Origin of the sequence: Wolbachia endosymbiont (group B) of Lycaena phlaeas, from assembly GCF_947251875.1 — a bacterium.
Classification (GTDB): Bacteria; Pseudomonadota; Alphaproteobacteria; order Rickettsiales; family Anaplasmataceae; genus Wolbachia.
The window spans coordinates 1,208,692-1,266,362 of record NZ_OX366392.1 but is presented as its reverse complement, the minus strand read 5'-3'; the positions used below and the strand labels follow the sequence as shown (position 1 = coordinate 1,266,362).

The 57,671-nt window shown below is 34.2% G+C and carries 57 protein-coding genes, 4 tRNA genes, 2 other RNA genes and 2 pseudogenes (1 of these 65 running past the window's edge); 43 read left to right on the top strand and 22 right to left on the bottom strand.

The genetic code is table 11. From position 1 onward, the window contains the following. A protein-coding gene (locus OPR37_RS05960) for an AI-2E family transporter (protein ID WP_213863752.1) crosses the window boundary here: on the bottom strand, positions 1 to 437 show its start. 637 nt of this gene lie to the left of the window's left edge; 437 of the gene's 1,074 nt are visible here — the first part of the coding sequence; the start codon lies at positions 435 to 437; its stop codon lies off the left edge, out of view. Positions 438 to 486: 49 nt separating this feature from the next. Next, complete coding sequence (locus tag OPR37_RS06350) at positions 487 to 1,374, bottom strand: alpha/beta hydrolase family protein (RefSeq protein ID WP_418089957.1); 888 nt, start codon at positions 1,372 to 1,374, stop codon at positions 487 to 489. 101 nt (positions 1,375 to 1,475) lie between these two features. Between OPR37_RS06350 and ispD the strand changes: the two genes are divergently transcribed. Next, entirely contained in the window at positions 1,476 to 2,681 is a 1,206-nt protein-coding gene (gene ispD, locus OPR37_RS05945) for a 2-C-methyl-D-erythritol 4-phosphate cytidylyltransferase (RefSeq protein ID WP_264376683.1), read from the top strand. A gap of 84 nt (positions 2,682 to 2,765) precedes the next feature. On the opposite strand, the gene OPR37_RS05940 is transcribed toward ispD, so the two are convergent. The 3 genes from OPR37_RS05940 to OPR37_RS05930 form a co-directional block, all read right to left on the bottom strand. Beyond that, entirely contained in the window at positions 2,766 to 3,632 is an 867-nt protein-coding gene (locus OPR37_RS05940) for a ParB/RepB/Spo0J family partition protein (protein WP_264684888.1), read from the bottom strand. After that, on the bottom strand, positions 3,629 to 4,471 hold the full coding sequence (locus OPR37_RS05935) for a ParA family protein (protein ID WP_006014513.1): 843 nt from the start codon (positions 4,469 to 4,471) through the stop codon (positions 3,629 to 3,631). Before OPR37_RS05935 ends, OPR37_RS05940 begins: the two co-directional genes overlap by 4 nt. 86 nt (positions 4,472 to 4,557) lie before the next feature. Continuing rightward, the gene (locus OPR37_RS05930) at positions 4,558 to 7,038 is read right to left on the bottom strand and encodes a response regulator (RefSeq protein WP_007302355.1); all 2,481 of its coding nucleotides are present in this window, start codon (positions 7,036 to 7,038) and stop codon (positions 4,558 to 4,560) included. A gap of 159 nt (positions 7,039 to 7,197) precedes the next feature. On the opposite strand from OPR37_RS05930, the gene hemF reads away from it, so the two are divergent. The 9 genes from hemF to sucD all read left to right on the top strand — a co-directional run bounded on the left by hemF (position 7,198) and on the right by sucD (position 12,777). Further along, entirely contained in the window at positions 7,198 to 8,022 is an 825-nt protein-coding gene (gene hemF / locus OPR37_RS05925; RefSeq protein WP_213863754.1) for an oxygen-dependent coproporphyrinogen oxidase, read from the top strand. Positions 8,023 to 8,163: 141 nt separating this feature from the next. Next, positions 8,164 to 8,412, top strand: coding sequence for a hypothetical protein (locus OPR37_RS05920; protein WP_019078621.1), 249 nt, complete (start codon positions 8,164 to 8,166; stop codon positions 8,410 to 8,412). 3 nt (positions 8,413 to 8,415) lie between these two features. Continuing rightward, a complete protein-coding gene (locus tag OPR37_RS05915; RefSeq protein WP_007302352.1) occupies positions 8,416 to 9,246 on the top strand; it encodes a hypothetical protein in 831 nt (276 codons plus the stop codon). Between the two features lie 60 nt (positions 9,247 to 9,306). After that, positions 9,307 to 9,378 (top strand) — tRNA-Glu (locus OPR37_RS05910). Between the two features lie 32 nt (positions 9,379 to 9,410). After that, positions 9,411 to 10,106 carry a 16S rRNA (uracil(1498)-N(3))-methyltransferase gene (locus OPR37_RS05905; protein ID WP_007302351.1) on the top strand — a complete coding sequence of 232 codons (696 nt, stop codon included), beginning with the start codon at positions 9,411 to 9,413 and terminating at the stop codon, positions 10,104 to 10,106. A 122-nt stretch (positions 10,107 to 10,228) separates the two neighbouring features. Next, a tRNA-Pro gene (locus OPR37_RS05900) sits at positions 10,229 to 10,302 on the top strand. Positions 10,303 to 10,500: 198 nt separating this feature from the next. Continuing rightward, complete coding sequence (gene rpsU, locus OPR37_RS05895; RefSeq protein ID WP_007302350.1) at positions 10,501 to 10,701, top strand: 30S ribosomal protein S21; 201 nt, start codon at positions 10,501 to 10,503, stop codon at positions 10,699 to 10,701. A 30-nt stretch (positions 10,702 to 10,731) separates the two neighbouring features. Beyond that, complete coding sequence (sucC, locus tag OPR37_RS05890; protein ID WP_254229962.1) at positions 10,732 to 11,892, top strand: ADP-forming succinate--CoA ligase subunit beta; 1,161 nt, start codon at positions 10,732 to 10,734, stop codon at positions 11,890 to 11,892. Between the two features lie 3 nt (positions 11,893 to 11,895). Then, positions 11,896 to 12,777 carry a succinate--CoA ligase subunit alpha gene (gene sucD / locus OPR37_RS05885; RefSeq protein ID WP_007302348.1) on the top strand — a complete coding sequence of 294 codons (882 nt, stop codon included), beginning with the start codon at positions 11,896 to 11,898 and terminating at the stop codon, positions 12,775 to 12,777. A gap of 6 nt (positions 12,778 to 12,783) precedes the next feature. Here the strand turns inward: sucD and dapF are convergent, their stop codons facing one another. Next, positions 12,784 to 13,578: a diaminopimelate epimerase gene (gene dapF, locus OPR37_RS05880; RefSeq protein ID WP_012481958.1), complete on the bottom strand. Its 795-nt coding sequence runs from the start codon at positions 13,576 to 13,578 to the stop codon at positions 12,784 to 12,786. Between the two features lie 72 nt (positions 13,579 to 13,650). On the opposite strand from dapF, the gene OPR37_RS05875 reads away from it, so the two are divergent. Next, complete coding sequence (locus OPR37_RS05875; protein ID WP_265016847.1) at positions 13,651 to 14,796, top strand: glycoside hydrolase family 5 protein; 1,146 nt, start codon at positions 13,651 to 13,653, stop codon at positions 14,794 to 14,796. Here OPR37_RS05875 and OPR37_RS05870 read toward each other — a convergent pair. Beyond that, positions 14,772 to 15,344: a nitroreductase family protein gene (locus tag OPR37_RS05870; RefSeq protein ID WP_026097255.1), complete on the bottom strand. Its 573-nt coding sequence runs from the start codon at positions 15,342 to 15,344 to the stop codon at positions 14,772 to 14,774. The genes OPR37_RS05875 and OPR37_RS05870 overlap by 25 nt on opposite strands. Before the next feature lie 96 nt (positions 15,345 to 15,440). Here OPR37_RS05870 and OPR37_RS05865 point away from each other — a divergent pair, with 96 nt between their 5' ends. From OPR37_RS05865 to OPR37_RS05835, 7 genes are all read left to right on the top strand, one after another. After that, positions 15,441 to 15,968 (top strand): biotin transporter BioY, encoded by a 528-nt coding sequence (locus tag OPR37_RS05865; RefSeq protein ID WP_264336415.1) that lies wholly within the window; start codon positions 15,441 to 15,443, stop codon positions 15,966 to 15,968. Then, positions 15,965 to 16,363, top strand: coding sequence for a DUF1284 domain-containing protein (locus OPR37_RS05860; RefSeq protein WP_264684886.1), 399 nt, complete (start codon positions 15,965 to 15,967; stop codon positions 16,361 to 16,363). Before OPR37_RS05865 ends, OPR37_RS05860 begins: the two co-directional genes overlap by 4 nt. Positions 16,364 to 16,431: 68 nt before the next feature. Next, positions 16,432 to 17,298: a tetratricopeptide repeat protein gene (locus OPR37_RS05855; protein WP_010403952.1), complete on the top strand. Its 867-nt coding sequence runs from the start codon at positions 16,432 to 16,434 to the stop codon at positions 17,296 to 17,298. A gap of 64 nt (positions 17,299 to 17,362) precedes the next feature. Beyond that, positions 17,363 to 17,435, top strand: a tRNA-Val gene (locus OPR37_RS05850). 51 nt (positions 17,436 to 17,486) lie between these two features. Beyond that, entirely contained in the window at positions 17,487 to 20,189 is a 2,703-nt protein-coding gene (gene gyrA, locus OPR37_RS05845) for a DNA gyrase subunit A (RefSeq protein WP_265016846.1), read from the top strand. 94 nt (positions 20,190 to 20,283) lie between these two features. Continuing rightward, positions 20,284 to 20,883, top strand: coding sequence for a ubiquinol-cytochrome c reductase iron-sulfur subunit (petA, locus tag OPR37_RS05840; RefSeq protein WP_006014178.1), 600 nt, complete (start codon positions 20,284 to 20,286; stop codon positions 20,881 to 20,883). Between the two features lie 366 nt (positions 20,884 to 21,249). Beyond that, complete coding sequence (locus OPR37_RS05835; protein ID WP_019078626.1) at positions 21,250 to 21,408, top strand: hypothetical protein; 159 nt, start codon at positions 21,250 to 21,252, stop codon at positions 21,406 to 21,408. A 450-nt stretch (positions 21,409 to 21,858) separates the two neighbouring features. Here OPR37_RS05835 and tldD read toward each other — a convergent pair whose 3' ends face one another. Further along, positions 21,859 to 23,289, bottom strand: a complete 1,431-nt coding sequence (tldD, locus tag OPR37_RS05830; RefSeq protein WP_264684884.1) for a metalloprotease TldD — start codon at positions 23,287 to 23,289, stop codon at positions 21,859 to 21,861. A 62-nt stretch (positions 23,290 to 23,351) separates the two neighbouring features. On the opposite strand from tldD, the gene OPR37_RS05825 reads away from it, so the two are divergent. The 3 genes from OPR37_RS05825 (at position 23,352) to OPR37_RS05815 (ending at position 24,707) form a co-directional block, all read left to right on the top strand. Continuing rightward, positions 23,352 to 23,436: transfer RNA gene (locus OPR37_RS05825), tRNA-Leu, on the top strand. A gap of 59 nt (positions 23,437 to 23,495) precedes the next feature. After that, on the top strand, positions 23,496 to 23,969 hold the full coding sequence (locus OPR37_RS05820) for a hypothetical protein (RefSeq protein ID WP_007302339.1): 474 nt from the start codon (positions 23,496 to 23,498) through the stop codon (positions 23,967 to 23,969). 351 nt (positions 23,970 to 24,320) lie between these two features. Continuing rightward, positions 24,321 to 24,707 (top strand): hypothetical protein, encoded by a 387-nt coding sequence (locus tag OPR37_RS05815; RefSeq protein WP_007302338.1) that lies wholly within the window; start codon positions 24,321 to 24,323, stop codon positions 24,705 to 24,707. Positions 24,708 to 24,712: 5 nt separating this feature from the next. Here OPR37_RS05815 and OPR37_RS05810 read toward each other — a convergent pair whose 3' ends face one another. Both OPR37_RS05810 and OPR37_RS05805 read right to left on the bottom strand, forming a co-directional pair. Next, the gene (locus tag OPR37_RS05810) at positions 24,713 to 26,023 is read right to left on the bottom strand and encodes a bifunctional folylpolyglutamate synthase/dihydrofolate synthase (RefSeq protein ID WP_063630904.1); all 1,311 of its coding nucleotides are present in this window, start codon (positions 26,021 to 26,023) and stop codon (positions 24,713 to 24,715) included. Then, a complete protein-coding gene (locus OPR37_RS05805; RefSeq protein ID WP_213863858.1) occupies positions 26,020 to 26,604 on the bottom strand; it encodes an MlaC/ttg2D family ABC transporter substrate-binding protein in 585 nt (194 codons plus the stop codon). Before OPR37_RS05805 ends, OPR37_RS05810 begins: the two co-directional genes overlap by 4 nt. Positions 26,605 to 26,721: 117 nt before the next feature. Between OPR37_RS05805 and ssrS the strand changes: the two genes are divergently transcribed. From ssrS to OPR37_RS05790, 3 genes are all read left to right on the top strand, one after another. Further along, positions 26,722 to 26,883, top strand: a non-coding RNA gene (gene ssrS, locus OPR37_RS05800) — 6S RNA. A gap of 17 nt (positions 26,884 to 26,900) precedes the next feature. Next, the gene (locus OPR37_RS05795; RefSeq protein ID WP_264682777.1) at positions 26,901 to 27,362 is read left to right on the top strand and encodes a type II toxin-antitoxin system RatA family toxin; all 462 of its coding nucleotides are present in this window, start codon (positions 26,901 to 26,903) and stop codon (positions 27,360 to 27,362) included. A 14-nt stretch (positions 27,363 to 27,376) separates the two neighbouring features. After that, entirely contained in the window at positions 27,377 to 28,108 is a 732-nt protein-coding gene (locus OPR37_RS05790; RefSeq protein WP_264682779.1) for a DsbA family protein, read from the top strand. Between the two features lie 28 nt (positions 28,109 to 28,136). Here the strand turns inward: OPR37_RS05790 and OPR37_RS05785 are convergent, their stop codons facing one another. Continuing rightward, positions 28,137 to 28,415, bottom strand: coding sequence for a DUF2671 domain-containing protein (locus OPR37_RS05785; protein ID WP_010403908.1), 279 nt, complete (start codon positions 28,413 to 28,415; stop codon positions 28,137 to 28,139). 251 nt (positions 28,416 to 28,666) lie between these two features. Here OPR37_RS05785 and OPR37_RS05780 point away from each other — a divergent pair, with 251 nt between their 5' ends. Continuing rightward, a complete protein-coding gene (locus OPR37_RS05780) occupies positions 28,667 to 29,344 on the top strand; it encodes an O-methyltransferase (RefSeq protein WP_006013497.1) in 678 nt (225 codons plus the stop codon). On the opposite strand, the gene OPR37_RS05775 is transcribed toward OPR37_RS05780, so the two are convergent. Both OPR37_RS05775 and OPR37_RS06245 read right to left on the bottom strand, forming a co-directional pair. Beyond that, positions 29,316 to 29,969, bottom strand: a complete 654-nt coding sequence (locus tag OPR37_RS05775) for a glutathione S-transferase family protein (protein ID WP_007302332.1) — start codon at positions 29,967 to 29,969, stop codon at positions 29,316 to 29,318. The genes OPR37_RS05780 and OPR37_RS05775 overlap by 29 nt on opposite strands. Before the next feature lie 203 nt (positions 29,970 to 30,172). Beyond that, a pseudogene (locus OPR37_RS06245) lies at positions 30,173 to 30,295 on the bottom strand (WPE palindromic element domain-containing protein); the annotation flags it as partial. Positions 30,296 to 30,404: 109 nt separating this feature from the next. Here OPR37_RS06245 and ffs point away from each other — a divergent pair. The 7 genes from ffs (at position 30,405) to dnaN (ending at position 36,389) form a co-directional block, all read left to right on the top strand. Further along, positions 30,405 to 30,503, top strand: an RNA gene (gene ffs, locus OPR37_RS05765) — signal recognition particle sRNA small type. Between the two features lie 16 nt (positions 30,504 to 30,519). Continuing rightward, the gene (gene dnaX, locus OPR37_RS05760; RefSeq protein ID WP_264684883.1) at positions 30,520 to 32,103 is read left to right on the top strand and encodes a DNA polymerase III subunit gamma/tau; all 1,584 of its coding nucleotides are present in this window, start codon (positions 30,520 to 30,522) and stop codon (positions 32,101 to 32,103) included. A gap of 21 nt (positions 32,104 to 32,124) precedes the next feature. Continuing rightward, positions 32,125 to 32,439, top strand: a complete 315-nt coding sequence (locus OPR37_RS05755; RefSeq protein WP_006013488.1) for a YbaB/EbfC family nucleoid-associated protein — start codon at positions 32,125 to 32,127, stop codon at positions 32,437 to 32,439. A gap of 336 nt (positions 32,440 to 32,775) precedes the next feature. Then, a complete protein-coding gene (locus tag OPR37_RS05750) occupies positions 32,776 to 33,459 on the top strand; it encodes a P44/Msp2 family outer membrane protein (RefSeq protein ID WP_264684882.1) in 684 nt (227 codons plus the stop codon). 283 nt (positions 33,460 to 33,742) lie between these two features. Next, positions 33,743 to 34,636, top strand: a complete 894-nt coding sequence (locus OPR37_RS05745; protein WP_012481951.1) for an RNA polymerase factor sigma-32 — start codon at positions 33,743 to 33,745, stop codon at positions 34,634 to 34,636. Next, positions 34,629 to 35,126 carry an invasion associated locus B family protein gene (locus OPR37_RS05740; RefSeq protein ID WP_019078627.1) on the top strand — a complete coding sequence of 166 codons (498 nt, stop codon included), beginning with the start codon at positions 34,629 to 34,631 and terminating at the stop codon, positions 35,124 to 35,126. Before OPR37_RS05745 ends, OPR37_RS05740 begins: the two co-directional genes overlap by 8 nt. Before the next feature lie 111 nt (positions 35,127 to 35,237). Next, positions 35,238 to 36,389, top strand: a complete 1,152-nt coding sequence (gene dnaN, locus OPR37_RS05735; protein ID WP_007302325.1) for a DNA polymerase III subunit beta — start codon at positions 35,238 to 35,240, stop codon at positions 36,387 to 36,389. 1 nt (position 36,390) lies between these two features. Here the strand turns inward: dnaN and truA are convergent, their stop codons facing one another. Then, entirely contained in the window at positions 36,391 to 37,128 is a 738-nt protein-coding gene (truA, locus tag OPR37_RS05730; protein WP_007302324.1) for a tRNA pseudouridine(38-40) synthase TruA, read from the bottom strand. Between the two features lie 114 nt (positions 37,129 to 37,242). On the opposite strand from truA, the gene recA reads away from it, so the two are divergent. Further along, complete coding sequence (gene recA, locus OPR37_RS05725; protein WP_052265013.1) at positions 37,243 to 38,310, top strand: recombinase RecA; 1,068 nt, start codon at positions 37,243 to 37,245, stop codon at positions 38,308 to 38,310. Between the two features lie 32 nt (positions 38,311 to 38,342). On the opposite strand, the gene pth is transcribed toward recA, so the two are convergent. Both pth and OPR37_RS05715 read right to left on the bottom strand, forming a co-directional pair. Continuing rightward, a complete protein-coding gene (gene pth, locus OPR37_RS05720; protein WP_264684881.1) occupies positions 38,343 to 38,906 on the bottom strand; it encodes an aminoacyl-tRNA hydrolase in 564 nt (187 codons plus the stop codon). Then, entirely contained in the window at positions 38,906 to 39,517 is a 612-nt protein-coding gene (locus tag OPR37_RS05715; RefSeq protein ID WP_211907644.1) for a 50S ribosomal protein L25/general stress protein Ctc, read from the bottom strand. Before OPR37_RS05715 ends, pth begins: the two co-directional genes overlap by 1 nt. 142 nt (positions 39,518 to 39,659) lie before the next feature. On the opposite strand from OPR37_RS05715, the gene OPR37_RS05710 reads away from it, so the two are divergent. Then, a complete protein-coding gene (locus OPR37_RS05710; RefSeq protein WP_213863861.1) occupies positions 39,660 to 39,959 on the top strand; it encodes an ETC complex I subunit in 300 nt (99 codons plus the stop codon). A 326-nt stretch (positions 39,960 to 40,285) separates the two neighbouring features. On the opposite strand, the gene rsmH is transcribed toward OPR37_RS05710, so the two are convergent. Beyond that, positions 40,286 to 41,170, bottom strand: a complete 885-nt coding sequence (gene rsmH / locus OPR37_RS05705; protein WP_213863862.1) for a 16S rRNA (cytosine(1402)-N(4))-methyltransferase RsmH — start codon at positions 41,168 to 41,170, stop codon at positions 40,286 to 40,288. Positions 41,171 to 41,375: 205 nt separating this feature from the next. On the opposite strand from rsmH, the gene OPR37_RS05700 reads away from it, so the two are divergent. Further along, positions 41,376 to 42,587 (top strand): MFS transporter, encoded by a 1,212-nt coding sequence (locus OPR37_RS05700; protein ID WP_012481950.1) that lies wholly within the window; start codon positions 41,376 to 41,378, stop codon positions 42,585 to 42,587. Positions 42,588 to 42,617: 30 nt separating this feature from the next. On the opposite strand, the gene map is transcribed toward OPR37_RS05700, so the two are convergent. Together map and ftsA are read right to left on the bottom strand one after the other, a co-directional pair. Then, positions 42,618 to 43,400: a type I methionyl aminopeptidase gene (gene map, locus OPR37_RS05695; protein ID WP_007302317.1), complete on the bottom strand. Its 783-nt coding sequence runs from the start codon at positions 43,398 to 43,400 to the stop codon at positions 42,618 to 42,620. A 117-nt stretch (positions 43,401 to 43,517) separates the two neighbouring features. Further along, a complete protein-coding gene (gene ftsA / locus OPR37_RS05690; RefSeq protein ID WP_264376709.1) occupies positions 43,518 to 44,756 on the bottom strand; it encodes a cell division protein FtsA in 1,239 nt (412 codons plus the stop codon). 137 nt (positions 44,757 to 44,893) lie between these two features. On the opposite strand from ftsA, the gene def reads away from it, so the two are divergent. The 3 genes from def (at position 44,894) to OPR37_RS05675 (ending at position 47,169) form a co-directional block, all read left to right on the top strand. Next, positions 44,894 to 45,433, top strand: a complete 540-nt coding sequence (gene def, locus OPR37_RS05685) for a peptide deformylase (RefSeq protein WP_264376708.1) — start codon at positions 44,894 to 44,896, stop codon at positions 45,431 to 45,433. Next, positions 45,423 to 46,196: a uracil-DNA glycosylase gene (locus tag OPR37_RS05680; protein ID WP_010403847.1), complete on the top strand. Its 774-nt coding sequence runs from the start codon at positions 45,423 to 45,425 to the stop codon at positions 46,194 to 46,196. The genes def and OPR37_RS05680 overlap by 11 nt, the downstream gene beginning before the upstream one ends. A 445-nt stretch (positions 46,197 to 46,641) precedes the next feature. Then, positions 46,642 to 47,169, top strand: a complete 528-nt coding sequence (locus OPR37_RS05675) for a demethoxyubiquinone hydroxylase family protein (RefSeq protein ID WP_007302313.1) — start codon at positions 46,642 to 46,644, stop codon at positions 47,167 to 47,169. A 131-nt stretch (positions 47,170 to 47,300) separates the two neighbouring features. Here OPR37_RS05675 and OPR37_RS05670 read toward each other — a convergent pair whose 3' ends face one another. Continuing rightward, positions 47,301 to 48,533, bottom strand: a complete 1,233-nt coding sequence (locus OPR37_RS05670) for a hypothetical protein (RefSeq protein ID WP_007302312.1) — start codon at positions 48,531 to 48,533, stop codon at positions 47,301 to 47,303. A gap of 249 nt (positions 48,534 to 48,782) precedes the next feature. On the opposite strand from OPR37_RS05670, the gene purF reads away from it, so the two are divergent. Both purF and OPR37_RS06345 read left to right on the top strand, forming a co-directional pair. Next, the gene (gene purF / locus OPR37_RS05665) at positions 48,783 to 50,168 is read left to right on the top strand and encodes an amidophosphoribosyltransferase (protein WP_264684880.1); all 1,386 of its coding nucleotides are present in this window, start codon (positions 48,783 to 48,785) and stop codon (positions 50,166 to 50,168) included. Positions 50,169 to 50,750: 582 nt separating this feature from the next. Next, positions 50,751 to 51,691, top strand: a pseudogene (locus OPR37_RS06345) (IS5 family transposase). A gap of 197 nt (positions 51,692 to 51,888) precedes the next feature. Here OPR37_RS06345 and OPR37_RS05645 read toward each other — a convergent pair. Beyond that, a complete protein-coding gene (locus OPR37_RS05645; RefSeq protein ID WP_230608996.1) occupies positions 51,889 to 52,242 on the bottom strand; it encodes a TrbC/VirB2 family protein in 354 nt (117 codons plus the stop codon). A 20-nt stretch (positions 52,243 to 52,262) separates the two neighbouring features. After that, positions 52,263 to 52,583 carry a TrbC/VirB2 family protein gene (locus OPR37_RS05640; RefSeq protein WP_264684879.1) on the bottom strand — a complete coding sequence of 107 codons (321 nt, stop codon included), beginning with the start codon at positions 52,581 to 52,583 and terminating at the stop codon, positions 52,263 to 52,265. A gap of 128 nt (positions 52,584 to 52,711) precedes the next feature. Between OPR37_RS05640 and OPR37_RS05635 the strand changes: the two genes are divergently transcribed. From OPR37_RS05635 to carB, 3 genes are all read left to right on the top strand, one after another. Beyond that, on the top strand, positions 52,712 to 53,527 hold the full coding sequence (locus OPR37_RS05635) for a YihY/virulence factor BrkB family protein (RefSeq protein WP_254229992.1): 816 nt from the start codon (positions 52,712 to 52,714) through the stop codon (positions 53,525 to 53,527). Beyond that, positions 53,514 to 54,278 carry an SDR family oxidoreductase gene (locus OPR37_RS05630; RefSeq protein ID WP_006013430.1) on the top strand — a complete coding sequence of 255 codons (765 nt, stop codon included), beginning with the start codon at positions 53,514 to 53,516 and terminating at the stop codon, positions 54,276 to 54,278. Before OPR37_RS05635 ends, OPR37_RS05630 begins: the two co-directional genes overlap by 14 nt. 116 nt (positions 54,279 to 54,394) lie before the next feature. Then, positions 54,395 to 57,670: a carbamoyl-phosphate synthase large subunit gene (gene carB, locus OPR37_RS05625; RefSeq protein ID WP_264684878.1), complete on the top strand. Its 3,276-nt coding sequence runs from the start codon at positions 54,395 to 54,397 to the stop codon at positions 57,668 to 57,670. The last annotated feature ends 1 nt before the right edge of the window (position 57,671 follow it).

The following is a 57,671-nucleotide window of genomic DNA, read 5'->3' as shown; positions in this document are numbered from 1 at the left end:
AGATTACTGCCCATGCTAAGAGCATTTATAAAATAAGATATATAATCACTGTAATTTTCTACTAGATTTTTAGACAAATGATCAAATAAACTATCTTCAGTTTTTATATTAAGAAATTCTAGCACAGAAGGAATCACTTTAAGCTTTAATGAAGGTATCTTATTTACTAAGAAATTTAATATTAAAGTAATTTGAAAATATATAATAGGTAAAACAAATGTAATAACTAATATAAAAGCTATCAATAAGGCAAGTGTTATAAAAACTACAGAACATGAACGCGGTATTCTATATTTTTCAAACTTGGTTACTAGCGGGTTAAATAGATGTGCAACAAAAACAGATATTAGACACGGAACAATCATAGGACGCATCAAAAATAATGCCCCTATTATGAAAAGCAGTACACAACAAATAGTTATATGACGTTTTTGCATGTGTTTAGAATAGTTAATTTACCGAAAAATATAAAGTTTTTTGTAAGTACTATCTATTCATTATTTTATTAGGCATGAGATCAGCCAAATTTTCACTCAATTGCCAACTAGATAAAACTCCGTTATGCGGGTTATCTGTAAAGCCTCTCAGATTAACGATCTTAATCGAATTTCTATTTAACAATAGATCATCTACTGCCTTTGCCAATTGTGCAGGATATGGTATTAAGGTGTCTCTTTCATGATTAATGACTACTATTGGTATATTATCATTTTGTAGCTTTTGTATATTGCTTACTATATCAAAATCTAAATTTAGGACCTTAAGCATCTTTTTCAATAAGCATGAGGGCAGTACACTTAAAATTTTTGCTTGAGGAATTGGAAAATGCTTTATTGCATTATGAAAAGAGCTGAAAGTGCTAGTAAAAATAACGCCTCCAAGTTTAATATTTTTGTCTGTAAAATATTTTAATACTTCTGATGCAACTGCTCCCCCAAAAGAATGGCCGAAAAGTATTATATTTTCCGATTTCACACCCTTCTCCATTAATTCATTGATTTTTTCTATTGAAGACTTAGATAAGCTTTGATTCTTATTTATAAATGGAATCATGAGTGGTGGTACAGATAAAAAGGTACAAGTTAAAGCTGCTAAGATGGCTAAACTTGCTGTACTAGATGTCATTGGATTAGTAAGTAATATTAAAGTTGGTAATAGTATTGATGTTCCTAAAAACAAGAAACTAGCTATTGCGTAAGTTATATAGTTTTGAAATGCAATTGGGTATTTATGTGCATGAGTGTGAAAATTAGACCTATGGAGATATGTAGATCTATCTTGTATATACCTGGCCGCATTCTTATAATTATCACCTATTCCATGAAAAAATATAAGATGTATCTCATTTTCTTTATTATACTTAGCAACGTGTATTATTTTCCTCTAGCATATATTACACCTAGTAAAAGAATATTCTTTTTTGAGAATTGGATCAACTTTTTTAAAATGCTAGATAACTTGTATTAACACCGAAAATGGTAAGCATGTACACTAACAGACTTGAGGAATACAAGATAGCAGCATTAATAGTTGCAGCAGGAGTAGGCAGTAGATGCAATGCCAAAATCCCTAAACAGTATATAAAATTGGCAGGTAAGTCTGTTTTATTTCACACAATTAGGAAATTCTTAGCTAATCAGTACATAAGTTACATAAGAGTGGTAGTGAATGAAAGTCAAAAAGATTTCTATAAAGAAGTTACGTCATCAACTATAGATACTAAATTGCTGAGTCCAGTATGTGGAGGAAAAAGCAGGCAGAGTTCAGTTAAACTTGGACTGGAGAGTTTGCAAAAGATCAATCCAGATTTTGTTATTATACATGACGCTTGTAGGCCTTTTGTATCAAATATTCTAATAAACAACTTGATTGAATCTATGATTAATGGTCAATATACAGGAGTAGTTCCAGCAATAGAAGTCGAGGATACTATATCGTTGGTGAGTAATAATTTCATTGAATCTACGATTTCAAGAGAAAAACTTAGAGCCATGCAAACTCCTCAAATTTTTAATTTCAGAGAATTATTATCGTGCCATCAATCAGTCAAAGAATTTACTGATGATTCATCACTAATGGTAGAGCATAAAAAACATGTTGCGATTATTGAAGGTGAGAAAAAGAATTTTAAGTTAACTACAAAAGAGGATATCAATATGGCAAAACTTCTCTTTGGAGAGCCAAAATTCCGTGTCGGAACCGGTTATGATATACATAAATTTGTTAAAATTCAAAATGATGCTAAGAGCTTTATAAAAATTTGCGGTGTGGAAATTGAGCATAATATGGCAATAGAGGCACATTCCGATGGTGATGTTGCAATACATGCAATCGTTGATGCAATACTCGGAGCACTAGGATGTGGCGATATAGGAGAACATTTTCCTCCTAATTCCTCTAAATGGAAGGATTGCAATTCATCTCATTTTCTTGACTTTGCTGCTAAAAAAGCACAGGAAAAAGGATATAGCGTGTCTAATTTAGATATTACTATAGTTTGTGAAGAGCCTAAAATATCGCCTTACAAAGCAGGAATGAAGGAATTCATATCAAAAATATTAGAAATTAATGGTGAATTCGTAAATATCAAAGCAACCACAGCGGAAAAATTAGGTTCTATTGGAAGAAATGAGGGAATAGCAACGTATGCTTCTGTGCTATTGCGTGCAAATTTTTATTGAAGGTAGAAACGAAATAACTTACTTGACAAACTCCACCATTTCACTTCCATTGCAAGGAAAGTGGGAAGATTTGTCAAGAAATTTCTATGAGCTACTTTCGACATTAATAGCTGATTCAAGTCTTCTATTCAAAATTTTCAATATAAAATCCAATTCATTTGAGTTGTTATAACGTATCATGACTTTACCCTTAGAATTACTGTCATTAATTTTGATCTTTAAACCAAGCTGAGAAGATATAGCTCCTTCTAATACTGCCATATCTTGATTTTTAGTACACTTATGCTCTTTTCGGTCGTTATTTTGTTGTAAGTCTTTTATCAATTTTTCAGTTCGCCTAACGCTCAGGACCTGAGAAACTATTCTTTCTGCAATAATTTCCGCATTTTCAACATTAATCAATGCTCTTGCATGACCCATAGACAATTTTTTCTCGTTGATCATTGTTTTTACTCCATTAGGGAGTGACAGCATTCGTATCATATTGGTTATGTGACTGCGGCTTTTACCTAAAGTTAAGGCTAATTCTTCGTGTGTATAGGAGAATTCATCTATTAGTTTTCTGTACGCCTCACCTTCTTCTATTGGATTAATATCTTGCCTCTGTATGTTTTCAATTATCGATACTTCTAAGCATTCCTTGTCATTTAAATCTTTTATGATAACCGGCACACTATCAAGATTTATGACCTTACTTGCTCGCCAACGACGTTCCCCTGCTACTATTTCATAACCTTCATTACTTGGATCTTTGCGCACCACAACAGGTTGTATTATACCATTTTTCTCTATCGAACCTGCAAGTTCTTTTAATGACTCCTCATCAAAATATTTTCTCGGCTGAAATTTGCTCGGGTGTAGTAATGAAATAGGTAACCGATCTTCTTTATTACCATAATTATCGCCTATGAGGCCAGCAAGACCTCTACCTAAGCGCCTATTGTCCTTCACGCTGCACCCTCACTTATCAGCTTTTTCTCTTTACAGATGCTCATGTGTTTCTTTAAAATTTCTTTTGCCAAACTTATATATGCTTGTGCACCAGGACACTTAAGATCATATACAATAGCAGGTTTTCCATGAGAAGGCGCTTCTGATAACCGTACATTACGTGGAATAATGGTCTCATACAAGGGGATAATAGTTTTATATACTTTATCATTTAAATATTGGCAAATATCATTTTTAATCTGCTCACTAAGTTTGTTGCGTCTGTCATACATTGTGAGCAATATTCCTTCTATTAACAGGAAAGGGTTTAGGTTATTTCTTTTTATCAGCTCTACAGTCTTAACTAAATGGCTCAATCCTTCCAGAGCGAAAAATTCACACTGAAGAGGAACAATAATCGAGTCAGCAGCGGTCAGAGCATTGATAGTAAGCAGACCAAGTGATGGAGGACAATCGATAATTATGTACTCATAATTATTACGTACTTTCTCTAGCGTATCTTTTAGTACGAATTTTCCCTGCTCAAGTTGTGATAGCTCAATTTCTGCAGCTGATAAGTCAACCACTGATGAAATCAGCGATAGATTTGGAATTTCCTTTATATTGAAAATTGCCGATTCCACCAATTCACTTTCGCTGCTCAGCAGTATTTTATATATATTTTTTTCTTCCCTGCTACGATAAGAAATCCCAAGTCCTGTACTAGCATTTCCTTGAGGGTCAAGATCTACCAGTAAAGTACTTTTTCCCACAGCAGCAAAGGCTGTTGATAAATTTATACTAGTTGTAGTTTTACCAACTCCACCCTTTTGATTTACTATTGCAATGATCTTGCTCACGCCTTTTATCTTATGTATAAAATAACTCTATTGTATATATGCAAGAAATTTTTGCATTAGAAAAATTTTTTTGTTGCCAATCATGCTCAAAGTAAACTGCCTTTTTTTGTCTTGTGTAACACACTTTGAACCTTATTTCCTAACTCATTCAGAGTAAATGGTTTGGGTAAAAAATGGAAGTCTTCTATATTGATTTCATCGCTCTTTAAAAAAGCATCCTCTGTATACCCAGAAATAAAAATAACTTTGATGTTTGGCCTATGTATCAATGTTTCTTTAACTATTTCTGGACCACTCACCTCTGGCATGATTACATCAGTGATTATTAGATCTATGTGTTGATTTTTTTTTCTAATGATCTCTAGTGCCTCGCTGCCTATACTCGCTTCTATTACATTAAATCCTTTTCTTGTAAGAGCCTTAGCAGTAAATTCCCTTACTGAATCTTCATCTTCAATTAATAAAATTATACCATTACCTTTAATCTCTACCGGTTTCTCTATTTCTTTACTATCTTCCTCTTTATCATTTTCATCCGATATGTAAACTATGGGCAAAAATATGCTAAATTTAGTTCCATGATTCACTTTGCTAGCAACATAGATGTATCCTTCGGTTTGTTTAATAATGCCATATACAGTAGAGAGGCCAAGACCTGTACCAGAAGTAATATCTTTGGTAGAAAAAAATGGATCAAATGCCTTTTCAATTATATCACTCGTCATTCCACATCCAGTATCAATCACTTCAATCACAACATAATTCCCATGTTCAATCGTTTCCTTATCTGGAGAAAACATATCCTGAGGTGTAGAATTTAATGAATCAACCTTTTGATTAAAGGTTCGTATAGTTAACTCTCCCCCCTTTTCCATAGCAGCACCAGCATTAACTGCTAAGTTAAGCATAACTTGCTCTAATTGTCCTTGGTCAGCCCTAACAGCACCCAAATCGCTACCATAATAAATATTAAATTTTATATTTTCACCTATTAATCTTTTGATCATTTCATAAAGATTAGCTATCGTACCATTTACATTAATAATCTTTGGCTGCAAAGTCTGTCTTCTTGAAAAAGCAAGCAGTTGTCTTACTAAATTTGACCCACGTTTTGCATTTTGCTGTATCTGTATTATATCTCCAAAAGATGGATCGCTAGCTGAGTGCTGGAGTAAAAGCAAATCACAAAATCCTATTATTCCGGTTAATATATTATTGAAATCATGTGCAATACCACCTGCTAATTGCCCTATAGCTTGCACCTTTTGATAATGCTCAAGTTTTATCTCTAGTTTTTTACGTTCAGTATTATCAATAAAATAACAAAGTATGAACATCACTTTATTATGAAGAAACTTATTAAAATATATTTTCATGTTATTACCGCCATTGAGCTGCACATCAAAGGACGCATTATTTATCCTATTACTTGAAAAATATTCACGCACTTTCATATGATAACCATCTGATATCAATGCAAAGATAGAATCATTACTTGACCCCGCAAGTTTTACTAATGCTATATTTTTCTTTATAAAATTGCCATTTATATCGCATTGTGCAATAGCAATTGACGAATTTGTAAAACAAGGGTGTAGTTGATAATCAACAATATTTGATTCAGTTGGTGTTATAAAGCCGTGTATATAGCTATGATTGTATTTATCACAAAATATAGCAGTACTCATATAAGCCTTAAATGGAGCACCGCTTATAGTAAAAAACATAATTTCATTTTTGGTTATTGTATCGTCATACTTAGATTGAGATATAAAATCATTGATTGAGCTACCTTTTTCCAATTTTTTTAGTTCAAACATGTCTAAAAATCTTTTATTTACAGATAAGATACCTCCTTTTGTATTTGCAACGTAAGTTGCTATATTGTGTTTCTCTATCAACTCTTCATATACCTGCTCTTTGTTTACCTGTGTTGCCTTCAGTACAAAATACCCATTCGGTCTTGCTATTGGGGCTAATGATAAATTTAAAGTCTTATTACTATTTATAGCAATTTGTGGATTATCCGGTATTGGTTCAGAGAGCAAAAGAAAGTTAGATATTCTACTCTTCTTGCTTAAGGAAATGCATACTTTTACAGAAGTGTTATTTCTTAACGCATGATAGAGTGATTTTCTGTCTTTTTCTGACACATCTCCTGCTTCAAGAATTTTATCTAGCGTAACATCATCGTTTATGTGATCTTTGAACCTTTCGTAGAACCTCGCATCAGCATAAATAATACCCTCATCTTTATGTAAAATGAGACAAAACTCTGTATTATGATTCAGCGCATTTGCAAATATTGCATTTTGAAACTCTATGATATTAAGTAGATACTTGTAACGTTTTATATTATATACCACAAAGAGAGTCATTAGAATGCTAATTAATAAATTAATCTCTATATTAACATGCTGACTATATACATTAGAAAAATAGAGTACTGATATTGCTATTGGAGGTAAGAACATAATAACTGCCATCACAATAATTGACATCCCATAATTTCTTAGTATGAAGTCAACTCTGTTCTCTTTTTTGTTATCTATGTATCTTTTACTCATTATTATTGCTTGGCATCCTTGCACATATAAAAATATTCTACTATATTGATTTAATTATTATAGATTTATTAACATCCTTGATGAGTAGTTACTATCCCAATCTAATTAAGTCCTGTAAATATAGAGTACAATAATATTAATAAGCCAACAGAAGGCATTATGGAAAAACAAAAGACACAAGCATTTGAATGGTTCTGCGCACTGAGAAACAAGATCACCGAATCTTTCTTATCAATTGAGGTACAGTCATTCACACAACCAAAAATCGAAAAAAGAAAGTGGAACCGACCAGGTGGAGGAAGTGGTGAATCTACAATTATCTTTGGTAATATTTTTGAAAAAGTTGGAATAAACGTTTCAAGAGTATACGGAAAGCTCGAAGACTCAGCCATTAATGAAATTCCTGGTGCAAGTGAAAGCAATGGAGAGTTTTGGGCAAGCGGTATATCTTTAGTGTCTCACATGCAATCTCCCCTTATCCCTGCAGCACATATGAACACAAGATTGATATATACCTCAAAACAATGGTTTGGTGGAGGAATGGACTTTACTCCAATTTATAAGGATGAGGGAGATTGCAAGTATATTCACGAATCAATTAAAGCAACTTGCGATGAGTTCAACATCGAATATTATCCGAAATTTAAAAAGCAATGTGATGATTACTTTTTTTTACAACATAGAAAAGAGCCACGTGGTATTGGTGGAATTTTTTATGACAATCTAACTTCTGGCAACTGGAAAAACGATTTTGAGTTCACAAAAGCAGTAGGTGAAGCCTTTTTAGAAATTTACTTACACATCATACACAAACATATGCAAAAATCTTGGACAAAAGAACAACGAGAAGAACAATTGATAAAACGTGGCAGATATGTGGAGTTCAATCTTCTTTATGATCGTGGTACAAGGTTTGGTTTAATGACTAATGGTAACCCCGATGCAATTATGATGTCGATGCCTCCTCTTGTTAAGTGGGTGTGAAAAGCGATTATTAATATAAAATAAATCGTTATAGTTTAAGATTGTACCACATATGGTGAGCTTTTGTATAGAGGGGTACAATCATGGGTATAAGTAGATAGTTTTTTAATTAAATCCGCTAGAAATAGCAATATAAGAGGCGTGAGGCTAGCTTTAAGTCTTCATAATATAGTAAACAGCTTTGAAAAACTCTTTTCTAGAATTAATCCTTTTAGGAACAAGGGGTCATTTGACTTGAATAATGATCAAACTTTAAATCGAGCTTTAGAGTATGCAGTAACAAATCTTGATCATAATGTAATGACGTTACTTATTAGTGCTGGAGCAAATATTAATGAGATAAATAATAGTATAGGAAATGTAATCCTTCAATACAAAATAGCATCATAAGCTATGCAGTACGGAGATAAGGACAGTCTCAAAGATCATAAAGAAAAATGTTGTTTAGTGCTTGGTGAGCTAATAAAAAAAGAAAGAAAAGAAATATTGGAGATTTTGAAACAAACGGAAAGTTGTGACAAGCTTAAAGAGGAAGTAGAGATAAAATTTAAGGCCAACTCACCTAAAAAACCTCCTAGGATTTTTGAGCATGATGATATTTTACTTTTAAAAGAGCCCATTTATGATGAGGTATATGACGCTAAGGTTAGTAACTCATTAGAAGAGTTGAGCGTATCGGAAGAATCCATTTATGCTGAAGTATATGATTTGCATAAAAGATCTACTGAAAATTTATCATTGAAAGATAGTGGTTATTCTAGTATATCAGGAGAACCTATTTATGAAGATGTAGATGATTTCTCAGAGCAAAAAAAGCCCACTAGCTTAAATCATAAAGAGCAACCAGAGCCTATTTATGCTAAAGTAGATTTATCGAAAAAGAGATCAGAAAGACAAGCAAAACATATAAAAGATAATTCTGGGACTTATCATGGATTAGTGAAGGATAAAGTGAATAATTTGCAAGTAAAACTAAATGAGCAAAGTGCTAATAAGCCAGCGAGTCAGCAAATCAAGACCAAGGCTGGCTTTAACGTAAAAGAAATAAGGCAAAATTTTGAGCGTAGAGATTCTGGATACGATTCTGGCTATGATTCAGATACAAAAGTTGAACAAAAATTAGAATTAGGATCTAAAGCTCCTAAATCTGAGATAGGTTCAGTAAGCATTGAACATGGGGTAATAGGAGGCTGTCGATATAAAATCACTACTCTAACTGTGTGATTCAAAATAATTGAATTGACTTTATATGTATAATCGATATAACTCAGTTAGATTCAAGTCGACTCTTTCGTCTAGTGGTTAGGACACCACCCTTTCACGGTGGTAACACGGGTTCAAATCCCGTAAGAGTCACTCAAACAGAATGCAAATAACTAAAGTTTTGAATGAAAAAAATTAGGCTTTATGTTGAAGAAGCTTTATCACAAAATGTAAGTTTGGCGCTTCATCCACGACAAAGTCACTATATTTACAATGTAATGCGGCTTAAGAAGCATGATAACATCTATCTTTTTAATGGAAAGGATGGAGAATGGTTAGGAGAAGTAGTGAATATATCAAGTAAATCGACAAAAATTATAATAAAAGAACGCACTAAACAACAACAACATGAAAAAAATCTATATTTGTATTGTGCTCTGGTAAAAAGCGGCGCCTTAAGCAACATAGTAAGACAAGCAACTGAAATGGGAGTAACCTGCATTCAATTTATTTCAACAGAACGTACAGTAGTAAAAAACATTAACCTAAGTAGAGCGAAATTACAGGCAATTGAAGCTGCGGAACAATCCGGTAGGACAAGTATACCACAGATTTTTCTTCCTATTAATTTTTGTGAATTATCCGATTCCCAGAATAAAAATTTTGTTTTGTGTGATGAAACAGGTGAAGGACAACCTCCTAATAAAGTTCTAAAAGGCAAGAAAAACGTTGCTATTATTGTTGGCCCCGAAGGTGGTTTTTCATCTTGCGAACTTGATTCTGCCAATAAATTTTGTCAGAAACTGAGTCTAGGAAAAAGAATTTTGAGAGTTGATACTGCTGTAGTTGCTGCATTAACCTTCACCAATTGGTATAGCTAGATTTTTTAATATGGCTAGTGCAACTTGACACTCTATATAAAGAAATCTGCATTATATTTTTCCTAAAAGAAATAAATGAAACTTGCATTTTTCCGAACTATCGATACTCTTAGTAAAGAAGTCGGGGCGTAGCGCAGCCTGGTAGCGCATTTGGTTTGGGACCAAAGGGTCGGGAGTTCAAATCTCTCCGCCCCGAGATTAGAAAAATTACAAGAGCACTGTAACCTAAGAGCAATTTTTATCAGCAAGTAAATGATTGACAGCAGAATGAAGCTTTTTTCATATAAATCACTGCATATCATATTCTATCGCTCAAGTTTATAAAATAATTGACAATGTTAATTTTCTAATTTATAAATGGATTTTGAAGTGATTACCGAAGGAGGTATAGAGTTTGATTGAAGTATCAGTCCATTATGGTGATGTAGATAGAGCTCTTCCAGTGTTGAGAAAAATAATTCAAAAGGAAGGAAGAGGGCTCAAAATGAAAAAAAAATATCACGAAAAGAAATCAGAGAAAACAGCTAAAAAAAAAGCTGAAGCAAGGAAAAAGAGGTATCAGCAAGAATGCAGAAGACAGCGTTATGGTTGGTAGTTTTTACTAAGGTTAATAATTAGTTATCTTATGAATATTCATGAATATCAAGCAAAGGAAATTTTACACAAGTTTAATGTCCCGGTACCAAAGGGTTTTGTTGCTACATCTGCAGAAGGAGTAGAAACTCAAATAAATCAACTAAAATCTGACGTGTTTGTGGTTAAAGCTCAGATTCATGCAGGTGGTAGGGGTAAGGCTGGTGGTGTAAAGCTAGCAAAGTCAGTTGAAGAAGCTCAACAGTTTGTAAAGAACATGCTCGGCATAACTTTAGTTACTCATCAAACAGGGCCTAGTGGACAGCAGGTAAGAAGAGTATACATTGAGGAAGGTTCAAGCATTAAAAAAGAGTACTATTTGAGTCTAGTAGTTGATCCAAAGCTCAGTAGGTTAGTATTTATATTTTCCTCAGAAGGTGGTATGGATATTGAAGAGGTAGCAAAAAATTCTCCTACAAAAATTGTGAAATTTGATATTGACCCTGCTACTGGTTTTACAAATCTTGATAACAGTAAACTTGCCAATAATTTTAATTTGAATTCAGAACAAATAGAAAGAATAACAAATATTGCAAAAAATATATATGATGCGTTTATTACAACTGATGCAAGCCAAATAGAAATTAACCCACTAGTTGAAACAAATTCTGGGGATTTTGTTGCACTTGATGCTAAAATTAATTTTGATGACAACGCTTTATATCGTCATCCAGAAATCGTGCAGCTTCGTGATTATGATGAAGAAGTTAAAGAAGAGATAGAAGCTTCAAAACATGGACTTAGTTACATCAAAATGGATGGCAATATTGGTTGCATGGTGAACGGTGCAGGTCTTGCTATGGCAACAATGGATATAATAAAGTACTATGGAGCAGAGCCTGCTAACTTTTTGGATGTTGGTGGTGGAGCGAGTAAAGAAACTGTAACTGAAGCATTTAAAATCATATTGTCTGATAGCAACGTAAAAGGAATTCTGGTTAACATATTTGGTGGTATAATGCGTTGCGATATTATCGCAAGTGGAATTGTTGCGGCTGCAAAAGAAATGAGCATTAAAGTTCCTCTAGTGGTTAGATTATCAGGTACTAATTTTGAAGAAGGAAAAAAAATCTTAGAAGAGTCAGGATTAAATATTATTGCTGCAGATGAACTGGGTGATGCTGCGCAAAAGATAGTAAAAGAGGTAAAATAAAGCATGTCCGTTTTAGTAAACAAAGATACAAGATTAATATGCCAGGGTTTTACTGGTGCACAAGGCACATTTCATTCAGAGCAAGCAATTGATTACGGAACGAAAATGGTGGGAGGTGTAACTCCTGGAAAGGGTGGTAGCACTCACCTTAATTTACCGGTTTTTAATACTGTAGCAGAAGCCAAAGAAAAAACCTGTGCAAATGCTACAGTTATATATGTACCTGCTAAATTTGCTGCTGCTGCAATACTTGAAGCAATAGATGCAAAAATAGAATTGATAATTTGTATTACAGAGGGCATTCCTATACTTGACATGGTAAAGGTAAAGCATGCTCTCGCTGGTTCAAACAGTCGATTGATTGGCCCAAACTGTCCAGGGGTTATTACACCTGAAGAATGCAAAATAGGAATTATGCCAGGACATATTCACAAACGTGGACATATAGGAATTATGTCTCGCTCTGGAACTTTAACTTATGAAGCGGTAGCACAAACAACTGCTGTTGGTCTTGGTCAATCCACGTGTATCGGAATTGGGGGGGATCCAGTTCATGGTATGACATTTGTTGACTGTATGGAGCTCTTTTTAAAAGATGACGATACTCATGGTATTGTAGTTATTGGTGAAATAGGTGGAAACGAAGAAGAAGATGTATCACATTTTGTGAAAACAGAAAAAACTAAAAAGCCAATCGTTGGTTTTGTAGCAGGCCAAACGGCACCTCCAGGAAGACGTATGGGACACGCTGGAGCAATCATCTCTTCCAGCGGTGGAAGTGCTGGTGCAAAGTTAGAGGTTATGCGCAGTGCTGGGATTGCGATTGCAGAAACCCCTGCTGTGATTGGTAAAAAGGTGTTAGAAGTAATGAGTGTCAGTGCCTAGCCTAGGTCATAAAAACCCTATATCCCCAGTCATCAGTATATTTTTTGACCACTCAATCAGTAAATGACCTCCTGGTAAATGTACTGAAGTTTGTTTAGTAGCCAAACACTTACGAAGTATAGATGCAACAAATGCTGCACAAGCCGCACTACCACATGAAGCAGTAATACCTGTTCCTCTTTCCCAAACTCTTAAGTTTATTTCTCCAGATTTTTCTATTTGTGCAATACTAACATTTGTTTTCTGAGGAAATAATTCGTGATTTTCTAGCTTTGGTCCTAAATTCTGCAATGGTATTTCGCTTATGTTATCAACAAAAAAAACTATATGAGGGTTACCAATATTTACTGCAACTGGCTCTTTCAGCATTTCAAGCTCTATAGGTAGATAAAGGGGATCGCATTCACAAGAAAGAGGAATTTCATTCCATTTAAGCAGTGGTTTACCCATATTGACCTTTATTGATTTATCACCTACTTTAAAACATTCTAAGATACGATTATTTATCAGCTCAATAGTGATATATTCAGTACCTTTTTCTAACATTATCAAATACCCAACACAGCGTGCTGCGTTTCCACACATTTCAGCTCGACTACCGTCAGCATTGTAGATATGCATAAAGCAGTTTGCAGCATTAGACATTGTTATAATTATCACTTGATCACAACTGCCTTGATCAGCAATTTGTCTATAATTCCAGTCTAAATTATTTGCTGAACGTGAGTCTATGATAACAAAACTATTGCCAGTACCATGCATCTTTACAAACGGGATCTTGTCTGTTAGGTTACTTACCATTATAGCAAAATTATATAAGTGAAAATTTTTCTTCTAATTACAGCTGTTTTGTATTCTATAGTTTTCTGTAATGTGAGTGCTAAGTCAATACCGGAGAACAGCAAAATGCTCTTTTGGCAAACTGGAGTTAGAAAGGGAGCAAATGTTTTCAATAGAAAAGTTGATAGTGACTTAATCAAAGCAGCAAAGGAATACAAAATTGGTTTTATTCGTCTTGCTCCTGACAAATTTGAAACTACGCAACGTGACTTCCTCTTAGGTAATGCAGACAGTTATCAGGGCCTAATTCCCAAAGACCTGAAAGTTCTGAAAGATGTTTTAGATGCTTTTCATCAACAAAAAATACCAGTAGTGTTAACGATGCTTAGCTTACCTGGATCTAGATGGAAGCAAAATAATAACGATAAAGATGATTTACGTTTATGGTCAGATCAAGCTTTTCAAAAACAAGCAGCAAAATTTTGGCAAGATCTTGCGAAAGAGCTTAAAGATCATCCTGCTATTGTTGGATATAATATCTTAAATGAACCACATCCAGAAAGGCTTTATAATACTGCAGATTCGGCTATTTATAACGTAGAACAAAGCAAAGTTCAGAAGAATCTATTTGGCTTTTATAGCAGCGTGGTAAACAGTGTCCGCCAAGTTGACTCAGAGACCCCAATAATACTTGATAGCAGCAGTTATGCTGACTCTAATACTTTTGATAAATTCAAACCAGTTGATGATTCTAATATTCTTTATTCTTTTCACATGTATGAGCCCTTTGCTTATACAAATTTAAAATTAAACCAGGATAACTTTGCCTACCCTGGACATGTTCAATCTTTTGATGGAAAAAAAGTAGAGTATTGGAATAAAGATAAGTTAAAATTATATATAGAACCTGTAAAAATTTTCCAAGAGAAGTATAATATACAAGATTATCAGATCCTTGCTGGAGAGTTTGGCGGACATCGCTGTTCAAAAGGATTAGAGCACTATTTTCGAGATCTTACTTCTATTTTTAATGAATATAATTGGCACTTTGCTGTTTATGGCTTTCGAGAAGATATGTGGGATGGAATGGATTATGAATTGGGAAGTAAAAAGCTTTCATGGAAAGATTGGCAAGCAATTGAAGAGGGTAGGATGAAAAAAAATTATTTGCCAGATAATCCAATTTTTAAGATATTAAAAAAAGAATGGTCAAGTCAGCTCGCTGGCCATTCGTCATAAAAGAATATTTCTTCTATTGGCTTTCTGTTCTTTTCTTTAACTTCGGCACCTTCTTCCTCGTAACCAACCGCTATCACTGACATTACATTAAAATCATCAGGTACATTAAACCTCTCTATTATTTTGTCTTTGTCAAATCCGCCCATCTGATGAGCCATTAAGCCTATAGCTGTAGCCTGTAGCATAAGTGCGTAATTTGCTGCACCAGTATCATGCTTAGCCCAAAAATTTCCCCCTTTGTCTGGCTTTCGGAAGTTTTTAGCACTTAAAGATATGATTAACACTTGTGCATCTTTTGCCCACTTTTGATTAGATTCATCAAGGCAATCGAACAATTTTTTCCATGCGCTTTGATTGTTCTGTTTGTTGCATATCACATATCGCCAAGGTTCATCACCAAAACACGAGGGTGTTAGCCTTACAGCTTCTATTAAAATATCCATTTCTTTTTGAGATATTGCTTTTGTAGGATCGTATGAACGTCCACTGTGTCTTGCTTTCATCAACGATAATAGATCTTGTTTACTCATCATTTTTAAATAGTGCATAAATAATTCATTGTAGCGCAATATGAGCAAAATTTAAATTGCAAAACCTCTTATACACATATATTACATTTAGTAAGTTATTTCTATTGGGAAGATATGTTTATAACACAATCAAGCAGTAGGTCAACACTGGTTGAAATATTGTCTTGCGTTTTACTTTTATTCTTGATGGCTCAAATAAGCGTACCGTTGCAGCCTGTGCCTATCACATTGCAAACTTTAGGAGTAATGCTCATTGGGCTTAAATTTAACCGCAGAACAGCATTCTATTCTGTGCTTACATATCTATCACTTGGTGCAGCAGGATTTCCTGTTTTTGCGAATTTTTCTAGTGGTTATCACATTTTTCTTGGACCAACAGGTGGATATTTAATTGGCTGTTTAGCTGCTGTTATGGTAATGAACAAAGTAAATGAATTACTGAACTCTAAATATAAATCATTTGTGTGTAATTCTTTAAGTTGTCTGGCCGGTACAGCTGTAATCTTTATTTGTGGTGTTAGTTGGCTTTCTGTTTACTTTGGTCTGGAACGAGCAATAATGGTAGGTGTTTTACCATTTATCCTTCCTGGTTTGGTAAAAATTTTTCTACTTGTAGCAGCTTTGCAATATTTGAAAAAATGATAAAATTTCGTCCTCATCATTTCATGTGCACTCTTGCATTTCAAGGATATGGGTATTCTCAGGGTTTTGTAGAAAATTACAAAAAGATAGCAAGTAAAGTAATTAGTGATCCTAATACTAAAATCGAAGTAGTTGATAATCTTGACACTATTTGTAGTGTTTGCCCAAACCAGACTAAACAAGGTAAATGTACCACACAAGCTAAAGTTTTAGAGCTAGATAGAAGGCATATGGAAATTTTAGGAATAAAAATTGGCGAGATTTTGACCTGGAGTAAAGCAGTAAAAAGAATTAGAAAGAAAATGTCTTTAGAGAAATTTGACTACGCATGTGAGGAGTGTAATTGGCAACCATATGGAATGTGTAGAAGTGCTCTTTTAACTCATTCTAAATAGTATCTGCCAATTAATAATATCTTTATTATTATATTAGATAAGTAATTTAGCATTTATGAATTTGTAATGTGTTGCGTATAGTTCAAAGAAATAAGATTTACTGGTTACGCGCTGCAGCCAATGCCACAACACTAGGATCTATGTTTGTCTGCATGTTAATTTGCGTTGTGATTTTATGGAGGTCTTCTGTTACTTATGCTAGTGAAAATTTGGAGATACAGAAGGTCTTTGATAGTGTTGTCAAGCATATAAAAGCTGATAAAAAATATAAAGATCTTGATGTTATCGAGAGAAAAAGTGACAAATTTAATATCAAAATTTCGCAGAATTCTGGCAAGAATTTTGACATATACTCTATTTTAAAAAAAGCAAAAGATTCCTTTGAGTTAGGAGATAGTGAAACAGCTACTTCTCTCCTCAATCAGATTATCGCAAAATTTCCTTATCATGAAAGTGCTTTAATTGGACTAGGGAATATCTATTACGCTAACAAAGAATTTAAAAAAGCTGTAGAGATTTACACAAGACTGTTAAAAGAATATCCTAGCAACCCTTATGTATTAAAGAACTTTCTGACGATAATCTCACAATATGATCCTAATTTAGCATTGAGTGAAATGTTGAAATTGTATGATACACTCAGAAATAGCGCCCCTTTATCAGCAAATTTAGGTTTGATCTATATGAAAAAAGGGGATTACGTAAAAGCTAAAGAATATATGAAAGCAGCAATTTCTTTAGATCAAAACAATATTTTTTATACCTATAATTTAGCTGTTATTCTAGATAAGCTCTCAGATTTTAAAAATGCCACAGCATGTTATTCAAAGTTGTTGAACATGTCAAAAAATGCAAGTGAAAGAATACCTTTATACAAGGTAGCAGCAAGACTAAAATTTATACAACTCCATAGTGCGCACCCAGCGATTCCATAAGAGTTGCTTGTATCGCTATTTTTGTTTACAACAACAACATTGAACTATAGAATTATATCTAGAGGGGCAATTAGCTCAGCTGGTAGAGCATCTCGTTTACACCGAGGAGGTCGGCAGTTCAAGTCTGTCATTGCCCATTAGCCTAGTTGAATATTAATATTACAATTATTTCAATCAAAGTATAGAAAATGCAAGACAACATAGTACCAGTTTCAATAGTGAAAGAGCTAGAAGATTCTTATCTCTCCTATGCAATGAGTGTGATCATAAGTCGAGCTATACCTGATGTGCGAGATGGATTTAAACCTGTTCATAGGCGCATATTATACGCAATGTCGAGGGCTGGGTTCGATGCCGGTAAACCGTATAAAAAAGCAGCTCGTATAGTCGGGGATGTAATGGGAAAATATCACCCACATGGTGATGCAGCCATTTACGATTCTTTGGTCAGGATGGCTCAAGATTTTTCTCTTCTTTTACCGCTTATCGATGGGCAAGGTAACTTTGGTTCAATAGATGGAGATCCACCAGCTTCAATGCGATATACAGAAGCAAGGCTCCACAGAGTATCGCATTTTTTACTGAATGATATTGATGAAGATACAGTTGACTTCAGATCAAACTACGATGGAAATGAAACAGAGCCTGTTGTACTGCCTGCAGAATTTCCGAATCTATTGGTAAATGGTGCAAGCGGTGTTGCAGTTGGTATGGCAACCAATATTCCTTCTCACAACCTTGGAGAAATAATAGATGCTTGTATGTTATATATAGATAATCCTGAAGTTACTTTGGATGAGTTACTTGAAGTGATGCCAGGACCGGATTTCCCAACTGGAGGAACGATTCTTGGAAGGTCTGGAATAAGATCAGCATTTGCAACGGGTCGTGGATCAATTGTTGTGCAAGGCAAGACTCACATGGAAGACCTGCCACAAGATAGGCAAGCAATAGTGATTGATGAAATACCTTACCAGGTAAATAAAGTAAAATTAATTGAGAAGATAGGTGAGCTTGTAAAAGAAAAAAGAATTGATGGCATAACAGAAATTAGGGATGAGTCTGATAAGTCTGGTATTAGAGTAGTAATTGACCTCAGAAGAAATGCTGAAGCAAGTTTTATACTTAATCAAATATTGGGACTAACTCCACTAAGAAGTAGTTTTAGTGTTAATACTTTAGTCCTCAACAATAACAGGCCTGCTTTGATGTCATTGAAAGAAATCATAGCTGCTTTCATTGATTTTAGAAAAGAAGTATTAATCAGGAGAACAGAATTTCGTTTAAGAAAAACGAGGGAAAAAGCTCATATATATATAGGGCTCTACATTGCGGTCTTGAGCATAGGTGAAGTGATAAAAATCATCCGTGGTGCAAAAGATCCTGCGGAAGCAAGTAGAGAACTTTTAAATAAAGAATGGAAAACTTCAGCTGAGATAAACACAATTATTGGATTAATCTCAGACAGCATGAGCTTTTTGAAAGACGGAGTGTATAGATTAACTGAGCTGCAAACGAAAGCTATTCTTGACATGAAATTGCAACGTTTAACAGGCCTTGAAAAAGACAAATTAGAAGCTGAGCTAAGTTCAATGATCAACCTGATAAAAGAATATATCGCTTTTCTTGGCTCAGGAGAGAAGTTGATGAAAGAAATAAAAAACAATCTACAAGAAATAAAGAACAGATTTGCTGTGCCGCGAAAAACTTCAATAGAGGAATCAGATACGGACATTGAAGCTGAAGATCTAATTCCACAAGAAGATATGGTAGTGACCGTAACTATGAATGGTTACATCAAACGTGTGAAGCTCTCTCACTATAGAACCCAGCATCGTGGTGGAAAAGGAAAGCTAGGACAGGGGTTAAAAGAGGAGGACGTAATCACAAAATTATTTGTTGGAAATACTCATACTAGCCTTTTATTCTTTTCTAATACTGGTCGAGTTTACAGATTAAAGGTTTATAAACTGCCTCTTGCAGAGCCAACTGCACGTGGAAGAGCGCTTGTTAATATATTCCCGCTTAGCGATGGTGAAACTATAACTAACATCATGCCGCTTCCAAGTGAGAATGACGAAAATCAAAATATAGTTTTTGTTACTGCTCATGGGAACATAAGGCGTAACTCCTTAGCAGATTTTCACTATATTCCAAGCAATGGAAAAATAGCAATAAAGCTCGACGAAGGGGATAGGTTAATATCAGTTAAAGTATGTAGCGAAATTGATCATGTTCTACTTTCAACAACACTTGGAAAAAGCATCAGATTTGTTGTAAGTGATGTGCGTCAATTTAAAAGTCGCAATTCAGATGGCGTAAGAGGTATCAAACTTGCAAAGAATGACAGCGTGATATCTATGACCATATTAAATGGGATAGGTGTAGCAACAGAAACAAAAGAACTTTACTTAAAAGTTCCACTTGCAAAAAGACTGGGGACTGCAATTAATAACTTCATTGATTCTAAATTGGAAAAGACTTTGAATGATTTAGGAATAGATAACAAACTGTTCTTAAAACTTGCAATGAATGAGGAGTTCATATTAACTATTACTGAAAATGGCTTTGGTAAAAGAACTTCTGCGTACGAGTATAGGGTAACAAATAGAGGTGGTGTTGGTATTACAAATATCCTGACTACCGACAGAAACGGTAATGTTGTTGCTAGCTTTCCAGTTGAACAGGGTGATAATATCATGCTTATTACAGATAAAGGAAAGTTAATTCGTATTTCAGTAAATGATATCAGAATTGCAGGACGTAGCACTCAAGGAGTCACTCTGTTTAAAACAGAGAGTAGAGAAAAGGTGGTGTCAGTAGCGAAAATTGAGGATCCCGATTCCACTGAAGATAGTATTTCCGAAATTGACAACTCTGTTTCTTCTTAACTGTATAGCAAAGGTTAAACAAATAGTGCAAATTTCTATTGATTAATCTATAATATTTAAATTAAAATATGTGTCTATGTTCAAGTAGAGATTGATGGATAAGAAGTTAACTAAAAATAAAAAATCATTGACGAATGAGAAGAATAAAAAAACATCTCTTGTTAAAGATTTTGCCAAAAATAAGAGTAGAAGAGATTTTATCACATTAACTACGTGTGCCATGGCAGGTATAGGAGCTGCAAGCGGTCTTTGGCCATTGGTTAAGTCTATGAATCCTTCTGCTGAGGTTTTAGCGATGTCTACGGTTGAGGTTAATCTATCTGATATTCAAGAAGGACAAGGAAAAAAGGTAAAATGGCAAGGTAAGCCAGTATTTATCCGCAAGCGCACAAAACAAGAGATTGAGGCTGCAAGAGCCATAAATGCAGAAAATTTGAGAGATCCTGAATCAGATGAAAAAAGAGTATATAAAGGAAAAGATGAATGGTTAATTATGATTGGAATATGCACCCATCTTGGATGTGTACCAGTTGATCACGCTACAAAAGACGGCAACGGTTGGTTCTGCCCTTGTCACGGTTCATATTATGACACATCAGGCCGAGTAATTGGCGGTCCTGCACCAAAGAACATGGCTATACCTGACTACTTTTTTCCAAGTGAAAATATTGTAGTAATTGGCAAGAAGGCTTAACGGATTTTCATAATTAAAGTAATAAAAGTATATTGCATTTCAAGAAGCACACTGACTTCATAGGCAAAGCTCTTGAAGTCTATCAAGCTAATTTTATACTATGCACATATTCGGGTGATAATTAAGAAACTTGCCTGCCAAATTTTCAGAGTTGACAGCTAAATTTAAAACTTGTTCCTTTGCGTCAGAAAAATTCTGACTAACTTGCTTAAAGTTATTTTCTAACTCTTCGAGGATGGAGCTGAAATTAAAAAAACTTTTCTGCATTTTATCAAGATTTTGAGTTATATAGCTTAATACATAAAGATAGAGACAAGAGGGGAAGAGATATGGTAAAGCAAGAAAAAGCTGAAAGTGAGGGAATAAATGGAGTCACCATATCAATATGAATTAAGGGAAAGAGTGATTTCAGTGGAATTGGGAGTCGCAATAGTAAAAGTGAAAGAAATCTTCAAAGTAGAACTATCCCCCAAAGCTGCACATGGACATAGAATATCCTTTGTCAGGGATGGACGTAAACATTGAAGATCTTCCCCTAGAGCTGGATATAGATATAAAGTCATTTATGCCATTACCTATATTCGAGAAAAATATCACATGCCAAGAACCTTGTCAAAATTATATAATCTATCTCTAGAGCAGGTTATTGAGAATGTCAATCCACATAAAAGAGCCAGGTATTCCTAACACCACTAAACTCACAAATTCATTTGCTAGAGTTTATAAGTTCTTGTTTATAATAATTTTATTATATCGTAAAACCATCTATATCGGCCTATTTAAACAGATTTTACTTTCCTTAAGGATTTTTTAAAGACCACCTATTGAATTCTATGATATTATTTTTTGTGAGATTGTTATACACGTTATGGCAAGGAAGGCAGAGAGATTTGTTAAGTAGTTTTTGCATCTATATGAGCTACTTGAATAATGGTTACAATATTTGTACAATTGTACAGCATGAGCTGAGTTCGCTTAGCCCTTATCTACATATTCAGTTCCACCAACAGTTATTGCATCGACCTTGAGTGTTGGCTGACCAACTCCAACAGGCACATTTTGCCCGTCTTTTGAGCACGTACCAACACCAGGATCTAACTTTAGATCATTACCAATCATTGATACTTTTTTTAGCACTGTTGGCCCATCACCAATTATCGTTGCTCCTTTGACTGGTTGTGTAATTTTACCATTTTTTATTAGGTAAGCTTCCGAAGACGAGAAAACAAATTTTCCTGATGTTATATCAACCTGCCCACCACCAAAATTTACTGCATATAGACCTTTCTTTACACTAGATATTATTTCTTCTGGTGGATGTTTTCCTGGCAACATATAGGTGTTTGTCATGCGTGGCATAGTAACTTCTTTGTAACTTTCTCTTCTACCATTACCAGTTGGATTTACACCCATAAGTTTAGCGTTCATATGATCTTGCATATATCCTTTTAGAATTCCATCTTCTATAAGCACATTATAGCCAGGTAAAGTACCTTCATCGTCTATGCTAATAGAACCACGCAAATTAGGTAGAGTTCCATCATCAATTACAGTAATGTTACTGGCTGCCACTTGTTTACCCATAGAATTTGAAAATGCCGAGATTCCTTTACGGTTAAAATCACCTTCAAGTCCATGACCTACAGCTTCATGCAATAATATTCCTGGCCAACCTGAACCTAAAACAACTGTCATCTCTCCAGCCGGAGCTGGAATTGCCTCAAGATTTACTAGCGCTTGTTCTAACGCTTGGTTTGCAACTTTTTTCCACTTCTTCTCAGAAACAAATTTACTATAAGAGTCTCTTCCACCGTGCCCTGCAGAACCTCTCTCTGCTCGGCCATTTTTCTCTACGATGACTAGTACATTAAAACGTACCAAAGGCCTGATATCGCTTAACCTGTGATCATCTTTTATTATTTGTACAACTTGCCATTCTCCATTTAGAGTTATTTTTACCTGCTTCACGCAGTTATTCTTCGACCTTACATACTCATTAATCTCATTGAGTAGTTTAATTTTTGAGCTCAGATCCATTTCATTTATGGGATTAATCTTTGAATACAGGCTTTTTGCCTCCTCATTTAAGTTTACTGAATTTGTTTTGCTTAAAGATGCTGAACTTTTTACCATAGAAGCAGCTTTACTAATTTCTTTTTCGCTAATCTCAGAAGAGCAAACAAAAGACGTACTATCTTCACAAAAAGACCTGAGACCAAATCCTCTTCTGATATTTAAATCCATATGTTTTAATATATTATCATCAAAAATCAGGGATTCTGATTGGCAAAACTCTAAAAATAGCTCACCACCATCACTATTGCTCAAAGCGTTGTTGACTATTTTATATACATTATTAATATTAACATTGTTCTGAGCAAAAAATATTTGATCTAGATTTGGCATTACCTTTGAGCTAAAAATTGTTTAAGTATATTATTTAATTTTAACATAGTAAATCACAAAAAGCCCGGGTGGCGGAATTGGTAGACGCGCTAGCTTCAGGTGCTAGTAACTTTTCAAGTTGTGGAAGTTCAAGTCTTCTCCCGGGCACTCTGTATTGATTTTTGAGTCAATTAATGCTATGATATAATGTATTTACTACTAAGTTTATGAGTTATGAAGAAAAAAAGCTTGTTTACAGAAAGAAAATAAGAACTTATTCAAAACGCTTGGTTACTGCACTATCTATTGCTTCTTTGAGTGGGTACATAGCAGCATTAGCCCTAAATATTTCTTCCTTAAGCTTGTATTTTACTATTGTCAGCACTATACTAAGTGCACTTTCGCTTGCTTTAAATATATGGTCATTAACTGATCATTTTAGGCAGTGTGGCCTTAATAAGCAACTCGATACCTCTCGGCAAGAGAAATTAATGAAGATCTGCCTCGACATTGCATCTAACGTTTCATTTTTAATAGGAGGAATTACATCTATATTACCTCTTGAATTTCCTATTATCCCCTTTATTTCCGTTGCTTTTTTTATTCTAGGTTGTACCTTTATGGCAACCAATTTCATTCGAACTATGATTAGTCAGCCGCAAATAGATGAAACCAAAACCTCAAAGTTAGTGATCATTTGAACATTCAATCTGCAATAGCTGCCTAATTATTACATGTTAATAACTTAGCTTATTTAACTTGACAAATTACGCCATCTCCCTTACTATGATAGCAAGAGTATTTACCCTTGTTTTTAATCTCCGCGGATTTAACAGCAAAATTCAGTAAAAAACTCAAATATTTATTGGCAAATTACATAAAAATTATAGCGGCTGCATGTCTTTTTTATTTTTTCTACATTCAGCCAAATCGCGCTTGTTAGTACATTATCAATTTAAATTATTAAAACTCGCTATACGGGGGTTCTTTTGTCTTTTTTTACTTAGTAAATTTCTTAATATTTGTAGCTAAAGTAATTTTAGAGAGCCAGCGTGGGACACACAACCGCACTAACGTTTATTTTTGAAGGTACTATTTATATAGATGAAATGTTCAAAAGTAAAGCATTTAAATATCTAATTCTTACTTCCCAAATTTCAAATTATCTTCCTCCTATTTTATTAATAGCAGGTTTGGTGTTGCAGTACCAATCTAGTTGCGTAGACAGTAAAGTACTCATTGGATTTGCTATAGTACTAGGTTGTACTTTATTATTACAATTAGCAAGTGAGATCTACGAGAGAAAAGTTGTAAATCTTGTAAAAACTGAAGGAAGAGGTGATGAACAAAATGTACCTATAGGAGCATTAACCGAAAAGCCAAGCAGCATTGTAAATCCCGATAGTGTTCACGCTCATGGAAGAGAGCAAGTTGTGTAGTGCATTTATTGTTCTTGGATTAATTGATAGCTATTCTCCATACTCAAATCTCTGGCTAAAAATAGCGAGCCACAGATTAGTATGGTTTTGACGTTTTGTATAGAAGCTTTTAGTATGTGATTTGATATAGCATCTCTGATTGATTCACATTCGATAGCATTGATTCCTATATTATGAGCTCCTTCTCTAATTAAATCTGTACTTGTTGCTTTAGGTTCAGATTTAACACAAACGGCGCATAGTAGTTTGATGTATGGCTTTAAGTGCTCTAAGAACTCTGCGACGTTTCTGTTACGAGTAACACCAAAGATCATATAGATACCTTCAGCAAAATTGTCTCTTACCCACTTAGCTAACACTTTGGCACCATCATTGTTGTGCGCGCCATCTAGAAATAATTGCCAATCTTTTGGTAATAAAGAAATTAAATTACCTTCTTTTATAGACTCTAGCCGCGCAGGCCAATAAGTGCTCTGTAAACCTGAAGCAATGTCCTCTTCTCCAATATTAAATCCATACTTCCCACTCAAAATGCTACATGCTGCAATTGCGTTTCCTGAATTGATTATTTGATGATCTCCTTTTAAAGATGGCAAAGAAAATTCTATTGATTGAATAGTCGATTGAAAGACTATTCTGTTATTCTGTTTTTCGCAATTCCACTCAAATCCTCCTCTATATAAGGGAGATTTTTTGTTTATTGCGTGTTGTTCTAGCGTGTTCATTATAGATTTTTCTTGTGGTGCTATTACGCAAGGAACATTAGGTTTCATTATTCCAGCCTTTTCACCTGCTATGGTTTCTACGGTAGGACCAAGATATTCTGTATGGTCAAGTGCAATGGAAGTGATGATCGTTAGAATCGGATTATCTATAACATTTGTTGCATCAAGCCTTCCACCCAGACCCACTTCAACTAAAGTAATATCAGCTTTATGACGAGAAAAAGCTAAGAAGGCTGCAGTCGTTGCGGCTTCAAATAGAGTGATGGGTTGTTCTGCGACTGCTATACGGCATTCTTCCAGTGAGTTATGTAATTCACTATCATCGATATCATTGCCTGCAACAACTATTCTCTCATTAAAATTCACTAAATGTGGAGAAGTGTACGTATGAACTTTATACCCTGCTGCTTGCATTATATATCTTATAAAGGATAGTGTTGATCCTTTGCCATTAGTGCCAGCTATGTGAATTATTGGCGGTATTTTTTTCTCGGGATTACCCAGTTTATTTAGAAAACTTTTTATGCGATCAAGAGAAAAATCCTTTGGCCTACTGCCAATCGGCTTAGGCCAATGAGGCATGTATATCATAAATTATTGTTACGTTTTAATTCATCTATTACACTTGCCATGCCATTCGTGTCGATCTTTTCACTAAATTGAGAACGTTGATTAATAGAAATACTTATTCCACTCATTACAACATCGTTTATTAAGAAAGAATTGTCACTTTTAGTCACTTTAAAGTCAATGTTTGTAAATTCCTCATCACCATAAGAAAATCTTGTTCCTATCAGACAAGTTTCATCGTCAACTGCTCTTGTACTCATTATGATCATTTCACTATTATTTATGTATTTATACAAAATTTTAGCGCACAAACGCGCGAGATATACTTCATATTCTTTTAGAAACTCTTCTTTTTCTTTCTGAGTAGATAAATTCCAATATTTCCCTATGACAAATCGAGATATTCCTTTGAGGTCAACATTATTCTGAATAATTTTCAGAAGTTCTTCTTGTACATGTTCTAGATTTTTTCTATTCCCTTTCATAGACGTGTTGTCTACTTGCTGCTTCATGGCAAGCACAAAAGTTTTGTGCCCTATACAATTCGCGTAAGCACTTGAGGAGATTACAATAAAAATGGTTAAGAACTTAATAAGATTCATAAGATATATTTATTAGCTATGATACTTAAAATGCAAAATTTAACAAAGGCAAAATAATGATCGCTAGTTTTAATATATCTATAGACATACTCTATATAAATAATCTATAATTAATTTAGGGGTCTGTGCTATGCGTTATGAGTTAAGTTAAATTTCCCGAGCGATAATTTCTGATCAAGGGAATTGCCTCTGTTAATTTCATTGAAATTAGTACGTGATGCCCACCTTAACTTTAGGTCTCAGGAATCTACTAAGACTGACGGTAGATATGGATCCCTTTTCCATTATTTAGGTTTATGTTACACCAATATAAAGAACAAGGTGTTTTTTTCTTTTCATCTCATGAGATATTTCAAGTTGTAATTGACGTTGAGAAGTATCCTGATTTTGTTCCTTGGTGCAAAGCTGTTTATATAAAAGAAAAAACTGATAGCCAAATGATTGTGGACCTCCTTGCAGCTTTTCATGGCATTAAAGGAAGTTACACATCAGAAGTGACCTTTCTTTCTCCAAATGGAGCAAATAAAAGTTGGATAAAAGCTGTGTCGTCAAATGGAATATTTAAACATTTATACAACGAATGGAAATTCACTCCTATAGATGAAAGTAAAACTATGGTAGAGTTCTATATAAAGTTTGAATTTAAATCCAATTTGTTTTCCGCCTTATTAAACTCAGTTTATAAATACACACAAAGTAAAATAATTGCTGCATTTAAAGACAGAGTAGAAAGTGTTGCCGAGAAAAAGTTATCTTGACATTATTTATATAAATGCATAAATTCTTTAATAAGTTAAGTGTTTCCATTGTAATGATTTTTAGATTATTGTTCTTACTTATTTTTATAAGTGTTAGTTCTTATGCAGCTATTGAACAAAACTTACCCAACACTCAAAAAACTGATGAAATAACATCAAAAGAACTACTGTCACTACTGCCTGATGATAAATTATTAGGTGATCCAAAAGCACCAATTTTAATGATAGAATATGCTTCGCTCACTTGTTATCACTGTTCTCTTTTTCATAAGAAAGTTTTTCCTAAAATCAAAGAAAAGTACATAGATACAGGTAAGATGTTATACATATTCCGTCATTTTCCTCTAGATTACAGAGGATTAAAAGCTGCAATGCTAAGTTATTGCTATGAAAAAGAAGAAGACTATTTTAATTTTAACAAAGCTGTGTTTAATGCAATAGACTCGTGGAACTACTCTAATTTTAGTGATTTAACTATACTACAAAAAATTGCTGCACTAAGCAATTTGAAGCAAGATGTATTTAACCAATGCATTAATGATAAAAAGATGATGGACAAAATTATAAATGATAAATCACTTGCAATTAATAAACTTGATATCACAGCTACTCCTGTATTCATCATCAAGATTAACGATGACAAATCATACGTAGAGAATGGTAAAATCAAACATGAAGGATATAGAGAGCTGGAATATTTCACTAATGTAATAGATGAGTTATATGGAAAAGCTATAGTGAAGTAATAACACTTTAGCTTACCATATAAAAACCCTATGCTGAATCAGTATTTTTTGATACTGTTTGTTGCTTTTTACGCTCAAACTCTCTTTTTTTACTGTGCCAAGCATAATAATACATAGCAATTTTATTCTCTATTAATACTATCGTTCCATCATAAAATTGGACCATATCCATAACTTTTTTCTGAGCTTCGTTAAAGCGTTCTTTGTACTTCTCGCGATAAGCTGGATTGTGCAGTAATTTCACTCCTTCATTATTATTAGATTTCTTGCTTAACGTTTCAACTTCGTTAGCAATGTTATAAGACATATAACCCCCTCTAATTGATTATAAAAATTACATTTTAAGAGAGATGTAAAATAAACGATCCCTTAATTCTAGTATAACAATTGGTTATTATACTAGTTAACCATAGTAAAATATATAATAATCTTTGTCACTTAAAATTTTACTTTATAAAATAACAACTTAAAATAAAAATTTTTATTATTCTTAACTCTATTGTTATATCTATAAATCTTATATAGATTAAACCTCCTTAGTTTATATTATAAAACTTAATGCGTCATAACTTTAGCAGAAAATCGTTGTACATAAGAAGCTTATTTGCAAAAGAGTATAAAAAAATAGAAGAACATTGTACTCTTGATAAGAAACAACGTATTCAAATCACTCCTGAAGAAGGAAAATTATTAAATTTATTTATCAAAATCCATAAAGTTAAAAGCATAGTTGAAATTGGCACTTTATATGGTTATTCGTCAATTTGTATGGTAAAAGCTTTACCGAAAGATGGTCATATATATACAATAGAAAATAATCCTCAACACTCAAGAATAGCAAAAAAAAATTTTAGTGCTTTTAATCTAAGTGATAAAATTACTCTAATAGAAGGTGATGCACTGGAAAAAATTAATGAATTATCAGCAAAGGCACCATTTGACATGATATTCATCGATGCTGACAAAAGTAGTTATCCTAAGTATTTAGATTGGGCAGAGTCATACATTAAACAAGATGGGCTAATCGTTGCAGATAACACTCTATTATTTGATACAGTATTTTTAGAATCTCCTCCAAAAGAAGTATCAGAAAAGTCATGGCATGCTATGAGAGAGTTTAACGATAGATTGTCAGATGAAAAAAAATATTTCTCCATATTGATTCCTACTGACGAAGGAATGACTGTAGCTTTAAAACTAACGCAAGTTAAAAATCAAGGTCAGCGTAATGTCTAGGGGGAGTTAAGCCAAAAACTCTCTCTAATAATATTTCGCGAAAACAAGGCCTTGATTTAACAATGGAGTACCATTCTTTTAAAATCTTACTTTTTTCCCAGGGAAAACTATTTACGTAGTCTATTATAGAAATATGTGATGCTAAAGTAATATCGGCTAAAGTGAACTTATCGGTTGCAAGCCAAACGTTCTTGTTAATTAAGTGTTCGATGTATTCCATATGGTAAGGCAGGTTATGCTGAGCTGCATGAAGAAATCTAGAGTCAGGGCTGCGGTTAGTAATTACTTTTTCATTCATAATATACTTAGTAACTTCATTGTAAAATTTGCTATCGAACCAATTGATTAAAGCGCGTATTTTAGACTTAATAATAGTTGATGAACCAAGTAATTTGACGTTACTATTGTAAATCTCTTCTATATATTCACAAATGGCATTACTATCCGCTATTACAAAGTTATTATCTATTAATACTGGTACTTGTCCGATTGGATTGATCTCCATGAATTCATTCCGCTTTTCCCATGGATTTTCATATACCAAATCACAACTCAGCTTTTTTTCCTTGAGAAGAGCTCTAACTTTTCGTGAAAATGGACAAAGAGGAAAATGATATAAAATCATAATATTCCTCTTTTGTTATTCCAATACCTATATGTTGTCATTCCAGTACGTGACATTGGAATCCAGCTTATTTCATTATGGACATTACTTTTAACATATATTCCTAGAATCCATTGTCCATTGTATAATTTCCAAATATTTTTATACTTGAATCCCAGTACAACTGTACGAACATTGTAGTTTGAGAGCAATCCCCACCGGAAGGGTGTCATTTCAGTGATTGACACTGGAATCCAGTTCTTATTATACAACAGCCTAATGTATTCATTTAAAATTAAGTTTTCTGGATCCCAGTGTCTGGACACTGGGATGACAGAAGAAGAGTATTTTAGGTAACGGCTGTTTACTCCAAAGTAATGTTGCAAAAGGTCTAACATATAAATTATAAGACTAATATAGAATATACCTTGCTAAAAAAAAAAAAAAGTATAACCTTTGATAAGGTATGCAGGCAAAAATTCTGTAACTTGGTCAGGTCAGAAATGAAGCAACCATATCAGAATCTTTTTGGGTTGCATACCTATTTGTACTATTTGTTTTATTCTAGGCTATGAACATAGCATTAAAATATCGTCCTAGTAGCTTTAAAGATTTAGTAGGTCAAGATATATTGGTGCGTATACTAGAAAATGCTTTTACTCTCAACAAAATTCCACAATCTATACTGCTTTCTGGTAGCAGTGGAATTGGTAAAACCACCACTGCAAGAATAATAGCTTTATGTTTGAATTGCTCATTGGGGCCAACTTTTGAACCTTGTGGATCATGTACAAGTTGTCTGGCAATAAAAAATTCAAGCCATCCAGATGTAGTTGAAATCGATGCGGCAAGTCACACTAGTGTTGAGGATGTTAGAGCGATCTTGGGAGATATTTGCTATTTACCAATAAGTTCTAAATTTAAAGTTTACATTATAGATGAAGTACACATGTTATCCAGTAATGCATTTAATGCATTACTTAAAACTCTAGAAGAACCACCATCTAGCGTAAAGTTTATTCTAGCAACTACAGAAATAAAAAAGATACCAATAACTGTTATTGCGCGTTGTCAAAGGTTTGACTTACATAACATTCCTTCAGCTAAGATAATGGAGCGTTTAAATGATATTGCACAAAAAGAAAATTATTTTATTGAAAAAGAAGCATCGGAATTAATTGCGCACCACTGTAGCAATTCAATGCGTAACGCTTTATTTTTGATGAATCAAGCATTGCTATATAGCAAAGATGGTACAATATCCACTCAAAGTGTTAAAGACATACTTGGTCTAGTAGATAGAAACGTTATATTTGATCTACTGGAAGCAGTATTAGATAGTGATTTACAGAAGGCTTTGTTAGTATTCGACAATGTGGTAAAAACAGCAAATCCGCTCAATATTTTTGAAGATCTGCTGCAAACAATCCAGTTAATATGCCGTTTTTTAATTACAAAAGAGATTGATACAGAATATGAGAAGAGCAGAGTAAAAGATTTGAGTGCAAAAAAGTCTTTAATATTTTTTTCGAGATTGTGGAAGGTGCTGCTTAAGGGTATTCAAGATATAAAAATTTCAACATGCAATGAGGTTGCTGCTGAAATGATGTTAATTAGCCTTTGTTATCTTTCTGATTTGCCTTCTCCGGAACAGGTGATCAAAAAAATTCTTTCACAGAATGTAGAGCAAGGAAATAGACAGGGCAGACCTGTTGCACCTTCCCCCTCTGTCATCCAAGTAACTGACTACTCGGATCCAAAAAAATATGTGGAAAAACCCCACTCTGTCATCCCAGTGCGTGACACTGGGATCCATGTGAAAAATAAACAACAAAATTACGATTTTGATAAGATTTTGCAACTATTAAGGCGGAGTAACCAAATTTATCTTTACAAACAACTGTGTAGTAATCTAAAATTAATAGATTGTAAATTTGGGTATTTAAAATTAAAAGCTGTATCTAACTTGAACAGTAATTTTTGTAATGACTTGAAAAGTTACTTAAATCAAGCTACTAATCAGGAGTGGGTTATTATAGTTGATACGAGTTATATGAATAGGGAAGTGAGTAATTTAAATTATGCACCTGTAGTTAAGGATATATTAAATACGTTTAAAGGTGCAAAGGTAGTTAATATAGAAAATAAGGAGTAGGTTGTGGATTTCAGTCAAATAATGAAGCAAGCGCAAGAAATGCAAAAAAAGCTTGCGGAAGCCCAAGAAAAATATATTGGAAAAGAGTTTCAAGGTATTTCTGGTGGTGGCAAAGTTTCTGTATTAGTGGAAGTTATAAAAATAGGTGGCTATAAAGCTAAAAAGGTAAACATAGACTTAGAGCTTATGAGAAATGAAGAAAAAGACATAGTAGAAGATTTAGTGACAGCAGCGTTTAATGATGCAATTAAAAAAGCAGAAGAAGATATGGCAAATGCAACCTCTGATCTTGCAGGTATGATGGGGTTACCACCTGGATTTAAACTTCCTTTTTAAATTTACTACTGAAGTTTGACTTAATGCAGTAACTAAGTGTTTTCCTTTTATACTAGTACTTCCATGAAGTACATTCATATTACTGCATGAATATGCAGCAATTCACAATGATGAATGCAGATCAGAAGATAAAAAGACATTAGTGAAATAGGTGTCAGAAGATCAAGAGTAAAAAAAGTAGAGTAACTCTATTTATTAATTAATAAAATCTTTGTATTTTCCTAAAAGTTAGTTAAGATACAGAAGGTTTTGTGTTATTAAGTTAGCACTTGACTTAACTTTAGTTATTATTTAGACTGCTAAAATGGAATTTTAATTTTTTTAACGAGGGCAATTATGCATTATAAAAAGTTTTTTTCGGCAGCTGCTTTAGTGACGTTGCTAAGCCTATCAAACTCTGCTTTTTCATCAGACCCTATTGGTCCAATAAGTGATGAAGAAACTAGCTACTACGTTCGTTTACAATACAACGGTGAAATTTTACCTTTTTATACAAAAGTTGATGGTATTACAAATGCAAAAGATAAAGAAAAGGATAGTCCCTTAACAAGATCTTTTATAGCTGGTGGTGGTGCATTTGGTTATAAAATGGATGATATTAGAGTTGATGTTGAAGGGCTTTACTCACAATTGGCTAAAGATACAGCTGTAGTAAATACTTCTGAAACAAATGTTGCAGACAGTTTAACAGCATTTTCAGGATTGGTTAACGTTTATTACGATATAGCGATTGAAGATATGCCTATCACTCCATACGTTGGTGTTGGTGTTGGTGCAGCATATATCAGCAATCCTTCAAAAGCTGATGCAGTTAAAGATCAAAAAGGATTTGGTTTTGCTTATCAAGCAAAAGCTGGTGTTAGTTATGATGTAACCCCAGAAATCAAACTCTTTGCTGGAGCTCGTTACTTCGGTTCTTATGGTGCTAGTTTTGATAAGGCAGCTAAGGATGATACTGGTATCAAAAATGTTGTTTACAGCACTGTTGGTGCAGAAGCTGGAGTAGCGTTTAATTTCTAGTCTATCTTTGTCTTATTATCCCAGTGGGTTTTTCTTATCATTCAAGTAGCATGACACTGGGATCTAGAAAAAAGAAATGTGAATTCCAGTGTTTGAGCACTGGAATAACACATTATTTATTTAATGTAGTTTTTATCGTTACACGCTGGCAATTTTAATTCTACATTTAGGTAGCTGTTGTTAAGATCTCAACTAGATATAAAGTTATGCTTTTTTAATTAAAGCTTGAATTTTTCACTGAAAATCAATATATTATATGTATAGAGTTTTAATTCAAGTTATTATGTTGACCCCAGTAGCAAATTTATGTGTTAATAGTAGCACTAATCTCATGCAATATATTGCTGAAGTGCGAAAATTTCCTATGCTTTCCCAAGAAGAGGAAGTGCGATTAGCAAAAAATTGGCAAGAATACCAGGATATTTCTTCTGCTCACAGGTTGATTACTAGCCATTTGAATTTGGTAGTAAAAATTGCAATGAAATTTAAGAATTACGGTCTATTGTTGATGGACCTGGTCATGGAAGGAAATATGGGTTTAATGCATGCAGTGAAAAAGTTCAATCCTGACTTGGGATTTCGTTTTTCAACTTATGCAGTATGGTGGATTGAAGCTTCAATGAAAGACTTTATATTAAAATCTTGGTCACTTGTAAAAATAGGTACAACGCAAGCACAAAGGAGATTGTTTTTTAGTTTACGTAAAATAAAAAAAAGAATTTTACAATACACAAACAGAGAAACTTTGAGTAAAGAAGAAATAAAAGCAATATCAAATGAGCTTTCTGTATCTGAAGAAGATGTTGTACAGATGAGCTATCGTCTGGCTTGTAAGGATCAGTCGTTAAATAATTGTATAAAAATAGGTGATGACTCTAAAAAGGAGTTACAAGATATGATTCCGTGTAATTTAGTTAGTCAAGAAGTAGCTTACCAGAATCATGAAGAAAAGGCATTAAAAGAAACAATTTTAAGCAATGCGCTGGCAAGTCTTAATGAAAGATCAAGAGACATTTTCATTAGCAGATATTTATCTGAGAATACTCAGACTTTGGATGAGCTTAGCAAAAAATATTGTGTTTCAAGAGAAAGAATAAGACAGCTGGCTGAGCAAGCGATGAGTAAGGTAAAACAACATATAAAATCAGAGAGTTTGAAATTCGGTTTACATGCGTAGTCTTTTCGTATTTCTAATATTTCTTTCAATAGACACTCTTGCATCGGTTAGTAATGTACAACTGAGCGAAAAATATAAAGACTGGTTTGTGTATACTGCATTGGAAGATGGTGAAAAAGTGTGTTATATTGTATCTCATCCTAAGAAAAAAAGTGAACATTATACAGCCGATCGCAAGCCGTATGTAATGGTCAGTTACGTTGATAAAAAAGCAGATGAGGTGAGCGTCACTTCTGGCTTTCAGTATAATAATGAGCCTGTAGTTCTCAATATCGATAAAAAAATTAAATATCAATTGCCAATAATACAGGGAAGTCTTGCGTGGACAGATGATACAAAAATGGACCAAGATTTGATTCTAAAAATGAAGCAGGGATTATCAATGGTAGTTAATGGAAAAGTAAAAACAGCAAATGTTGATGATACTTATTCCTTACTTGGCTTTCAAAAAGCGTACCAAAAAATGCATGACTTATGCCATACAAAGTAAATTATTGATCACTAAAGTATAAGATAGGCTGTTTTGTCTCTCAGACAAAAATATGGATATCACTTTACATAGAATATGAATATCATTTAAAATATATTTTTGAGAATTAATATGTCAAAAATTGTAGATATAGGAATCAAAGAACAAAGTTCTGTGTGTGAACAAATGCGTTTTAGTGTAAGTCGTGCAAGCCTTTTAAATACGCTATCCAGGGTAAGTGGAGTGGTTGAAAGGCGCAACGCGATAGATGTTTTAGCGTGTATAAATATCAAAGCACAATATGGTAGCATAAAATTGAAGGCTACTGATCTTGACATTTCAATATTTGCCTCACTTACTGCAAATGTATCAGCAGAAGGAGAAGTGAAAATCTCAGCACATACTTTACATGATATAGTGAAAAAATTGCCAACTAATTTGGATGTCAATTTCGAAATGAATAATCAAGGAAAATTATTGATATCCTGTGGAAATGCAAATTTTTCTTTACCGAACGTAGTTTCAAATAACTTCCCTGTTCTTGAAGAAGGTGATCATCAATACGATTTCACTCTACTAAGTGCAGATTTGGTAGACTTGTTGACTAAAACGAAGTTTGCTGTGTCGCTAGATGATACAAGGTATAATTTGAATGGGATATATCTGCATACAGATGAGCAATTTCTGTACTGCGTTGCAACTGATGGCCACCGTTTATCATGTATAAAAAGGCCTAAACCTGAAGATATCAACGGAGAATTTGGGGTGATCATTCCACGTAAAACTATCATGGAACTGTTGAAAGTATTGGATGATTGTAATGAGATAAATATAAAACTTTCAGATAGAAAAATCAAATTTACATGTGGTGAGTATATTCTAATATCAAAATTGATAGATGGAACTTTTCCAGATTACAAAGCCGTTATTCCAACGTCTCAAGATAAACAAATGATTGTTGAGAGTAGCAAACTTGCTAGTGTTATAGACCGAGTTTCCGTTGTTGTGTCCGATAAAATAAAATCAATTAAATTTTCATTGCAAGAGAATTTATTAACTCTACATTCAAATTCCCAAGAGTGTAGTGATGCAACTGAGTCTATAGAAGTGGATTACGATGGAGCTCTTATGGAAGTAGGATTTAATTCTCGTTATTTGCTTGATGTTTTATCCTGTATAGAAAACAAGTGTAAATTTAGCTTATCAGATGGTAATAGCGCTACAATTATCACTGATGAAGATGATCCAAGTGCACTATATATAGTAATGCCAATGAGGACTTAAGCTAGTAATCTATCTTTACTAAGTATAAGCCGTGAGGCGGTGCAGTGATTCCAGCAGCGTTTCTTTTACATTGACTTAATATGTTTAGCATTTCTTGTGGATTAGTTCTATTTTTTCCAAATTCAACTAAAGTACCAACAATAATCCTCACCTGGTTATGTAAAAAGGAAATCGCAGATATTTTGATGTATATGTGACTTCCGTTTTGTACTATATCAATATCATCGATTGTTCTGACCGGATTTGTAGCTTGACAATCTTTTGAGCGAAAGCTTGAAAGATTATGTTTTCCAAGCAGGTGTCTAGCAGCTTCACGCATGATGTTTACGTCAAGTGGGTTAAATACTTGCCACACATAACCGATTTCCAGAGCTGCAGGAGCGTAGCGATTAATTATTCTATATTCATAATATCTTTTTTTTGCTGAAAATCGCGCATGAAATGCATCATCTACGGCTTCTGCACTAAGCACAACTATAGGAATCGCTTTTAAGTGATAGTTTATTCCATTTCTTATTCTGTAAAGCTCAAATTGCCTTTCCATATTGAAATGAGCAACTTGCCCTAAAGCATGAACCCCTGTGTCAGTTCTGCCACCACAATGCAAAGAGACTCTCTCGCCACTGAAATTAAATATAGCGTTTTCTATGGTTTCCTGAATTGAGTTAGCAGAGTGTTGTTGCTTTTGCCAGCCAGAGAAACTACTACCATTGTATTCTATCGTTATTTTGTATCGCACTACAAAGTCTATCTATCTAATTTTAGGTAACTAACGTTCTTCGTTATTAAAAAACCCTTGGCAGATTGGTTGCGTTCAATTACCATGGAGACTATACAAGTTAATAAATGATCCATGGCACATAATCCAGAAGAAAGAAATAATGATAAGCAAAAAGCACTAGATAATGCAATAAGTCAAATTGAAAAAGCATTCGGTAAAGGTGCAATAATGAAACTAAAGCAAAATCCTGTAGAAAAAATAGACACGATATCTACAGGGTCGATTGCACTTGATTCAGCTCTGGGTGTTGGGGGATTGCCAAAAGGACGTATAATTGAGATATTTGGCCCTGAGAGTTCTGGTAAAACTACCCTTGCTTTGCATGTAATTGCTGAAGCACAGAAAAAAGGAGGTTTATGTGCATTTATCGATGCGGAGCACGCACTGGATGTTATATATGCTCGTAAACTTGGAGTAAACACCGATGATTTAGTGATTTCACAACCAGACACTGGAGAACAAGCGTTGCATATTGTTGAGTATTTAGTATGTTCTGGTGCAGTTGATGTAATAGTTATTGACTCTGTTGCAGCACTAACTCCAAGAGCTGAAATTGAAGGAGATATGGGCGACCAGCACATGGGACTACAAGCAAGACTTCTAAGTCATGGGCTACGAAAGCTCACCTCTGCAGTTTCAAAAGCAAACTGTATATTGATATTTATCAACCAAATTCGTATGAAAATAGGAGTAGTATATGGAAATCCTGAAACTACCACTGGTGGAAATGCGTTAAAATTCTATACTTCTATAAGACTTGATATAAGAAAAGTTGGTGCGATAAAGGATAAAGAGAATATTACGGGTAATGAAACGAGAGTTAAAGTTGTAAAAAATAAAGTCGCTCCTCCATTTAGAGAGGCAAAATTTGATATAATGTATAATGAAGGCATATCAAAACTTGGGGAAATAATAGATATAGGAGCAAAACTTGGTGTCCTTGAAAAGGCAGGCGCTTATTATTCATATAACAATACGCGTCTTGGGCAAGGAAGAGAAAATGTAAAAAGCTACCTCAAGGCGAATAAAGAAATTGCAAATGAAATAGAAACAAAAATCAGAGATTTATTTAAAAATCACGATAACTCTATTGCAATAGAAGAGGAGCGTGAACAACTTCTAGAAGAATCAGTATTCTAATCTAGATGCTTGTATTAGGCAGTATTCAATTGCTATACTAAAGTTTCACTCTCAACCGAGTTGATGAAAGCTGAGATATCTCCTTGTAGCATTAGGTGTATATTTTTTGCTATTTTTTCCACTAAGAGGATAACATTATCAAAATTTTCAAATTTTGATAATACATAATCTGCTAAGCTTTTCCGATTTTCAGGCCTACCTACTCCAAATCTCAAACGCCAATAATCGTTACCAATAAAGCTATCTATAGACTTAAGTCCATTGTGTCCAGCAGAGCTACCGCCTTTTTTTACTTTTATTCTTCCGAATTTTAAGTCAGCATCATCATGTATGACAACAATATTGTCTAGCGATAATTTGTAAAAATTTTTTATTTTTGCAACAGGAATACCTGAATTATTCATAAATGAATAAGGTTTTATCAGCATGATTTTATTATTATTAATTATGCCAGAGGTTATCAAGTAATCGGCTTTCTTAGAAAATGACTGAAAATTCCAATATTTGTGAATTGCGTCAATAACGATAAAACCAATATTATGATGAGTTAACTCATATTGACTACCAGGATTACCAAGCCCAGCTATTAAATGCACTACTCCTCTGTTTTTGTTTGAGGCTCTTCAACATCACTATCGGCAGCAGAGATTGTTACAATGGTGAAATTTTCTTCCTCATGAGCTACAAATTTAACACCTTCTGGCAATTTTACATCATTGATATGTATAGACTGACCAATCATTTTGCCAGACAAATCAATTTCTATGACTTGAGGTATTTTCTCAGGAGAGCATTTGACAGTAATAGAACGACACAGAACATTAAGCACTCCACCTAATTTGATTCCTGGTGATTTACTTTCATTGATGAATGATAAAGGTATATCTATTTTAATTTCACTACCTTTATCAACAAACTGAAAATCAACATGTTGCACAGTATCCTTTACTACATGCCATTGAATATCACGAACAAGAGCATATTCTTTTTTCCCTGAAATATCTAGTTCTATTAAATGTGCAGAAAGAGCACCTGATTTATATTGTTTAGTAAATTCCTTTGCAGACAATGTCAAATTTACGTTATCATGCCCTTTACCATATATAACTGCAGGTATACTTCCCTTCTCCCTCAGAGCCTGCATCGCTTTCTTTTTTTTTACATCACGTAACTCTGCATTAATTGTTACCATTTCTTGCTGTGCCATCGATTACTCCTATTCAGCTAATCCTTTTTATATAATTTAATAATATAACATAAAAATATTTATTTCAAACTTCATTCTTTCACACTAATTCTTTGTGGAAAAATTTATTTAGATATATACTTAAGATTACGTAGTAAGAGCTATGAGTATTAACGATCAAGTAGTTTTTAAGATTTATAAGCCAACAAAAACTGCAACACAATCTGGCTTAGGTAATACAAAATTCTGGTACCTAAAAATTGAGCCTTGTTCTTACTATATTGAACCTTTGATGGGATGGGTTGGCTCAAAAGATCCCCAAAAACAGATTGTATTAAAGTTTGATTCTCTTGAAAAAGCAATATCTTACGCAAAGAAACACAACACAAATTACACAATTGAAATGCCAAAAGATGTTAAAAGACTGCCAAAATCTTATGCAAATAACTTTATACTAAAGTAAATTTTATTGTAGTGTGTTTATCTAAAAACCTAAACCTAATCGTTACTATGATTTTGCTAACGCACTGCGGCTATTTAGAAAGTTGAACCTGGCTAGCTAGTATCAAAGAGTTATTTTTTAGGTATTTCTCCTTAAGACTGCAAGTTTTTTTGGATTACTCAAATAACTTCATTCTGCTTGAAGAACTTTTATGTTGCTTTGCACTAAATTAATTTCACGCTTTATTTGTGTTAGCTATTTATTTAGTGATTGGACATATAATTTTACCTTAAATAATCCTACAATGCTGAAGAAAAACATAATTATTGAAATGGCACGAAAGGTCCTCATGATAACCTCTGTATAGCTCTTAATTTTGCTGAACGCGCACGCGGATTTGCATTTATTTCTTCCGCACTTGCTTTAATCACTTTTTTGTTTAAAAGGGAGAATGTCTTGGTAGGTCCTGGTTCACACAAATCTTTAAAAAGGGTTTTAACTATACGATCTTCTAGAGAATGAAAGGTAACTACAATTAATTTGCCGTTTTCACTTAAAATCTCAGATGCAGCTTTAATACCCTTTTCAAGCTCTCCTAGCTCATCATTTACCCATATTCTGATTGCCTGAAATGTCCTAGTTGCAGGGTCAATCTTGCTTTTTCCACGAAACACTACAGAACGTACAATATCCGCAAGTTCAAATGTAGTTTTGATAATTTTCTTCTTCCGCGCATTTACTATCGCTCTTGCGATTCTGCGGGAATGACGCTCACCCCCATAATTATATATAGTGTTCGCAATCTCTTCTTCACGTAAAGCGTTAACAAATGTCGAAGCATTCATATGAGAATAGTTATCCATGCTCATGTTAAGTGGGCCATCACGTAGAAATGAGAATCCTCTATCTCCATTATCAAGCTGCATAGATGAAACTCCAACGTCGAAAACTATTCCATTGATACCTTTAATATTATTACTATCTAATAAATCTTTGATATTACTAAACTTTTCAATAAATAACTTTATTCTATTAGGGTATTTAACATTTAGATCATCATAAAATTTGGTAACTGTTTCATCCCTATCAATTGCATACACTTTGCAATCAGCGGATTCCAATATTGCTTTGCTATATCCTCCAGCCCCAAATGTAGCATCTACATATATGCCACCACTTTGTGGTGCTAATTGAAATAGCATCTCTTTTAACAAAACTGGAGTATGTGTCATATCAAGAGACTTTGTGCACTTAAATTAAAATAACTTTCTCGCCAAAAAATATATGGAAATATATAGGTATAGTATAAGAATATTTAAATATAATCAACGATATAAAAATTTAATAAGATAATATTATTAATATAACATTTACATAATTCACGTTTGAAAAAGTAAGTAATATTACTATAATATCAAACAAATTACGGAAGATTTCGTGCAACAAATAACAAAAGTAATACTATCAAGTTTAATTTGTAACACTTTGTTGTGGTATGATCACATGCTTTTCAGCCATCTAATAAGCATAATCGGAGATGTGTTTTTTCCATCAGACGACAAATTAGTCAGCATACTTAAAGCTTTTGGAGTGTTTGCAGTGGGTTTCTTAATAAGACCAATTGGTGCTGCTATATTTGGCCACATTGGCGATAAATATGGAAGAAGGATTGCTCTATTTCTCTCTATCATATTGATGACTCTATCAACCGTACTTATTGCATTTGTTCCAGGCTATCAGAACATTGGGGTACTCGCATCAGTACTGGTGGTATGTTTAAGATTATTGCAGGGTATATCTCTTGGAGGAGAGGCAGGAAATGCCCCATTTTTAATAGAGCATGCTCCTAAAAATAAAAGAGGATTCTTTGGCAGTATTGAAGTATTGAGCGCAATTCTTGGCTCAATATTAAGTCTTATAGTGGTGCTTATATGCAAAAAAGTATCCGATTTTGAATCTTGGGGATGGAGATTGCCTTTTATTTTCAGTTTTGTAATAGGATTAATCAGTATATATATGAGATATATACTCGATGAAAGCCCAGAATATAAAAAGCAGGAAAAGCCACATGAATTACCGTTAAAAGAACTGTTAAATGGCTATAAAAAACCTTTTCTAATATCAATTGGAGTTGACATAGTTGAGAATGCATCTCTTTACATATATTTAGTGTTTTTTAATCTACTTGCATCAACAATAAACACTCACTTTAATCACGCAGTAGAAATATTGAATCAGGTTGCACTTGGAGGATTGACTATACTATTTGCAATACTTTCTGATAAGGTAGGGAGAGAAAGAGTCATGAAATTTGCATTTGTGACTTTTATAGTAGTAAGTTATCCAGTTTTTTCAATGATACTAAGTGGTAATAATTTGCTCACCATAATGGCGCACGTTCTTTTTATAATCCCAATAGCTGCTTCTCTTGGTCCTGTTAGCGCGTTTATGTGTGAATTATTCCCAATAAAGGTACGATACAGTGGATTTGGTTTATCAAGAAATATAGCTTCGGGATTTTTTGGTGGTCTTGCACCATTTATATGCACAACTATTATCAAAGTTACAGGACAAGGAACTTTAGCAAGTTTTTACATGATTTTCTGTGCATTAATTGGGTTAGTTGCTATATCACAAGTTAAGAGTTAGATTTTTTCAAAAACCAAGTGTTTAAAAAATCTAATCATAAGGTGGAAAATGCCAATTTTTAGGTGATAGTGTAAATATTTCAACTCCATCTTTTGTGACTCCAAGCGTATGCTCAAACTGTGCAGAAAGTGAAAGATCACGTGTTGTCACTGTCCAGCCATCTAGCTTGCTGAGCAGAGTTTCATGTTTTCCAGCATTGATCATTGGTTCTACCGTAAAAAACATGCCTTCTTTTAAGATAAGATCCTCACCTTCATCATAAAAATGTACAACATTTGGTGGAGCATGAAAAACCTTTCCTATGCCATGTCCACAATAATTGCGTACGATAGAATATCCAAAATCTTCAATATATTTTTCTATAGTAAGTCCTATTTTATTTAACTTATTGCCTGGCCTGACTTGTTTTATTGCTTCCATTAGCGCATTATAAGTAGCATTACACAAACGCTTTGCTTTTATTGAGGGTTTACCAGCCCAAAACATGCGACTTGTGTCACCATACCAGCCATTTAAAATCACTGTAACGTCAATATTTAAAATATCTCCATCTTTAAGAGGTTTATCATCAGGAATACCATGACATACAACAGCATTTTTCGAAGTACAAATTGATTTCGGATATCCCTTATAATTCAGTGGTGCTGGAATTGCACCTGCATTGATTATAAAATCATGACATAGATCATTTAATTCATTAGTTGTTACGCCTACTTTGACGTGTGGTGCAATAAAATCAAGGGTTTCAGCTGCAAGCCTGCCAGCTTTACGCATAAAGTCAAAATCTTCTTGTGAATGTATAGTTATGTTCATGTTTCTTACGTTTTATTGTAATTTTCTGCTTCTCTTACGGATACATCAGTGTAATAATACTATAAAAATAAGCTCTTAGATCAAGCCATTTGTATATTAAGAGATAAAGACAAAAATCTAGACTGTGACTTTTGATTTAACCCAATGGTATAACTTACTTATTTTGCCATCGTGACCAAGCATTCCAGAATTATTTCTATAAAAGGTGTCAACTATTAGCTTTATAGAGCCTAAAGCAGCAGAAAATACAGGATTTTTGTCGTATTCGCCATCAAGACCGCTACAAGATTCAGGGCATCCGATACGGACTTGTTTATTGAATATATAGCTTGCAATTTCTTTCATGCTTGTGAGTTGACTGGTTCCACCTGTGATCACTACTTTATTAATTGGATCTTTCTGTTCTTGAAATTGTTCTCTTATCAGCTCAAGTATTTCCTCAACCCTTGGTCTTATGATGTTAACAAGTTCAGACTTAAACACTTGAGTTGGTTCATCGCTTTCATTACTTTGCACTGCAATACATTCATTCTCATCTATTGAAGTTACAATAGTGCTACCGTATAGTATTTTTATGCGTTCAGCATGCTCTATACTTGTGCATAGTCCATAAGCTATATCTCGGGTAATGTGAATGCCACCAATTGGAATGCTGCTTGTGTACACAAGTTTTCCTCTCTTAAAAATTCCAATTGCAGTGCATCCACCTCCTATGTCAACAACGGCAGTTCCTAGCTCTTTTTCATCTTTACTTAGACAGGCAAGGCCTGCAGAATATGCAGAAGCAACACAACCAGCCATACTTATCCCACTATTATTAGTTATACAATTTTCGATATTGGTAAGCGCTGGACGCGAAGCAGTGACAACATTAACATCAGCAGATAATCTTTTTCCATATAATCCACTGACTTCCTTTATGTCAGTCATATCATCTAAGTGATATTTCAGTGGTATATTGTGAATGATGACATTTTCTTCGATATATTTCTCAAATGTCTGAAAGACTACACGTTTTATGTCTCGGTCTGAAATTTCGTGATTAGCTGCAATAATTTCGTTATATACGTTAAAAGATGAGACTCCACATCCGGCTACATTCACATATATCTGGTCTATAGTCTCTTCTGATACTTGCTCAGCTAAACCTATAGTTGATGAAATAGAGTAACTTGCATGCTTTGCATCAGTTATTGATCCACCGCTTATACCTTCTGCACTTTTATAACCCGTTCCTATTATTTTATAGCTGAAGTTGCTATTGATCTTAACAATGAGACAGATAATTTTTGTTGTACCTACGTCTAAAACGGCAAAAACATTTCGCTTTGGTTTTATTATTACTGCAGAGTACATTAGTTGACCTTATGACACAATTCCATTCAAATTGTAGCTTCCTTTAATAATTTATATTTCTATTAAAAATACAGCAACATTTTAATATACCCAAAATACTGTACAAAGGAAAAAATAAAACATAAAATTTTAATTTTATGTCTAAATTGCCAATTGTAATTGCCCCTGATGAAAGGTTAACTACACGTGCCAGTGAAGTAATAGATATAACCGATAAAATTAAAGAATTAGTAAATGACATGTTCGAAACTATGTACCATGAAGATGGTCTTGGCCTTGCTGCAGTGCAAATTGGAGTGATGAAGAGAGTTTTTGTCATGGACGTTCAGCCAGAGAAGGCTGAAGATGGGCCAGCAGGATATGAATCAACTGGCAAATTTTGCATGATTAATCCTGAAATTACAGAATTATCGGGTGAACAAGTAATTCTCAAAGAAGGGTGCCTTTCAATTCCAGAGCAAAGCCATGAAATTAAGCGTCCAAAATATTTAACTGTGAAATATAAAAATTTAAATAACGAAGAACAGACGCTAAAAGCTAGTGGTTGGCTTGCAAGGTGTATTCAGCATGAGTTAGATCATTTAAATGGTATATTATACGTTAGACATTTGTCTAAATTGAAGTACGATATGGCTATGAAAAAAGCTCAAAAGGTTAAGAGGCACTATGAACAATGAAGATCTAGAATTGTTGAAGTTCTATCATGAAGTGGGTGTTGACTGCACGCTAACTGAAGGTGAAGAGGAAAAAAAAGTGGAAAATGAGAGAGCTGCACAGTCTTCTGTCATCGAGCAGAAAAAAGCCATGTTCCCAAGTGACTGGATCATTGAAGCAAGGAAGCTTGCAAGTGAATGTGGTAGTGTAGATGAACTAAGAAGTGCAGTTAAGTCATTTGAGGGTTGTGAAATAAAAAAAACTGCAACTAATACTGTTTTTTCCGATGGTAATCCAAATGCAAAAATCATGCTTGTTGGTGAAGCACCAGGAGCAAATGAAGACCTGAAAGGCATACCATTTTGTGGTGCAAGCGGAATGCTGCTCGATAAGATGCTCGGTGCAATTAATCTGGACCGCACTAAGGTATATATAAGCAACACCGTGTTTTGGCGTCCACCAGGTAATAGAAAACCAACTGATCTAGAGCTTGATATGTGCAGACCATTTGTTGAGAAGCATATTGCTCTTGTTTTACCGCAGATTCTGATTTTTGTTGGAGGAATCGCATGTTATAGCCTTCTTGATAACACAAAGACTATATCGAACTTGCGTGGCAAATTTCATACTTATACTAACCAATATTTATCTCATGCAATTACCACAGCCGCTATATTTCATCCAGCCTATCTACTTCGTCAACCAGCACAAAAACGCTTAGCTTGGGAAGATTTAAAGAAGATTAGAGAATATCTTGATAATACCAATAACCACACGGACGTTTAGCTCACTACTCGTTGTCATCCCAGTGCCGGCTAATTGCATTAAATATTGAAAAATTTACTAAACAGAGAAAAAGGCAAAAGAAAATCTATCAGCTACTACCTTTTTTTTAATTGGCGTTTTTCATTGCATTAAATGCTTTGATAAGCGTATTTTAGCTTATGTGGGTAAAAGTTTTATAAAGACATAGAGTGCACATAGTGCAAAAAATTAAACATCAAGTATATCGAGCTTTTTGTCCTTTTATCTGCACAGACTGAAGATAAATAATATATCTTCACCCTTATTTTAAGGAGAATGGCGGAGTCCGTCAAGTAACTCTTGCAGTTGCTATAGCTGCTTGAGTTCCTGTAATCACAATGTTGGTGCAATGCACGCATGGAATTTTATTTACTCTATAATATATTGGTTTATAGTAGTACTAATGCAGAAATAAAGGGAGGAGACATTGGAAAGCAATATAAAAAAATTGAAAGGAAATTTTTTAGAACAAGCAATTAGAGTAAATCATGCTGGCGAATATGGAGCCATTTGCATTTATTCCGGTCAAAAATTTATTCTTAAAAAATCTTCCATAATTGACAAAATAATTGAAATGGAGGAGCAGGAAAAAAAACATTTCCACTATTTTAATGAGAAAATCAAGGAGCAAAGAGTTCGTCCTACTGTTTTGTTGCCAGTTTGGGGTGCTTTAGGGGTATCACTTGGTGTTGTAACTGCCATGATGGGTAAAAAAGCCGCTATGGCTTGCACTGCTGCAGTTGAAGAAGTGATCGGAGAGCACTACAAGGAGCAAGTCTTACATTTAGAAGATGGGGAATTAAGAGAAACTATAAGTAAATTTCGCGATGAGGAATTAGAGCACAGAGATATTGCAATTCAGCACAATGCCGAAAGCGCACTTGGCTACAACGTTTTATCTTTGTTCATAAAAACAAGCTGCAAAGCTGCTATTTACCTCTCTAAATTGATTTAATCAATCACTATTTGACAACCAACCACATTTGCCTTTAGTTCTTGTGCTAATTGCTGCCCCATATCCTCTACTACAATCGAATGCGTATGAATGTTTATAATTAATTTCTTAATTATTATCCTAAAAATACATTAATTTAATTCCCTATTAGAGTTTTCTTGTTGTTGTAAACATGTTTGCATAAGACTAGTAGATGGAACGTTTTTAATAGTCTGAGTTAACTCCTCAGGAATATTTTCAAAACTCTTGCCCATAACTTCTAAAACACTTTTTCCCTGTATAAGACAATTCCCTCCAAAGCTTGATTTGTTTTCTAACTTGCTAAACCTTATTTTGCTTTTCTCATCAATTTCTACTACCATTTTGTTACCATCTTTCCGTAGATAAATACTAATCTCTCCTATTTTAGTAGTAAAAAATATTTCAATACCACCTTTTAAGATATCTGTGTAATTTCTTTTTCCATCTTCTGTAATTTCAACTTTTACTATATTTTCCTCAATCTGAAATATGCCAACTTCTAAATCCTTAGCTTTTTCATTATTTAAAGTTCTCGCAATTTCAACAATACTACCTTGTGGATACTTAATATAAAAATATTTATTATCTACTTCTACTTCAAGATCATATTTATCAATTTGCTTGTTATTTTCTTTCACAATACCTTCATATGCTAGACCCTCTAGCATTTTTTTCTTACTCTTACATTGTTCGTTAAGATCATTTAAATAATTAGAGCCGTAATATCCGCCTTCAATATCGCTATAAAAAGATAATCCTTTTTCTACCCCACCTTTTAACACTAAATTACGAGTGATCTTTTGTATGATATTTTTTGTAGTTGAATTGTGTGGATTTGCATGAAAGCGATTAATTAATTCTTCCATTTTTTCAAATATAAAATTTGTTACAGTCTTATTATCCTTACCGTAATATGAGTTTAATCTTATTCCTTGATTTAAATAACCCTCTATTATGCGTTCCATGTACTTTAAAACGCTTTCTTGCTCATCGTGTTCTGTTATACCTTTTATCATCTCATCACAAAATTTTTTAACTAGAATTTGTTCATCTGTAGTCAATGGTATTTGCAATTTCGTAGAAGATGAGTCTCGCTCAAAAAGATAAATTATTGACAATTCTTCTGCTCTTTTAATAAAGTCATAACTTCTTAGATATTCTGCAACATCTTTGTTTTTTGCGTACCTTTTCTTGATTAAATCCATATGCCTATCTTTACGACTTATAGTCGGTAATTTTGGATTTGATGAACTACTCTGTTGACTATTGAAGAAGCTGTTAGAGAACTGTTCAGGCTCTAAAATAAGATTACTTTCACCTTGTTTACCTACTTGCTTAGACATATTATATACCATAACCAATAAAACTTTTTAGTGATTACTTCAATACATAGATAAGTCAATAAAAATATCTTTTTCTCTTCAGTGCTAAAAAATTGTCAAAAATCTCAAAATTGGTTAATTGCATATAATCTACTTTCTGGTATACATCAAAACTACCGTAGAAAGCTTCAACTTTGAAAGGGATTAACAAATAAAATTCTTGTACTTTACCTCTACTAAAGTACAATCAGGCTTTATTTAATATTTTTCATGCTTGATGAAGTACATGAGGAGTGTGGGGTATTTGGCATAAGTTGCAACCAAAGTGCTGCTTTTAACTCTATACTTGCTCTCCACGCTTTGCAGCATAGAGGTCAAGAGTCTTTTGGTGTAGTAACCAGTAACAACGATAAGCTGCTCTCTTATCACTTTCAAGGTCAAGTGAGCAGCGTATTTGATGATATAGATGAAATAAAGAAATCCTTACCTGGAGATTGTGCAATAGGTCATGTTCGATACTCAACCAGTGGTAGTAAATTTGGAGTGCAGCCCATGTTTGGCAAAAGTGGCAAATTTGGAGATTTCGCCATAGCACATAATGGTAATTTAATTAATATTTCTCCGATACGCGAACAATTAATTAAACAAGAGTGTGTTTTTCAGTCAGATATTGATACAGAAGTAGTAGTGCATCTGACAGCAAGCGGTGAAAAAGATAGCTTTTTAGAGAGTTTTATATATGCATTAAAGCAAATACAAGGTGCTTATTCTTTTGTGGCAATCAATCAAGAAGTAGTTATTGGAGTACGTGATCCATCTGGAATCAGGCCTCTTGTTTTAGGAAAGTTAAACGGTTCTTACGTTCTTGCATCTGAAACTTGTGCTCTTGATATAATAAATGCAGAGTTTATTAGAGAAATAGAACCAGGCGAATTAGTTACCATCAGTTCGGATAGTAAGCTAGCCTCAATGTTTCCTTTCCCAAAGCAAAAATCAAGTTTTTGTATTTTTGAATACGTTTACTTCTCGAGACCAGACAGCATAATGGAGAATAGGTCCATATATGATATAAGAAAAGAAATAGGAAGAATACTTGCAGAAGAGAGCCCACCAAAAAACAATGTAGATATGGTTGTACCAATACCTGATTCTGGAATACCTGCAGCTATTGGATATGCAAAGCATTCAGGATTACCTATGGAACTGGGGATAATTCGTAATCATTATATAGGAAGAACATTTATACAGCCAACCCCTGAAATACGTAAGGTTAGAATAAAATTAAAATTCAATGCTAATAAGCATATTTTAAAGGGTAAAAACATAATTTTAATAGACGATAGTATAGTGCGTGGTAGCACGCTCAGAAGTATAATAGTTATGTTAAAAGATGCAGGAGTAAAAGAAATTCACCTAAAGATTTCATGTCCACCAATTAAGCACTCTTGTTTTTATGGAATAGATACGCCAGAGTGCAAAGATTTAATTGCTGCAAATAAATCTGTAGAGGAAATTAAGGAAGTTATAGGAATAGATAGCCTAGCCTTCTTGAGTATTGATGGCCTATACAGGGCTGTTAAAGAAGAAAAACGTAACAACGCTACACCGCAATATTGTGATGCTTGTTTCACTGGTGACTACCCAATTGGTAAGTAATCTATTATTAATAAAGGTGAGGTTTTTTCTATGTTATATTAACAGTTTTAAAAATAGATTTTTTGCATAACCATATAGTTTTTGCCTGGGCGTCATTTGAGTGAAAACTACTTTACAAATTTCGTCATTCCCTTTACTATGATACCAAGAATATTTATCCTTATTTTTGACCTGCAGGCTCAATTACAAAATCAGTAAAAAACTCAAATATTTATTGGCAAATTACACAAAAATTATAGCGGCTTTTTTTATTTTTTCTACATTCAGCCAAAACGCGCTTGTTAGCACATTATTATAGCGCCAATTTACATTATAAAACTTGTCACACGGGGATTCTTTTGCCTTTTTTCTTCATTTGGTAAATTTCTTAATATTTGCAACTAAAGTAATTTTCGAGAGGTGTTATGTAAGTAGCTGACACACAGCTGTACGAGCATTCATTTTTGAAAGTAAATTGCGTAGCAAATGGTGTCATCCGAGTAGCTGACACTGGAATGGCTTTGTTGCACCACTCAAGGAAAGAACAGGCAGTTACTGATGGAATTTGTTATAAAATAGATATTTAGCCGACAAAGGAAAAATATGCCAATAAGAATGAAAGTCAGTAACTGCAATGAATATAACAAATTTCTTCAAGAAAGGGGAAATGTTTTTCATTATATCAACGATGCCATTGAAAATTGGTACGAAAATAGTCCAAAAGTAGCAGGTGGCAACAATGTCTACAGCGACAAAGTAGTGATTCTAATTCACATAATAACCTATCTATTCAGGATTGGTCTTAGGCAAACAGTGGGATTTATAGAGAAATATCTTGAGCAAATAGGGAAAATTTTGCAAATTATCAGCTATTCGCAGGCTTCAAGAAGGTTTAAAAAGCTTAATATCAAAATCAACGACTGCAGAGTTGATAAGAACGATATGGAAGATATTGAAATTGCTATAGATAGTACAGGTATCAGCATCTACAATAATATTCCAGGCCATAGTAAGGCAAATGGTACAGATAGAAAGTATCGCCGCTATGAGCAAACAAGATGTAATGCTAGAGATAGGTAGTAAAAAAGTTATAGCTGCAAAATACAGTAGTGGAGTTTATTCCGACCACTATGGAGCCTGTGATCTTATTGAAAGAGTGGATACCAAGTATAACATAAGCACGATATATGCAGATAGATCGAAAGAAGTTATACAAACTGTGCGATGAGCTTGACATAAAGACAAGGATTCCTCCGCAAAATAATGCAGTAGAGCATCCAAAGTTGGATTATATGAATGAGAGAAATTCTACAATCAAGCTCATAAAGTCATATGATGAAGATGGTATGAAGAGGTGGAAAAAAGAGATAAATTATTGGAAGAGATCTTATATAGAAAGTTTTTTCTCGCGACTGAAGCAAATATTTGGATTTAGTTTTAGGAATAAATCTGAGATTAATCGTGAGAAGGAACTGCTACTCAAGTGTTATTTGCTTAACAAATTTACTGAAATAGGCATGGCTAAGTTTGATATGGCTTCATGAATTTATTATACATTACCCACTATCCGAAGAGCTGTGCAACAAAGCCATCCCAGTGTCAAGCACTGGGATGACACCGTCATAAAGTAAACCAGTACTTGGATGAACTGGCAAAAATTGCTCTTAAATCACAAGTTCGTGCAATGATGGTGCTTCTTTAAGAAGCACCATTTGCTAATGTTTTGAAGCTTTAATGCTTATTATGCGCATGTATTTGTTGTTGCATTCCATGTTTTACCATCAGGGCAAGCAGTTGCACCATCTTTACAAATCACACCACCTGGTACTATTTTTGAAACAACTACAGGTGCACCAAAAAACACAGCAGTAAATGCACCAAGTGCAAAAAGCGCTGGCCATGGCATTCTGCCAAATATTGCCAGCAATGCTGCACCTATTATCACTATTGTAATCATAGGCCCGCCTATACCGTGAGTATAGCCTACTATTTTGCATATTGTATTGGTTGTTGCATCATCAGTAACAGCAGCAGCAAAAGCATTATCAAATGCAAAGGAAAGAATTAAAGCTACAAGTAGAAGAAAATTTTTCATTATGCCTCCAGTAATTTCTATTACTTATCCGCTACTGCACCGTTTTTACAAATCACACCTTCTGGTGTTATTTTTGAAACGACTACAGGAGCGCCAAAAAACACAGCAGTGAACGCACCGAGTGCAAAAAGCGCTGGCCATGGCATTCTGCCGAATATCGCAAGCAAAGCTGCACCAATTATCACTATTGTGATCATCGGTCCACCTATGCCGTGAGTATAGCCTATTATCTTGCATATCACTGATGATGTTGTATCATTTTTATCAACAAAAGTATTTTTAGCATTTGCATCAAATGCAAAGGAAAGAATTAAAGCTACAAGTAGAAGAAAATTTTTCATTATGCCTCCGTATTTAACGCTGGATTATCTATCATTTTGATTAAATTTAAGTAAACGGTGAGGATTTTTTGCTTAAAAGTATGCTTTATTTCATTTAGAATACTTTTCTTAGTTTATTTATATTACAAGTGCTACAGAAATTTTATAGTATCGTTTATTGCCTTTATCGTGCTTTAATTGACACAATTTATAATGATGGAGTGGAGCATGCAGGGTATCTATCATTTTTAATCCTGTTATCAATATTTCCTTTTCTTATTGTTTTAATAGCCATGGCATCAACGTTCGCAAATTTCTTAGATCAATACAATGTCGGCTGGGCATTTATTATTGATAACATGCCACAGGATATTTTATCATCTTTGATGCCACGTATTAGGGAGATAATATCAGGCCCTCCGCAAAGCTTATTAACCTTGGCAATTGTAGGCGCTGTTTGGACTGCCTCATCGACAATTGAAGGATTTAGAACGATATTGAATAAGGCCTATAAAGTTCCGGTTTCATCGCCTTATATATGGAGAAGGGTGCTCAGTATATTACAATTTTTAGCAATTACGCTTGTTACAACTCTGACTATAGTATTTTTTACATTAGTGCCAATGTTAATTGATTTTTCTTACCAAGGGCTAAGTTATACTAGATATTTACTTATTGAGTTTTTGCTTTTTACTATAGTATCTTGGCTATATTTTACATTGCCAAACATAAAACAAAACTTATCAGACGTATTTCCCGGATCTTGTGTAGCTGTTATTCTTTGGACGATCTCTGCTTCAGCTTTCAAGCAATACTTAAAAGCTTCCTTTGACCAACTGAATTTGATATATGGAAGTTTAGGTGGTGTGATAGTATCGTTACTATTTTTTTATGTGCTAAGTTTGATTTTTATATATGGAGCAAAATTTAATTTTCAGCTAAAATATTTCAATGGATCTTGCTAAGGAGAAAGAAATGGGTGACTTAGAAGGTAAAATAGCTTTAATTACCGGAGCTTCAGGTGGAATAGGCTCTTCTGTTGCAAAAAGATTTGTAAAAGAAGGTGCATGTGTAATTCTGATTTCCAGATCTCTTGATAATCTCAAGCCATTGTATAACGAAATTGAAGAGCTGAAAGAAGGCTCTGTGAAACTAATTCAGCTTGACCTTTTAGACTTTGAAAACGTAGAAAAACTGGCAAATATGATAGAAAGCCCAAAATTATCAGAATCTGGAACACTTGATATACTGATTGCATGCACTGAAATTTTAGGTAAGTTGAGCTCTGTTCATGATTGTGAGCTTGAAGATCTACAGAACGTAATGAATACAAATTTTACTGCCAGTTGGTACTTGCTAAAAAATTTGGGTCCAATACTAAAAAAGTCTAATGCTGGAAGAGCGATATTCATGACCTCAGAGATAACACTTTCTCCTTCCTCTTATCCATATTGGGTACCATATGCTGCAAGTAAGGCTGCACTAGAAGCAATGGTGAAGATATATGCATCTGAGACAAAACATACGAACTTATGCATAAATGCCGTGTATTCGGAAGGGCCTATCGATAGTGAAATGTATAAGCAAGCATTTTCGGGAAAAGATATATCTGAATTGGTGCCACCTGATAAACTGACAGACAAATTTGTAGAACTTGCTTCTGAAGATTGTAGCATATCAGGACAAATCTTACCACTTAGCAAATCTCCCGAGTAAATTACCATAGTATCTGCAAAGATACTGTTAAGCCTAAAGGTAGTTAGGTTTAATAAAAATTCACATACACAGGAAAGATTGGTAACATTATTTGAGTCGAGACTATTATTGTAATTATGCCAAAACGCACAGATATAGAATCTATATTAGTAATAGGAGCAGGCCCAATAGTTATAGGTCAGGCATGCGAGTTTGATTATTCTGGAACGCAAAGCTGTAAAGTATTAAAAAGTGAAGGTTATAAAGTCATTTTAGTTAACTCCAACCCCGCAACTATAATGACAGATCCTGAATTCTCTGATGCAACTTATATTGAGCCGGTGCTACCTGAAATCATAGAGAAAATTATAATTAAGGAGATGCCAGATGCAATATTGCCAACAATGGGCGGGCAAACAGCACTCAATTGCGCAATAAAACTTGCAGATGATGGAGTGTTAGACAAATACAACGTAGAATTAATAGGAGTAAATAGAGAAGCAATAAAAAAAGCGGAAGATAGAGAATTATTTCGCCAATCCATGGATAAAATAGGTCTAAAATACCCCAAAAGTATCATTATAAAAAATCAAGAACAAATAAAAAAGGCTTTGGATTACATTGGATTACCAGCAATCATCCGTTCATCATTCACTCTTGGTGGCGCAGGTAGCGGCATAGCATACAATAAAGAGGAGTTTTTCAATATTGCAGAAAGTGCTCTAAAAATTTCACCAATAAATGAAGTTCAGATAGATGAATCAATTATGGGCTGGAAGGAATATGAAATGGAAGTTATCCGTGACTGCAAGGATAACTGTATAATAGTGTGTTCAATAGAAAATATTGATCCAATGGGAGTGCACACCGGAGATAGTATCACAGTTGCTCCTGCTTTGACTCTGCGTGATGCTGAATATCAACAAATGAGAAATGCATCTATAGCAGTGTTGAGAGAAATTGATGTTAGCGCCGGTGGTGCAAATGTTCAGTTTGCAGTGAATCCTAAAGAAGATGGAAGCCTCGTTGTAATTGAAATGAATCCAAGGGTTTCTCGCTCCTCTGCACTTGCTTCGAAAGCAACAGGCTATCCTATTGCAAAAGTTGTAACTAAACTTGCTATTGGCTATTCGCTCGATGAAATATGTAACGACTGTGCTCCAGTTATACCTGCTGCATTCGAACCAGTGATTGATTATATCGTCACTAAAATTCCTCGATTTGAGTTTGAGAAATTTAAGGGGACGAATTGTGAACTATCAACCTCCATGAAATCAGTGGGAGAAGTAATGTCTATAGGCCGCACTTTTAATGAGTCACTACAGAAAGCTTTTCGCTCACTTGAAACAGGGCTCACGGGACTTGATGAAGTGTTTTCTGAAGACACAGATGTTAAATCTCAATTAGCAAAATTGCTGCCAAACAGATTACTGATTGCTGCTGACGCAATGCGTCACGGAATTAGCATAGAAGAAATAAATTCGATTACAGGATATGACTTATGGTTTCTGCAAAATATACAGCAAATCATCTTGGCTGAACAAAAAATCAAGGAAAACGGCCTTCCTGGAACTGCATATGAAATGTTAGAGCTGAAAAAAATGGGGTTTTCAGATGCAAGATTGGCAAAATTAAGCAATAAGAAAGTAGAACAAATTGAAGCAATAAGGAAAAAATTTGATGTTAATCCAGTTTATAAGCGTGTAGACACCTGTGCAGCTGAATTTGAATCGAGCACTGCTTATATGTATGGCTGTTATGAGAGTAACACAATCCAGCGTGTGACTAGAGATAAGGAAGAATGGATCCCAGTGTCAGCTACTCGGATGACAGAGGGAATGGAGTGCGAAGCAGATGTTTCTGACCGAGAAAAGGTTGTCATTTTAGGAAGTGGTCCAAATCGCATTGGTCAAGGTATTGAGTTTGATTATGCATGCGTACATGCAGCTTCTGCCGCCAAAGAAATGGGGTATGAAACAATAATGATTAACTGTAATCCAGAAACCGTTTCAACTGATTATGATACCGCTGATCGTTTATATTTCGCCCCACTGATTGCAGAGGATGTGCTTGAAATACTAAGCAAAGAGCAAGAAAATGGCACACTGGTTGGTGTAATAGTTCAAATAGGTGGTCAAACACCTTTAAAGTTAGCCAAAGTGCTTAACGAGAGAGGTTTCAAAATTCTGGGAACTTCGTTTGATTCTATTGACCTTGCAGAAGATCGCATGAGGTTTAAAAACCTTGCTTTGCAACTTAATTTAAAACAACCTGAAAGTTCTATCTGCCATTCAGTAGAAGAAGCGTTAACCAACGCAGAAAAGGTGGGGTTTCCACTAGTAGTTAGGCCATCATATGTCCTCGGCGGTCAGTCTATGTCGATTAGACATGATACTCAGAGCTTTAAAGAGTATGTCTTGAATCAAACCAAAATTTTTGAACACGGATCGCTTCTTCTTGATAAATTTTTAGTCAATGCAGTTGAGGTTGACGTTGATGCTGTGTGTGATGGGGAAAAAGTTTTCATTGCAGCGGTCATGGAGCATATTGAAGAAGCTGGTATCCACTCTGGCGATTCAACATGCTCAATACCGACAAACACATTGAGTGACGAAGTAATAAAAGAGATCGAGCTCCAAACTGAAAGAATAGCTCTTGCACTAGAAGCGAAAGGTCTGATAAACATTCAGTTTGCTGTTCAAGAGAGTGATGTATGCATACTTGAAGTAAATTTACGAGCTAGTCGAACCGTTCCTTTTATTTCCAAGGTAATCAATATTCCTATTGCAAAGCTTGCCACTCAGGTTATTTTGGGTAAAATTTTGAATCAGGAAAACAAGCCTTTCAATCATTTTGCAGTTAAAGCTGCTGTTTTTCCATTTACCCGCTTTGCAGGAGTTGATACTTTACTTGGTCCTGAAATGAAATCAACAGGAGAAGTGATGGGAATTGACTCATCTTTCGAAGCTGCACTTGCAAAAGTGCACATGGCTGCAGGATACAAGTTACCAACAGAAGGAACAGCTCTGATTTCAGTAAAAGATGATGATAAAGAGTATATATTGACTGTTGCACGAATGTTGAAAGAACTGAGTTTTGAAATATATGCCACCAAAGGCACAGCTTCGTATCTGAACAATAACGGCATTGCTGCAAAAGCTGTAAATAAAGTGAGAGAAGGCAGACCCCACATAGTTGATATGCTCAAAGATGGAAAAATAAATCTAGTAATCAATACCTCAAAAGGTGTGAAATCAGTTTCAGATAGCAAAGATATCAGGAGAACTGCTATTTTGCAAAATATAGCTTATAGCACCACAGCTTCTGGGAGTAAAGCGTTAGCGCTTGCAATTCAATATGTAAAGAATAGCAAATTGGAAGTGAAATCATTACAGCAGATACAAAATGTTTAAA

Excerpts from the sequence above, each read along its gene's own strand:
- sucD (WP_007302348.1), top strand. The coding sequence starts at position 11,896 with ATGTCCGTTTTAGTAAACAAAGATACAAGATTAATATGCCAGGGTTTT.
- ispD (WP_264376683.1), top strand. The coding sequence starts at position 1,476 with ATGGTAAGCATGTACACTAACAGACTTGAGGAATACAAGATAGCAGCA.
- recA (WP_052265013.1), top strand. The coding sequence starts at position 37,243 with ATGGCACATAATCCAGAAGAAAGAAATAATGATAAGCAAAAAGCACTA.
- rsmH (WP_213863862.1), bottom strand. The coding sequence starts at position 41,170 with ATGACACATACTCCAGTTTTGTTAAAAGAGATGCTATTTCAATTAGCA.
- OPR37_RS05740 (WP_019078627.1), top strand. The coding sequence starts at position 34,629 with ATGCGTAGTCTTTTCGTATTTCTAATATTTCTTTCAATAGACACTCTT.
- OPR37_RS05905 (WP_007302351.1), top strand. The coding sequence starts at position 9,411 with ATGAAAAAAATTAGGCTTTATGTTGAAGAAGCTTTATCACAAAATGTA.
- OPR37_RS05715 (WP_211907644.1), bottom strand. The coding sequence starts at position 39,517 with ATGGCACAGCAAGAAATGGTAACAATTAATGCAGAGTTACGTGATGTA.
- dnaN (WP_007302325.1), top strand. The coding sequence starts at position 35,238 with ATGTCAAAAATTGTAGATATAGGAATCAAAGAACAAAGTTCTGTGTGT.
- carB (WP_264684878.1), top strand. The coding sequence starts at position 54,395 with ATGCCAAAACGCACAGATATAGAATCTATATTAGTAATAGGAGCAGGC.
- OPR37_RS05645 (WP_230608996.1), bottom strand. The coding sequence starts at position 52,242 with ATGAAAAATTTTCTTCTACTTGTAGCTTTAATTCTTTCCTTTGCATTT.
- OPR37_RS05860 (WP_264684886.1), top strand. The coding sequence starts at position 15,965 with ATGATAAAATTTCGTCCTCATCATTTCATGTGCACTCTTGCATTTCAA.
- OPR37_RS05755 (WP_006013488.1), top strand. The coding sequence starts at position 32,125 with ATGAAGCAAGCGCAAGAAATGCAAAAAAAGCTTGCGGAAGCCCAAGAA.
- OPR37_RS05640 (WP_264684879.1), bottom strand. The coding sequence starts at position 52,583 with ATGAAAAATTTTCTTCTACTTGTAGCTTTAATTCTTTCCTTTGCATTT.
- map (WP_007302317.1), bottom strand. The coding sequence starts at position 43,400 with ATGAACATAACTATACATTCACAAGAAGATTTTGACTTTATGCGTAAA.
- OPR37_RS05790 (WP_264682779.1), top strand. The coding sequence starts at position 27,377 with ATGCATAAATTCTTTAATAAGTTAAGTGTTTCCATTGTAATGATTTTT.
- OPR37_RS05745 (WP_012481951.1), top strand. The coding sequence starts at position 33,743 with ATGTTGACCCCAGTAGCAAATTTATGTGTTAATAGTAGCACTAATCTC.
- hemF (WP_213863754.1), top strand. The coding sequence starts at position 7,198 with ATGGAAAAACAAAAGACACAAGCATTTGAATGGTTCTGCGCACTGAGA.
- OPR37_RS05775 (WP_007302332.1), bottom strand. The coding sequence starts at position 29,969 with ATGATTTTATATCATTTTCCTCTTTGTCCATTTTCACGAAAAGTTAGA.
- OPR37_RS05785 (WP_010403908.1), bottom strand. The coding sequence starts at position 28,415 with ATGTCTTATAACATTGCTAACGAAGTTGAAACGTTAAGCAAGAAATCT.
- OPR37_RS05750 (WP_264684882.1), top strand. The coding sequence starts at position 32,776 with ATGCATTATAAAAAGTTTTTTTCGGCAGCTGCTTTAGTGACGTTGCTA.
- tldD (WP_264684884.1), bottom strand. The coding sequence starts at position 23,289 with ATGCCAAATCTAGATCAAATATTTTTTGCTCAGAACAATGTTAATATT.
- OPR37_RS05805 (WP_213863858.1), bottom strand. The coding sequence starts at position 26,604 with ATGAATCTTATTAAGTTCTTAACCATTTTTATTGTAATCTCCTCAAGT.
- OPR37_RS05780 (WP_006013497.1), top strand. The coding sequence starts at position 28,667 with ATGCGTCATAACTTTAGCAGAAAATCGTTGTACATAAGAAGCTTATTT.
- dapF (WP_012481958.1), bottom strand. The coding sequence starts at position 13,578 with ATGGTAAGTAACCTAACAGACAAGATCCCGTTTGTAAAGATGCATGGT.
- sucC (WP_254229962.1), top strand. The coding sequence starts at position 10,732 with ATGAATATTCATGAATATCAAGCAAAGGAAATTTTACACAAGTTTAAT.
- OPR37_RS05835 (WP_019078626.1), top strand. The coding sequence starts at position 21,250 with ATGGAGTCACCATATCAATATGAATTAAGGGAAAGAGTGATTTCAGTG.
- OPR37_RS05865 (WP_264336415.1), top strand. The coding sequence starts at position 15,441 with ATGTTTATAACACAATCAAGCAGTAGGTCAACACTGGTTGAAATATTG.
- OPR37_RS05810 (WP_063630904.1), bottom strand. The coding sequence starts at position 26,023 with ATGATATACATGCCTCATTGGCCTAAGCCGATTGGCAGTAGGCCAAAG.
- gyrA (WP_265016846.1), top strand. The coding sequence starts at position 17,487 with ATGCAAGACAACATAGTACCAGTTTCAATAGTGAAAGAGCTAGAAGAT.
- ftsA (WP_264376709.1), bottom strand. The coding sequence starts at position 44,756 with ATGTACTCTGCAGTAATAATAAAACCAAAGCGAAATGTTTTTGCCGTT.
- dnaX (WP_264684883.1), top strand. The coding sequence starts at position 30,520 with ATGAACATAGCATTAAAATATCGTCCTAGTAGCTTTAAAGATTTAGTA.
- OPR37_RS05670 (WP_007302312.1), bottom strand. The coding sequence starts at position 48,533 with ATGTCTAAGCAAGTAGGTAAACAAGGTGAAAGTAATCTTATTTTAGAG.
- OPR37_RS05680 (WP_010403847.1), top strand. The coding sequence starts at position 45,423 with ATGAACAATGAAGATCTAGAATTGTTGAAGTTCTATCATGAAGTGGGT.
- OPR37_RS05820 (WP_007302339.1), top strand. The coding sequence starts at position 23,496 with ATGAGTTATGAAGAAAAAAAGCTTGTTTACAGAAAGAAAATAAGAACT.
- OPR37_RS05930 (WP_007302355.1), bottom strand. The coding sequence starts at position 7,038 with ATGAGTAAAAGATACATAGATAACAAAAAAGAGAACAGAGTTGACTTC.
- OPR37_RS05795 (WP_264682777.1), top strand. The coding sequence starts at position 26,901 with ATGTTACACCAATATAAAGAACAAGGTGTTTTTTTCTTTTCATCTCAT.
- OPR37_RS05710 (WP_213863861.1), top strand. The coding sequence starts at position 39,660 with ATGAGTATTAACGATCAAGTAGTTTTTAAGATTTATAAGCCAACAAAA.
- petA (WP_006014178.1), top strand. The coding sequence starts at position 20,284 with ATGGATAAGAAGTTAACTAAAAATAAAAAATCATTGACGAATGAGAAG.
- OPR37_RS05915 (WP_007302352.1), top strand. The coding sequence starts at position 8,416 with ATGCAGTACGGAGATAAGGACAGTCTCAAAGATCATAAAGAAAAATGT.
- purF (WP_264684880.1), top strand. The coding sequence starts at position 48,783 with ATGCTTGATGAAGTACATGAGGAGTGTGGGGTATTTGGCATAAGTTGC.
- OPR37_RS05870 (WP_026097255.1), bottom strand. The coding sequence starts at position 15,344 with ATGCACTATTTAAAAATGATGAGTAAACAAGATCTATTATCGTTGATG.
- OPR37_RS05630 (WP_006013430.1), top strand. The coding sequence starts at position 53,514 with ATGGATCTTGCTAAGGAGAAAGAAATGGGTGACTTAGAAGGTAAAATA.
- def (WP_264376708.1), top strand. The coding sequence starts at position 44,894 with ATGTCTAAATTGCCAATTGTAATTGCCCCTGATGAAAGGTTAACTACA.